We start from the raw sequence: 57,671 nt of genomic DNA on the forward strand, positions 1-57,671 counted from the left end.
CGCCATTAACTGGACGAGAAGGAATCTTACCTGCAAAAGCAATACCAAACAGACCTATGAATAATGTTTATGGGTTAATTGATCGTGATTTTAGTAATAAGGCATTAATGACGATTGCAGATAGTGATTTAAAAACAGTTAATTTAGTACTGACAGATTTAAAGAAAAATCCGCAAACGCTATCTGGGGCAATTGCATCAAGCTTTTTTCCATATAATAAAACAGGGCTACAAGGTTGGTATCGTTCTCTTACTAGTGATTATACGGGAAATGATGTATCAGGAAGAACATCTGGTGGTATAAAGGCGTTTGAAGAAGAACCTATCGCTTTAACTAACTATTTATTTGTACCTACATATGATCCAGAAGGTACAGGTGTAGCACAACAAGATCCATGCAAACCACGCATTGTAGGTGAAAGTAATACCCAGCAGTTCTGTTTGCCATATGGTGTATGTTTGAAATTAGATGGTACAAAGGATATAGATGAAGATAAAAAGTCAGGCTTTCAAATTCTGAATGGTAAAAATGCAAATGTCATTGGGGCGGGTATTCGAGGGATTACTTTAGGGCCTGGTGAGAATCCAAATAAACCAAATAGTTGTGGAAGTTTAACCATGCTTGGAAATATTCAAGGATCTGGTAAATGGGAATGTACCCGCATTCTAAATCCGATACGGTGGTATGAAAAATATGTTTCAGCAAGCTAAGTTCGAAACTAATTTGCCTACTGACATTTATAGTAAGCAATCAAGTGCTCAATCTGGTTTTACTTTGATTGAAGTAATGGTCGTTGTCATAATTATTGCCATTTTAGCTGCCGTAGCCTTTCCAGCCTATACGGAGTATACCCGGAAAGCTTCTACATCAGCTGCTCAGCAGGAAATGCAGAAAGTTGCTGAGCAGCTAGAGCGGTATAAAGCCAAAAATTTCACTTATAAAGGTTTTGATCCAAATTATATTTATGGTGTGTCTGGGGCAATGACTGAAATTGTTTTACCGAAAGGAGCAAGTGGTGATCAGGTAAAATACACAATCACCCTACAAGATCCAATAAGTGGGAAACAATTGTCTTCAAAGGATGATGCAAATAGAGGTCGAAATTGGGCAATCAAAGCTGAAAGTACAGATGTTAAAAACTATAATCTACTTATGACGAGTGAGGGACTTCGTTGTAAAACCAAAGACAGTGTAACTTTTACAGCATGTACAGGTAGTGATATTACATCATGGTGAAAAGTATGAAATTAAAAGGTTTTACTTTAATTGAGCTATTGATTGTTGTCGTAATTTTAGGGATTTTGGCTGCGATAGCATATCCAGCATATCAAGACTATATAATTAAGACCAATAGAGTTGATGCTCAAAGTGAAATGCTTCAAATTGCCCGAAATTTATCCAATTATAAAATGGCGAAAGGGACATTTAAAGATGCCAAATTGGAAAATGGAGCATTTGAAGAAGATTATCCAAGTGTTGGAGAAGCAAAATATAAAGTTAAATTAGAAGTTTCTAAAGATAATTTAACTTGGTCTTTAAATGCTGCTCCAATAGCAGGTTCTCAGCAAGCCGGAAATGGTGATGTCGGATTAGATAGCCAAGGCCAAAAATGTTGGAGCAAAGGTACCACTTGCACCCCATCAGCAACCACAAATTGGGACGGTAAATAAAAATCAAATTCAAAATTGTGGATAAATAAAATTTGATCTTTCTTTCATGACAAAGATAACGTAAAATATTGCCCTCTATGAAAGGGGTTTGAAATGTATCGATGGTCGGTGCAAGGATAATCCGTAAAAACTATAAGGTTCTATCATGGTTGTAATTCGTCTAGCACGCGGTGGTGCTAAAAAACGTCCGTTCTATCAAGTAATCGTAACTGATAGCCGCAATGCGCGTGACGGTCGTTTCATCGAACGTATTGGTTTCTTTAACCCTACAGCTCAAGGTAAAGCAGAAAAACTTCGTTTAGATGCTGACCGTTTTGCTCACTGGGTTGCTCAAGGCGCTCAACCGTCTGAACGTGTTGCTTCTTTAGCTGCTCAAGCTAAGAAAGCTGCAGCTACTGCATAATTAAACCTTTAATTAGGCAGTAAGCCCATGACACCAGCACAGAATGTGCCCGAAGATCGTATTCAGATTGGACAGCTACGTTCAGCATATGGATTAAATGGGTGGCTCTGGGTCTATTCCAATACAGAACCTATGAGCAACATATTTGACTACCTTCCTTGGTACATTGAGACCAAAGCAGGTTGGCAAATTGTAGACGTAAAACGTTGGAAACCACATGGTAAAGGCTTGGTTGTTTCGTTGAAAAGTGTGAGTGATCGCACTGCAGCAGACAGCTTAGTTGGCGCGAATGTTTGGATTTCAAAATCGCAACTGCCTCAAGCAGGCGTGGACGAGTATTACTGGTCTGATTTAAAAGGTCTAATCGTATTAGGTCTGAATGAAGAAGAACAGGAAGTAAATCTTGGTCAAATCCACGAATTGTTTGAAACAGGCGCCAATGATGTCATGGTTGTTCGTGCAACAGCTGATAGCATCGATGGCGAAGAGCGAATGATTCCATGGCATAAAGATGTGGTACAACGCGTTGATCTCGAAGCTGGTCGTATCTATGTCAATTGGGGCGTAGATTTCTAATCCGATAAGGATTGGCGCAGCAGGAAAATAGAGGAGTCTGCGATGTTTTTTGCAGTCATTACGCTTTTTCCTGAAATGTTTGAAGCGATTACAGCGTACGGAATTAGCGGGCGAGCGGCAAAGCGTGACATTGTACAAGTTCATTGTATCAATCCACGAGAATTTGCTGAGGGTAACTACAAACGAGTGGATGAACGTCCATTTGGTGGTGGTCCTGGTATGGTGATGATGGCTGAGCCTTTGGCAAAAGCAATCCACCATGCAAAAGAGCTTGCAAAGCAAGCAGGTGCAGTTCATGTTCCTGTGGTGTATATGTCACCACAAGGGCAGACCTTAAATGAACCTGCAGTACAACAATTTGTTGAATATGACGGATTAATTGTGCTGTGTGGACGTTATGAGGGCGTTGATGAGCGTTTGATCCAAAAATATGTTGATCAGGAATGGTCGATTGGAGATTACGTATTATCAGGCGGTGAACTCCCTGCGATGGTTTTATTGGATAGTATTATTCGACGTTTGCCGAATACCATGTCAGATGAACAATCAGCAGTGCAGGACTCATTTGTGGATGGTCTTTTAGATTGCCCACAATATACCAAGCCAGATCATTTTGAAGGTTTGGATGTTCCTGAAGTACTTAAGTCAGGGCACCATGCCAATATTGAGAAATGGCGGTTTTTGCAACGCTATCAACGCACTTTAGAACGCCGACCTGAGTTGGTGGAAAAAGTTGAGTTGACCAAGCAGCAAAAAAAATGGCTAAAAGATGAGCGAGGGTAGGCAAGCATTGATCATGTTTGTTTCAACGCACGTCAGAAGCTGTACTTCTTATTAGTAATACAACAATTCATCATTGTTGGCCTGCGGAATGTGAGTTCCATAAGAAGTCGGCTTCGAGAAAATACTTATGATTAAGTACTTATATTAGGCTCTTTATTGATCTGAATAACATCAGCAATAAAGGGAAAGATAAACGGGTTGATACGCGATTTAGCCTCTATCCCCAGCGGTTGTGCAGACCTCTTCTGTCCCGCAAAACGGAGATTCCCACAATGAGTGGTAAACATCCTTTAGTTCAAGCAATTGAAAACCAACAGTTAAAAACTGACCTCCCAACTTTTGCTCCTGGTGACACAGTTATCGTTCAAGTAAAAGTAAAAGAAGGTGATCGTGAGCGTCTTCAGGCTTTTGAAGGCGTAGTTATTGCGAAGAAAAACCGTGGCTTGAACTCTGCGTTCACAGTACGTAAAATTTCTAGCGGTGTTGGTGTTGAGCGTGTATTCCAAACTCACTCTCCAATCGTTGCTAAAATCGAAGTGAAACGTCGTGGTGACGTTCGTCGTGCTAAGCTTTATTACCTACGTGAATTGTCTGGTAAAGCTGCGCGTATTCGTGAAAAATTACCAGCACGTAAACAAGGTTAATTTTAACTTTGCTTTACAGCTAAAAAAATGCGCCATTTGGCGCATTTTTTGTTTCTTGCTAAAGTCCTTGTAGTTTTAGGCGATTGGTATGTTCACGATAGACTTGTACTGGATCTGGTGCAAAAATTGCACGCAATCCTAAAATTTGATTGACCTCATCTAAGTGATTCCAACGATAATCATCACGAATCGTTTTACCGAATTTAGCACTACATCTTGAGACTAAGCCATCATTATCACGACCTGCGTTAATTAAGAGGCTTGTGCCAAGTAGGGCAGAATCCAAGTCGAGAAGATTTGTAACGGCGGTATTGCCTGTAAATGAATAGAATTGAATCCCTTTTTCTTGATAAGCCCCTTCACCACAAGCCGTGGTACCAACGCCCATCGGGAATTTACTGTTAAATAGTGCAGAACCTTCAATGGTGAGGCTTTTCCCACCTGCCAACGCATCATGAGGAAGTTCTTTCGGGTTAAGACCTTGCGCCCAGACAATTGCTTTTGAAAATAAATTGACCACACTCACCAATGGACCTTGAAGTGGCGTGCCTTCTATACTTAAGATAACGTTTGCAACAGGGCTACCTTTTTGTGGTGAACCAACAGCAGTCACAGATGCAATTTGCATAGGCATGATGCCTGCGACATAGCGGCTGGTTGGACCACCATGCGAATGTCCGATCAGATTGACTTTTTGACTGCCGGTAATTGCCAGAATCTCTTCCACTTGCTGAGCCAATTGCTCACCACGGACTTCAGTAGAATTAAAGGGTGATACTCGCGTAGCCCATGTATTGGCGCCGTTGCGAGCCAAATCTGGTAAAATTTGATACCAGTAGTCTAGTCCTAAAACATCGCCAGCACGAATAAACCCAGCCATACCGTGCACAAATACCACAGGATATTTGGTTTTTGCATAGTCCGAGTTTACTTTACTGACAGTCACTTTTTGCGCATTATTAGATGCATATGCGGTTGATAATGTACTCGCCAGCAGTAGACTCGCGATAATACGTCCATATTTCATGTTAAAACTCCATCTATTTTATTATTGGGCGATTTACATACCTCAATTTTAAATGTATTGAGTGTAAAGCCTCGATTCTGATCATGTTTGCAGGAACGCAAACTTTAACTTCTTTGTTTTTTTAAATCTCATATCAAATCAGATTCTGGAATTCGAAATTCAATACGATGTTCAATATAAAATTTGAATCCAGAATCATTTACTATTCAACTATAAAATATACTGAATGAACAGTACATTTTATCGCCTCTCATCGGCAATATTTACAAGCCTTGTAATTTCAGACGATTGGCATGTTGACGATATTGAGCAAGTGGATTCGGCGCAAAAAATAATCCACGTAGCCCTAAAACATGATTGATTTCATCCATGTGTGTTTGACGGTAATTGTCTCGAATCACTTGCCCATAATGAGTATTGCAACGATTCATCATGCCATCATTGTCTAGATTTTTATAAGACAAAGGCGCGAGTGTAGAAATGACGCCATCCATAACATCAAAAATGTTGGTGAATTGAGCTGTACCCGTCCAAGAATAATGATAAACACCATTGGCTGTTACTTTTTGACCATTACCACAGTCTTTGGGAATCGCAGCGCTTGGAAATTTTGCATTAAATTCAGCAGCCCCTTGTTCGCTCACACTTTGTAAAGAGTTATTTAGACTGAGGGGGAGGGATGGATTACCTTCGAGAAGTGTAATCACAGGTGCTAAGATATATTGACTAAAAACTGTCAGAAGCGTATTTGCGCCTCGGTTACTTAAAATATCATCCGCGATCTTAGAACCTTTAATTGCCCCTGCAACAGCAGTTAAAGAAGCAACTTTTGTGGGTGCAACGATTTCAATATAGCGAATTGTTGGACCACCATGACTATGTCCAATCAGATTGACTTTGGGTGAGCCAGTCAGTGCGATGACTTCATCGACTTGCTGTAAGAGCTGTTCACCACGAAGCTGTGTCGATTCCAATGGGGAGACTTGTGTCGCATAAACTTTTGCGCCATTGCGAGCTAAATCAGGGAGGATCTGATAGAAGTAATCTATGCCAAAGGATGAAGGCCCTAGACGGGTGAAACCGAACATCCCATGATTAAATACAATCGGATATTTGGTTTTTGCATAGTTTGAACTGACATAACGTGGATTTACAGTTTGTAAGCCAGATGCAGATGCGGTCATCGAACTTAATCCAATGATTAAACTCATGGCGAAAATATTGATCTTAAATTTCATATTAAAATACTCTTGTTGTTTTTAAGTGAATTGTTGATTGACATGAAGTCTATGTTGCAAGCTAAAATTTGCTTACAACCCTTATGGTCTCAAGCGATTGGCATACCATCATTATCGTTATTGCTCTAAACCAAAGGTGCAAGTTGCATTAAAATCGTGTCAATCCCGAGCAAGTTTTTAGTTTGTGTGCGTCCTCCTTATAGGTGGTTGTTAATATTATTTTCCACTTTGTATCCGCAGACTTGTTGGTATCCCTGAGTCATAAATCTACAGAGATACTTGAGTCTGGCTTGCAAACTCAAGCCATAAAACGTGCTATACCGCATAATCTAAATATTTTTGTTTTCGCTTTTTTCATCATTTTAGCGATGTGCTATGTATTTTATGGCTAATTTGCAAAGGGTAATTTGCCTCCTTGATCATGCACAGTTTCAAAAGTTTGTAATCTGAGTTGCTCTTGTTGGTTTGCAAATTGTTGTGATTTCAATTGTTCTACCGCACGCTGTTTGGCTGAATCACTCAGATTACTTTTGAGGATATTGTCACGCTCAGCAAGGTATTGATTAACTTTGCCTTTCCAATCATTTCGTTGTACATCAAGCGTTTCTAAGCGTTGTGTCGCCTCGGGTCCCACCAGATTGGTGCGCATTTGACGGATCTCTTGTGCAGAACCACCACGTGCCTTAATCTCCGCTGTCAACTTTCTTAAGTCTTCAAGTTGATTGAGTTGTTGTAAATTCTCTTTCCAGTCCTCAGGGAGTTGCTCAAAAAGTTCTTTGAGTTTTTGCGCTTTTTCAGCCGCAGATAATTTTTGATTATCCATAATTTCTAAGCGGTCTACCGTATATCGGTCATAGGTATCTTGTGTGCCAAATAAGCCTTGAATTTCATAATCCGAGAAGAATTTTTTTCTTAAGTTTTGAGTATTGACTAAGATCTGCTGATAATACTTTGCGCTTTCTTTATCTGCGGTGGGTGCTTGTAAATCGCCTAATTTACTTCTGTAATCAATATAACGTGTCCAGAGATCATCTAACTGCGATAGTAGAGGCTCTTTATAGCTGATTTTGGTATAGCTGAGAAAATCGGTTTTGATTTGCTCAATGCTTTTTTCACCATATTGGGTGATGAAATATTCAAAGCAATCTTTGGTCTGTTCATTGACAATTAAACGATTGGAGGCATCTGCACGGATTTGGCAATTAATTTGCGTGTCTTGTTGGCTTTTGCTGGCAAAGCTCAGTGCTTCGGATGCTGGAAGTTGAGTTGAAGCCAATTGCCCCATCTGTTGTTCATGTGCTTTTTCTGAAGCTGGCGGTGTTTCAGTCGATTCTGTATTGGGTTTTAGCCAAAAAATTACGGCTAAAAGAATGATCAAGAGACTACCAATGATGATCCCAATCATTTTTTTAGATAGATCCATCTAATATTCCTACTATTTTTAGATTTTTTATTGAAAAAATAATTTGCCATAGAATTCGAAATTTCAAACAGAAAATTTGTAAAAATAGACGAATGGTTTTTGCTAAAATAGCGCATTATTCTCCGTATCCAGACCAATATGTCTTCAAAAGCTCAGAAAATACCGCGTCGCCATATCAGTGGTGTTTTTTTATTGAATAAGCCTTTAGGCATAAGTTCAAATGCGGCGCTACAAAAAGTGCGATGGTTGTATCGCGCTCAAAAGGCAGGGCATACAGGGGCGCTTGATCCTTTGGCATCTGGACTTTTACCAATCTGTTTAGGTGAAGCGACTAAATTTTCACATTATCTGTTAGATTCGACCAAGCGTTACCAAACGACTGTTCAGCTTGGGCATAGTACGACCACGGGTGATGTTGAAGGCGAGGTTTTATTTGAAAAGGCCGTACCTGAATTAAGCCAAGACAGTATTCAACAGGTTTTGGCGCAATTTACCGGAGATATTCAACAAGTTCCGCCAATGTATTCAGCCTTAAAAAAACAAGGCCGTCCTTTATATGAGTTGGCGCGTCAGGGAATTGAGATTGAACGTGATGCACGCCCAATTCATATTTTTGCCATTGAGCTGATTGCGTTTAATCAGTACAGCCTGACCTTGGATATTACTTGTTCTAAAGGAACGTATATTCGAGTTTTGGGTGAAGACATTGCCAAAGCATTGGGAACTTACGGGCATTTAACGTATTTAAATCGAACTCAAACCGGGCATTTTGATTTGATACCAGAATATACCATTGAACATTTGGAAAGCTTGACTGAACAAGCGCGTGAAGCCTTGTTGCTGCCTGTCTATGCACCAATTGATCATTTCCCTAAAGTTCAGGTCCCTGAAGGTCGTGCGGAATATTTTAGCCGCGGTATGGAAAGCAATATTGAGCATGTTGCTGAAGCTGAAGTTTTGGTTTTTGATGGCGATAAGTGTTTAGGTTTGGCTGAAATTACCGATAAAAAGCGTTTAGTGCCTAAACGCGTGCTAAATCTTTAATTTGGTTTCATTGTTAGAAAATAACTCAGTTTAAATCTAAGCCTGATTAAGCTAAAGCAGGATTAAGCCAGAGCACGGTTAAGTCTCCCAGCGTTAATAGACGCCTTTAAAAGATAAGTGAATGTTATGGAATTTGATATCATCCTCAGTTTAGTGTTCTTTGCCTTTTGTGCAGGGGCAATTGATGCCGCTGTTGGAGGTGGGGGACTGATTCAAATTCCTGCATTAATGGGTGCTTTACCGCATTATCCTACCGCTACAGTTTTTGGAACCAATAAACTGGCTTCGATTTGTGGAACGGCTTCGGCTGCTTTTTCATACTTAAAACAAGTCAAAATTCAGTGGAAGCTGTTGGCAGTGATTGGAATCACTGCATTTATTAGCTCATTTGGGGGGGCTGCTTGTGTCTCACTGATCCCCCAGGAAATTTTGCGGCCATTTGTATTGTTTATGTTGATTGTGATCGCAATCTATACATTTTTTAAGAAGCAATTTGGACAAGTCCATTTTCAACAAGAAATCACGCGTAAAATGTTATTGATCGCGGGTGTTGGCGGTTTATTGATTGGCTTTTATGATGGAATATTTGGGCCAGGTACAGGTAGTTTTTTCATCTTTTATTTTATTCGTTATCTGAAAGTTGACTTCTTGCACGCATCGGCGCTTTCCAAAATTGGCAATTTCATGACCAACTTTGCCGCGCTGAGTTTCTTTATTCCCACTGGACATGTGTTATTTCAATTGGGCCTGCTGATGGCTGTTGCCAATGTGTGTGGTTCATTGGTTGGTGTGAAAATGGCATTGAAATATGGCAGTGGTTTTATTCGTATTCTATTTTTGATTTTGGTCAGCATTTTGATTTGTCGCTTGGCCTATCAAATGTTTGTCGCGTAATTTGCTAGATTCTCTGGTTAATTTTTTTTGATACAAAAAAGCTTAAATTTTGTAAGGCTTTTTTTTGATTTGTCTTCTAAGATTGTTGGTTTCTTGATCGAAAAATCACAAACCGAAGCAATGGAAGGTAAATATCAAATAGGATTATAAAAAGAGGGATTTAGATGAATATATTTGAGGCTTTGAGAGAAAGCCATATCATTCAGAAGGATTTGTCAGAACAATTAACGCATACCTCAGGCGATAGTCCTGAACGAAGGAAAATTTTTAATTTATTAAAAAATGAATTATTTGCTCATGCGATTGCGGAAGATCGCTATTTTTATATTCCGTTAATGATGACGGATTCAGGTTTAAATATTACCCGTTTGGCACTGGCTGAACATCATGAGATGGATGAAATATTACAATCACTAGAACAAACAGATTTTAGCCACTCTCGCTGGTTGGTTTTGGCGAAACGATTATCTGAAATCATCGCGCATCATATTCAACAAGAAGAGCATTCTTTTTTTCAAAAAGCGCTAAAGATTTTAGATGAAAATCAAAAATTAATCTTAGCAAAGAAGTACCTATCCGAATATAAAAAGTATAAAGCAAAAGACCTTATCCGCTTGGTTGGCTAAGTCTATTGGCTTGTATTTCGTTGACTTGTCTACAAAGGCAAACTAAATAAAATTGAAGCTATAAAGTACCAAGAGAATGATGAGCAGATTGCTGAACGATATTTACTTTTTTAGTTAATGAGATGCTTCTCATTCATCATATATTTACGCTGATCTTCCTCTCTTCCTAAAGATCGCGTAAATATGGTCGAGGTTCTATATGACTGGCAGTGGGTCAGTATTGAGAATGTTTTAGTGGGTATCTGAGCTTTTCGCCGCTCTAAATGTTACCCCTACCGACGCAATCATAATGCAGATTAAAGCAACGGTTTGCCAAGCAGTAATATGTTCATTCAGTAATACCATACCTGAAATTGCGGCAAGTGCAGGAGATAGACTCGATAAAGTACCATAGCTCATTTTGCTTAATTGTTTTAAAGCAAGCAGATCTAAGGCATACGGAATTGCTGTTGCTAAAAGTGCAATCAGCAAAGCTTTGCCCCAGTACTGTGTTTGCAGCAAGGCATCTGGGTTATGTACAGCACTGATTGGCAGCATAACCAAGGCAGATAAGACGATTGCAATACTCAGTGCATGCATACCAATATTTTGTCGTACAACTTTTTGCCCAAAATAAATATAACTTGCCCAACAGACACCTGCACCCAAAGCAAAAGCAGCACCAAGATAGGAAAAATTATGTGCGGTCGCATCTTGCCAAGGCACCATCAATGCAATACCGATGATGGCAAGAAATACCCAAATATAGTCACTTTTTTGTTTAATCGAGAGCAGTGCCAAAGTCAGAGGGCCTAAAAACTCTAGTCCAACAGCAATACCTTGAGGCAATTTGCCTAAAGAGGCATAGAACAGCACATTCATCAAACAGACTGAACCACTATAATAGAGTAGCTCATTCCATCTTAGATAAGGTAAACGCTTGATAATTTTCCATGAACGGAACATTAAAATAATTAAAATAGATGCAAAACATAATCTTAAGGTCACGACGGTAATCGGATCTAAAACCTCAAATAACTGTTTCGCAAATGAGGCACTGATCTGATAAGCCACCATAGATAAAACCATGAAGAGCACAGCAGTGAGTTGAGAGTTTGGCATATCTAAGGTGAAGAAAAATATTGCACAGATTTTAGCACTTTCTCGGATTTATTTGAGTATTTCGCGAATAGATGAATATTGATTCAACATTTCCCTTTGAGATTCAGCCGAGTCCTCTGTAAGATGGGAATGATTATACTTGCAATGGCACATGTGTTAGGAATAAAAGATGTCAGGAAACACCAATAAAACTGAAAATTTAGGCTTAAATGCGACAGAACTTTCACAAGCAGAAACTTGGTATATCGATGTACTTAAATTAGAACAACAAGGTCTTGCTCAAAATGAGCAAGACGCTCAAGCGCGTGTTGATTTGTTGGTCAATGCCTCTAATCAGAATTTTGCACCTGCAAGTACTTTGTTAGGACAGTGGCATGTTTTAGGCCGTTATGTAAATCAAAGTGTGCAGTCAGCTCTTCTTTTTTTTCAACATGCAGCAAAGCTTAATCATGCATTGGCTCATTTAGAACTTGCTTATCTTGGCTTGAACAATGCAACCGATCAACTGACAAAAGCACAAGCCCTAATGCATTTGCAACAGGCAGTTCAACTGAATCATCCAGAAGCAATTTTTGTTTATGCACAACAACAATTGTCACAGGATCCACAGTCTGCGTACTTATTACTTTTAAATAATTATTTAAAAAACCAGCATCAAAACAGCCTGAAGTTTTTTGTAGAGTTTTCAGGGTTTGATTCGATCAAAGTACAAAATGAATTGTTAAAAATTGCTGAAAAAGACCATTTTTCCTGTGCTTTATTGGCATTTAGTTATTTAAAACAGAACAATCTTGATGCTGCTTTAAAATATGCCGATATCGCGCAAGAACATAATGATCCATTTGGCTGCTATGTTCGCGCACTTATTGAACAACAAAGTGCTAAAGCGGATGCAGCAGTTGTGCAAGAGTTTTTACTTAAAGCTGCAAAAAATGGACATATCGAATCTGCTTATTTAGCTGCAGTGACACTGTTAAAAAATTCGGAAAATGCCAAAACTGAGCAAAAGCAGAAAGAATATGCAGCACTCGCTTTTGATTTATTATCGCATGCTGCTGTTTCAGGCAATGTTCCAGCTCAATATTCTTTAGCACAGTGTTTACGCTATGGTATGGGAACTGAGAAAAATCTTGATCAAGGCATTTCTTGGTTAGAACGCGCCGCAATGCAAAACCATCCAGATGCACAGTTTGAATTGTCGATGTTACTGCCTTTAGAACATGAACATCACCTCCCATTATTAAATTCAGCCGCAGAGAAAGGCCATGTTCAGGCCATGCTGTGTATGTCGATTTTTGAGCAACGTCAAAACAATGCGGATGGGGCATTATTCTGGTTAAACAAGGCCAAAGAGTTGAAAGTTCCACGTGCTTTCTTCTTATTGGCACAAATGTATCAGGAAGGTAAGTGTGTAGAGGCTGATCTGACCCAAAGTGCAGATTTGTTTAAACAAGCTGCCGATCATGGCGATATTGACTCTTATTTTGAATTATTTAAAATTTATAAAGATGGGATAGGGGTACGTAAAAATAAAAAAACTGCCAGCAAATATTTGGATTTAGCCAAAGAAAACCAGCATATTGAAGCAGCTTCAATTGAGTTTTAATCAAAGATCAGTCTATGTCTGAATTATCGCAACACAAGCTCGCGCATGTAGCGACCTATACCCATGAGACAGGTCGCTTGTTTGTGGTAGGCGATATACATGGTTGTTATGATTTGTTGATGCAACAGCTTGAACGGGTTCAATTTAACTTTGAAAAGGATCTATTGATTGCTGTAGGGGATATTGTTGATCGTGGTCCTGACAGTTTGAAATGTTTGCATCTGCTTGCAGAGCCTTGGTTTAAAGCTGTTTTAGGCAATCATGAAGAAATGTGCTTATTGTCGCAAATCGATCCGATGATGAAAGATATGCATGCGCATCATGGTGGAGAATGGTTTTATGCATTAAGTTCGGATCAGCAGCAACAAGTCATCGATCAATTAAACACTTTACCCATACTATTAGAAGTCATTTATCAAAATAAGAAGTATGGCTTTGTGCATGCCGATATAGATCTAAATGATTGGGATGCGTTTAAAGTTGCCACACGTTCTAAAAGTCGCGAATTGGCGTTATGGGGCAGGGGGCGAATTAAAAATAAGCGCTTTATGCGTTATTCAACGGTTGTCGGGGTAGAACAGGTTTTTCTAGGTCATACCGTGGTTGATTTTGTCACCAAGAAGCATAATTGCTATTTTCTAGATACGGGCGCTTGTTTTGGAAGTGAACTAAGCCTTGTTGAAATAGATCAAAACCACCCGATAGAAAAACAAGTATTTGTCCTGAAGTCATAACTTGATTTTTCTATTGTTTAAAAATTTTTAAGCGTTCAGACTCTTCATTGCAGTGAATTTTATATGGCTATTACTTAAATTTTATCTGTATTGTGGAAAAAATAAGTCTTTAATTAAAAAATACATAGATATAAAAGTATCACTTATTAAATGCATAAATATAAGATTTTGAAATATAATGGAAAACATTTATTTCTAATCAAAATCATTCTTTTATTTATCAATATTCAATCAAATTTTTTGTCACCACTTGCTTTGATACCGCAAGTATCAACGGTATTTGATTGAGAAAAATATTGAAATATTTTTAAAATAAAACAGCTATTATTAATAATTAATTCACAGTAATATAAGTTATCGTGATGGATATCGCGAATTAAATAACAATAAGGTGATGACAATGATGAGATCGAAAAATTATATAAAATGGTTTCTTTTTGCATGGCTAAGCTTACTTTTGTTGGCTTGTAACTCTTCAACTCAATTTGAACAGGGTCTTACAGCCAAATTTGAATATAGTCCAACAGCGCCAAGTATCGGTGAAGTTGTCAAATTTGATGGAACGAAAAGTACGGTTGATCAAAAAAAAGAAGCCAGTGCAATTGCTAGTTATGCTTGGAACTTTGGAGATGGTTCAAACGGAACAGGTGCTACAGTTGAACATAGTTATACAAAAGTTGGTCAATATACCGTGAGCCTGACGATAACAGACCTAGCAGGTCGGACTGATTCAACTACACAGAAAATAGAAGTAAAACAGGGAGCAACAACGATAAACCGCGAGGTTTTAGTCTCAGCTCAAACGGTTGATGGCGCTTCGATTCCAAATACAAATATTACAATACAGGGGCAAAGTGTTAAAACAGATCAAAATGGTCATGCGACTTTGAATCTGATACTTCCTCAAAACACACAAAAAGTGGTGGCTAAATTTGAAAAACAAGGCTTTATCACGCAGTCAATTGTTTATGATGTTGCCAATTTAAAAGCAATCTCAGCAAATTTATTGGCCATTAAACAAGTTGTTCCTGTGTCTGATATCTCTGCCGCTCAAGTGATTCAATCCCAAAATTTGGGTGCAAGTATTAGTATCCCTGCCAATGCTTTTGTAAAAGCAGACGGCAGTCTTGCTACGGGCGCTGTGACTGTTGAATTTACCCCATGGGATATCACCAATCGTGATTTAAATGCAATGCCTGCCAATGGTGTAGCACGCGATGCACAAGGCAATATTGTGGATCTGATTAGTGCGGGAATGATTACAGCCACATTTAAAGATGCGGGTGGTCAGGAACTACAACTTGCAGTTGGTAAAACAGCAGACCTTCAAATGAACCTGCCGATAAAGAGTATCAATAATCAAGAGATGAAAGTAGGGACACAAATTCCAATGTGGTATTTTGATGAAGCGAGTGGCTTGTGGATTGAAGAGGGTATTGGGCAGGTGACGACGTCAAATCAATCACCTACAGGCCTTGCAGTACATGCAACAGTAAAGCATTTTTCAACATGGAACTGGGATTTGAAATTTGAAAATGCAGGTTCAGTCTTTGTGCAGTGTCAATCCAACGGTGAGGGGATTCCATGCAATGTGACTGCAAAAATCAGCTTAAATGATGGTTCATCCTTAACCAAATCTAACAGTATTCCTAAAGAAGGATTGACGGTGGTGAATATGCCTTCGAGTGGTTCAATTCATTGGACTGCAAAAGATTTAACAGGCACGATGCTGGGTGAAAAAACTTCGACAACCTCAGGTAATGTGATTATTGATCTTGGAAAATCAGCCACAGATCATTTTGTAAAATGTACACTACCCAATGGGACGTCTGTGGCATGTTTTGGCAAAATAAATCACCAGTTGGATTTTTCAATATCGCAAGATGGCGGTCGGTTCCTCACAGGTATAAAAGACCCAGACGGGCAGTTGGATTGGTCTGCACAAACAGCTTTAATTTTTGAGAGTAACCAGTGGGTACGTTATAAAGGTCAGCAAACTTCAGGTTTAACAGGCAATGTTAATATTATCTTGGCAGATCGTGAAGTTGTTTATGTCAGCAATCAAGGCTTGAGTTTCCCGATTGTCTGTACCAGTTTGATTGAGGATCCTTTAAATGGGACCACTGAGCCCAATGGTAATTGGGAAGTTGTTCCTGAATTAATTGGAAAGTCATGCAATATAGAAATCACGGTATATAACATAAATGGTAGCAATGAGATCTTAACCTATAGTGCAATCTATGGAAAACCGATGCAAATTCAATTACCGAATCAATATTCAGGTTTTGATTCAGCAGGAAAAGGTCCTATTACTTATTTAAGTATTTATGCAAATATAGAAGGCAGTAATGGTGACTTGGTTGAACGAATTGGTCTTGAACTAGAGCCAGATCCGAATAGCATGATAAAACTAATTATGGGGGCACCTGATTGGTAGGTTTTAGATGAGTGAATTGAAACCACCTTTCGAGGTGGTTTTATCCTTTATGCCGTGCTTTTTGTGTGGTTACGGTGCAACCAATTGACGCACTAATGATCGTGGCTAATGCCAACCATTGAGTCCATAACAATTGTTCATTTAAGAAAATAAATCCTGAAAATGCTGCAATTGCAGGTTCTAGGCTCATTAACGTGCCAAAGCTTAAAGCAGATAAATTTCTTAATGCAATCATTTCCAAAGAAAACGGCAAGGCACTTGCCAAGATCGCCAACGCAATAAAATAAATTAAATTTGAAGGTTCAAAAACCTGCAAAGGCATCCCAGAAAATAAGGCAATTGGCATTAAGCACAACATGCCTACAAACATCCCCAAGCATACAGTATGGTTTCCAGAAACCCCTGAAGGTCGTTGACCTGCAATAATATACAGCGCCCAGCAAGCGCCAGCAGCTAAGGCAAAGGCAATGCCAATAGGGTCAAGGCTTTGCTTTGCCTGATCAAATGGAAACAGTAAAACCAGTCCAAGTACTGCAAGCCCAACCCAAATAAAATCGAATTTTTGTCGTGCATGAAACAGGGCCACACTGAGCGGTCCAATAAATTCAAACGCTACGGCAATGCCGAGCGGAATACGATGAATCGATAAGTAAAATAAAGCATTCATTCCTGCAAGGGCAATACCATAACTGATGATGGATGACCATTTCACCTGTTTAAAATTGACCTGCCAAATTTTAAAAATCACGGCCAAAATCAATGAGCCGAGCAATAAACGCATAGCGGATATGGTAAGGACTGGAAATTGATCAAATAATGTTTTTGCTAATGCGCCACTGCTTTGCATACTGATCATGGCAATGAACAATAGAACTAAAGCTTGCAGGTGTGGTGCATTTTTTAAATTTGGCATTGGTTCTGAAATTTAGAGTAAGGGCTTGGAGGAAAATCTCCGCAACAGGCTTTTTATATAAAACAATTTAGATGAAATGCTCATGTAATTTACAAAGCTTATTGCGCTTTAGATAGTACACTGTCTTTGTAGCGTAGGGTGAGAGAAGATGCTAAATAGTTTATTAATCAAATAATTTAACTTAAAAATATGCTATCGGAAAGAAGTGACAGATTTATAAATCCCATAAAAAAACCACAGGCAAATACCTGTGGTTTTTTTAACTTAAATCGTCTTAGAACAATACGCGAACGCGGATTGTGCCTTCAACTTCATGAAGGGTATCAAGCGCTTCTTGAGATGCAGTTGCGTCTACATCCATCACCAAGTAACCGACATCACCTTTAGTCATTAAAGACTGACCAGAAATGTTGATGCCATGTTCAGCGAACAGGTTGTTAATTTTAGATAACACGCCTGGCACATTTTTATGAATGTGTAGTAAACGGTGTTTACCTTCAGTCAATGGAAGTGCGATTTCAGGGAAGTTTACCGCAGACAAAGTCATGCCTTTATCTGAATAAGCCACAAATTTTTCTGCAACTTCTAGACCGATGTTGGCTTGCGCTTCCATGGTTGAACCACCAACGTGAGGTGTTAAAATCACATTGTCTAGGCCACGAAGTGGAGAAACAAATTCCTCGCCATTGGCTTTAGGTTCTTTCGGGAATACGTCAACAGCTGCACCAGCAATATGACCAGATTTAATCGCATCTGCCAAATCTTCAATAACAACACATGTACCACGTGCAGCATTGATGAAGATTGAACCTTCTTTCATTTTCGCAAATTGAGCTTTTGCAAAGAAGTTACGAGTTGAAGGAACATCGGGTACATGCAGTGTAACAACATCTGCATTTGCAAGTAGTTCATCTAAAGAACCCACTTGACGTGCATTACCCATAGGAAGCTTAGTCACAGCATCATAATAAATGACGTGCATACCCATGCTTTCAGCTAAAACTGAAAGTTGAGAACCAATAGAGCCATAACCCACGATACCTAAAGTTTTACCACGCGTTTCAAATGAACCTACCGCAGACTTGTTCCAACCACCGCGGTGAGTTGAAGCAGATTTAGCAGGCACACCACGAAGTAAAAGAATTGATTCTGCAAGAACCAATTCAGCAACTGAACGAGTATTTGAGTATGGTGCGTTAAATACAGGAATACCACGAATCATGGCTGCATTTAAATTCACTTGGTTTGTTCCGATACAGAAACAACCCACTGCGATCAATTTATTCGCAGCTGCAAAGACTTCTTCAGTTAATTGTGTACGGGAACGAATACCAATGAAGTGTGCATCTTTAACCGCTTCTTTCAACGCTTCACCCTCAAGCGCAGTTTTACGGTAGTCGATATTGGTATATCCGGCAGCATTTAACGTGTCGATTGCGTTTTGATGAACGCCCTCTAACAACAAGAAACGAATTTTATCTTTAGGTAGTGAAAGATGTTGGCTCATTACGGCTCCGCTACAAAGGCCAAATTTAGTCGCAATATGATACCATAGACCTTGTTCTATAGATATTTCGATTGTGACAGTACAGTGGATATTTTATCTACGATTTCTGATAAGCATTATTCAAAATTTAAATGAAATGCTAATGCATTGATTTTTATAATGCTTGAAGCACACTTTATACACAAAGTGTGGATAATGTGAATCAAATCTGTGCTTTATCCTCAGCAGTCATCTAGGTAAAATACTGCTAAAATCAGTAAAGCTGCCGATTTCAGCTATAAAAAATGCTGAAAAATTTTCACAGACTGATTTAAAATCTCGAATGTTGTATAGCACAACCTCTTATTTACTTCTTGCTAGGTCCGCAAAACGATGAATGCTCCAGTAACGATAGCACCTGAATTATTGACCCAATTGACGCAAATCGTCGGTGAAAACCGAATTAAAACCGATGCTGACAGCTTAGAAAATTGGGGCAAAGACCATACTAAGCATTTTGATCCTCAGCCATCGGTCATCGTTTTCCCATCGAGCACAGAACAAGTGCAAGCAATTGTTCAATTGGCCAATCAGTTTAATGTTGCGATTACCCCATCGGGTGGCCGTACAGGTTTATCGGCAGGTGCTGTTGCTGCCAATGGTGAAATTGTCGTGAGCTTCGACAAAATGAACCAAATTTTAGAATTTTATCCAGCTGACCGTATGGTGCGTATTCAGGCGGGTGTGGTGACTGAACAGTTGCAGAACTATGCAGAAGAACAAGGGATGTATTATCCGGTTGATTTTGCTTCTGCGGGTTCATCACAATTGGGGGGCAACATTGGAACCAATGCAGGCGGAATTAAAGTGATCAAATACGGGATGACTCGTAATTGGGTACTTGGTCTGACCGTGGTGACGGGTAAAGGTGATGTATTGCGTTTAAACAAAGGCATGATTAAAAATGCTACAGGTTATGCAATGCAACATTTATTCATCGGTGGTGAAGGGACTTTAGGCTTAGTGACTGAAGCTGAAATTAAACTTGAACGCCAACCGCATGATCTACAAGTGATGGTATTGGGTGTTCCTGATTTTGATGCAATCATGCCTGTATTACATGCATTCCAAAGCAAAATTGATTTAACTGCCTTTGAGTTCTTTGGTGAACTGGCGATGCAAAAAGTTTTGGATCGTGGTCATGTACAACGTCCATTTGAAACAGAATGCCCATTCTACGTTTTACTTGAATTTGAAGCGCCGTATGAACCGATTATGGATGCTGCGATGGAAATTTTCGAGCATTGCATGGAACAAGGCTGGGTGCTTGATGGAGTGATGAGCCAAAATCTTGAACAAGTTCAAAGCTTATGGCGTTTACGTGAAGACATTTCTGAAACGATTGCCCCATTTACTCCGTATAAAAATGATATTTCAGTATTGATTACACACGTTCCTGCTTTTATTAAGGAAATTGATACAATTGTTGCTGAAAATTATCCTGATTTCGAAATCTGCTGGTTCGGCCATATTGGTGATGGAAACCTACACTTAAATATTTTAAAACCTGTGAATTTATCTAAAGATGAATTCTTTGCCAAATGTCAGGTGGTAAATAAGTATGTGTTTGAAACTGTGAAGAAATATGACGGTTCAATTTCTGCAGAGCATGGCGTAGGCATGACCAAAAAGCCTTATCTGGATTACACACGGACTGCTGAAGAAATTGAATATATGAAAGCCTTGAAGAAAGTGTTCGATCCAAATGGCATCATGAACCCAGGTAAGTTATTTGATCTGTAATGATTTAAATAGCTCGTTGTACAAGCGCTTCGAGAGAAGCGCTTTTTTATTGCCGAACAAAAGATAAAATAAAGTTACATGCTGGTCGCCATTTATTACTGAAAATTTGTTATGTTGGTTGCGCTTAAATATTGATAAGAAACTGAAAACTATGCTCATTGATAACATTTTAATTTCTAAACAAAGTTTAGACAGTGATGATCACTATGATGTGATTATGTCCAATATTGATAGCTTAAATGGCTTATTTGAACATTATGTCGAATATGATGAAGTATCCGCAGAGGCTTTATACAGTTATTTTGTCGATTACTATCTTGCTCAAGTCAATAATGGTGGTTTTTCACAATTCGTTTATAACACGGGTTGGGATGCGTTCATGGTGAAACATGTTCGTGAAGGATTAAAAGCTATGAATGCGACTGCGCATTCGGCTCTCTTTGAGCAAAGTGCGGATTTAATCGATCAGTTTTCAGATGAGCAATTAGAACAGTTCTTAGAGGGTGAATACTTTGGTGAAAATGAGCAACGAGATATTCTCAATGCTTTTGATGACCAGTTTTATGCATTGAATGATAGTGAAGATTTGATTGAAATAAATAGTCGATGGTTAAAGCAACATCCAAAGTTACAGATTGTCGATGAAGATCAGATTTTGACGATTGTAGAGCAGGTTGCAGCCAAAATTCCAAATTTAGAACAACGTAAACAGCAAGCAGCGGAAAACAGCCCACGTTATTTTAAAATTATTCAAGCTTTATGCCTGCAAGCAGGTCAGGAGCTAGATCGTATTACCATTGGTGATCCATCACATGAGTATAATGGGCAAGAGATCGTTGCTTGGCATTTCCTAACCGATGCAGGGCATTTTTATATGCTGGATCTAGGTGATCAAGCCTTGATGTTTGATGAAAATGATCAAAAAATCATAGCGCTCGATGTTAGCCATATCGCAGATGAGTCATAAAGACACAGTTTTTAAATAGTGTACGTTTAAAAAGCATAGCATTATTAGGCTATGCTTTTAGTTTTAGGGTGATCAGAATGAATCGTTTGAGTTTAATTTCAGTATTTTGTTTAGTGGCTTTGTCTGGCTGTGCAACAACACAAAATTTAATGAATAAAGTAGGTGGTTCAGAGACACCATTAAGTCAGGTTTTAAATGAACGTCCTGATTTGCGTAAGGATCTCGCGACTGTTGAGTTGCGTCAGTATTTTAATAGTGTGGAATCCCCCACCGTTGCCGAGGTGAAGTTGACTGAAACAGGTTTGATGGATGATTCAGTGCGCTCAATTCGTAGTGTGTATAGCTTTAAAAATATTGATGGTCAGTGGAAACGTATAGATATGCAAAAGGAATATCAGTGTTACCGTGGTAAGAACACCAAGACATTCCAAAAGGCAAAATGTCCTTAATGATTTTTTGATTTATGCTTAAAAAATAGATAGAAATGCTGGATAAAAACGTATCAGACTTGGTACGTTTTTTTATTTGGGAAATCACAATAAATGAATATTTTAATTGTAGGTAATGGTTTTGATCTTTCGCATTTTTGACTGATATAAAAAGTTGAATATATAAAATATATAGTCAAACCACCTCATTATTCATACAAGTGATTTCCATCAAGTCATTAATCATAAATAAAGCTTATGTTTTTGTATGAACTTTTAGAAACTGTTGGTTATCAATTCATCTTTTTATCTCTGAAAAGTGAGGCATCGCCTACGCAAAGGTATTTAAACTTTGAATGTAAGGTGCGGCATTGCAAGCTTTTTATAATCAAACAATTTATTTTTTACATGTAATTGATTTAATTAAAAGTATTAATTAATAGAAATTCTATTCTTATGTCTGAGCTTTTGACAGGTTGGCTATAAAGCAAATTATAATGGTAAGTATCCGAATGAATTAAAGCGAATATTGATAAAGCTTTTGAATTAAAAACAAAGGGAAGAAAACCTTGGATTCAAAGAAAATTTAAAAAGCACTGAAATTGATGATATAAAACTTATAGATTTACCCAAAATGTGAACACAATGAACATCCGACAAGAAATTCAAAACTTATTCCAAAATCGAGATGAACATCCACTGTTTTATATCGAAAGCGGTAGTCGCTTATGGGGTATGGCAAGTCCAGACAGCGATTACGATGTGCGTGGTTTTCATCTACCCTCCAAAGCACAATATTACGATTATCGCCAACACCGTGATTTAATCGAGATCATGGATGGCGACTTTGACTTCGTTTCATTCGACTTAAATAAAATGTTTGGGCTTTTGGCAAAAAGTAATCCGACTGTTTTAGAGTGGGTACGTGCACATATAGTCTATTTTAATCAATTTCCTGAATGGGAAAAATTTAGAGATGGCTTACTTGAACGAATAGACTATAAAGCGCTGTATTATCATTACTTGTCGTTGGCGAAAGGCGGTATGCATGTCATGCAAACCGCAGATAACTTTACCTATAAAAAAGTGTTTTATTCTATTCGTGGTCTGATGTCAGCAGAATTGGCAACACAGCAAATTATGCCCGAACTCCTGATTACGCAATTGTTTGATCAAATCGATACTCATGATCCCTTACGACATTGGGCAGAAGATTATTTAGAAATCAAAAAGCAGCAGAAAGAAAAAGCGCAATTACCTGTCGCGGAACAAGCGCAAATCTTACAACTGTTAGAAAATAAAATTGAGGCCTTAAATCTAAGAGCGATTGAACCGACCAATGATATTGAAAAATTAAAGCAATATCTCACCGAATATAGCTTTAATTTAAAACAACATTTTTATGGCTAATGCTTTTACTCAATCAGAGAATAGTGACACTATGAAAACCCTTGCCTTTATTCATCGTAATGACACCCGTTTTGCGATAGGGGATTTTTATCCTGTACTTTCCGTATTTTCACACTATGAATTAGGCAATACCGTTTCTCCCTTTCTATTACTGGATCATTTAGGACCTGGTGTTTTAAAACTGACCAATTTACGCAAAGGGGTGAGTGAGCATCCTCATCGTGGTTTTGAAACGGTTACCTTGATTTTTGCTGGTGAATTAGAACATCGTGACTCATCGGGTGGTGGTGGTATTGTTTCAGCGGGTGATGTGCAATGGATGACCGCAGCTTCAGGTGTGGAACACAAAGAGGTCTTTAGTGAGGCATTTTCAAAAACGGGTGGCTATTTTGAAATGGTACAACTGTGGGTGAATTTACCTGCCAAAGATAAAATGAATCCACCACGTTACCAAAGCTTGCGAAAAGCCAATATTCCAGTGATTGAACTCCCGAATAGTGCTGGAACGGTACGGGTGATTGCTGGGAACTATCAAGGCAATCAAGGGCCAGCAAAAACGCATTCGCCACTTCAAGTTTTGGATATTGAAATCCAAGCAGGGCATAAGATCAGATTGCCCGCAGGCGCAGGAGAAACCACACTGGTCTATTTACGAACGGGTAAAGCTCAGTTTCAAGCTGAAGATGAAATATTTGAAGAGCAAGGGCTTGCTGTGATGTCGAGTTTGGAACAAGACTTTGAAATAACGGCATTGCAACAGTGTAAATTGTTGCTGCTTACAGGCAAACCGCTTCAAGAGCCAATCAATGGGCATGGGCCATTCGTCATGAACAACTATACTGAAATTCTTGAAGCATATGACGATATTAAACGTGGCACATTTATCAAATCAACAGTGCGCGATGATGAATAAAGCAAACTGTGAGAATTACAATTCGCTTTGGTAATTAATTTATAGATTGTGGTTTGTTCTTGAGTGCAATCAAGCCTTTGATCAGCAATGCAATCCCGATACCCACACATAGTCCCATTAAGAACTTGCCAAATATACCCAAGCCCAATTCTTTATGGTTGGCGGAGCTAATCGCTTTCGCCGTATCTTCAGCCGAGGCGGTCGCATTGGCTTGACTATCCATCAGTGCTACAAAGCCTGTATCTGTTTTACAGCTTCCTATGATAGTGCTTGAGTTTTCAGCATATTTATTTTGAACCAATTGTTCACATCGCGCCTGATCTTCAGCACTAATTTTAGGTGCAGAACTGATAAAATAAAGTCCTCCACCTACCAACAATAAAATCACGCCAATAATGATCAGCGATATTGGGTTTTTATTTTTCATTTAAATTATTTATATCCGCTTATACAGCATTTAGAGTAGCTTAAGAATAATAAATGTTCAACTTTCACTGGAAATTTGTCTGTGTTAGACTAGTAAAACTTAACCCTGTGTGTACCTCTGTGAGCTTTCTCATAGATTGGGTTAAGTTATAAATCTCACAAATATAGTTTCAGCAATTACTTTACCTATTGAATTAGACACCTTGTGAATACGGTGTTGAACTGCCTTTATTCAACGTAAATTCCACAATTTAATATTTATATTTCAGTGCTTGTCATTGGGCGAACGCTTATCTTTAAAAAGTAGTGTGAGCGATGCAAGCCAATAAAGATATGTAGAAAATAATGCAAAATTTAGTGCAAAAAGAACAAACTGCAAGTTTGAGTCGCGCTACGCTTATGTTTCCATTGGCGTTGGTGTTATTTGAATTTTCAGTTTATATCGGTAATGATTTGGTTCAGCCCGCGATGCTCGCAATCACCAAAGAATTTGGTGTGAGTAGTGCATGGGCACCATCATCTATGTCATTTTATCTTCTCGGCGGGGCATGCGTCGCAGGGATACTCGGACCTTTGTCTGACCGATTAGGACGTAAGAAAGTTTTATTGTCAGGTGTTGCATTCTTTGTCATCACCTGTTTATTAATTTTACTCACCCACAATATTGAAAGTTTTCTTGTTTTAAGATTCTTGCAAGGTTTTGGTTTATCTGTGATCGCAGCAGTGGGTTATGCCGCGATTCAAGAAACCTTTGAAGAGCGTGATGCCATTAAAGTCATGGCACTGATGGCAAATATTTCTTTGCTTGCCCCTTTGATTGGCCCTGTTGTCGGCGCATTCCTCATCGATCATGTGTCATGGCACTGGGGATTTATTGCGATTGCCTTTTTAGCTTTTCTGAGTTGGTTTGGTCTAAAAGCCAAGATGCCAGCACGTACAAGCCGTATTCCCAAAAAACCGTTGAGTTATATTTGGGATGATTATATGCAAGTCTTGAAAAATAAGACGTTCATGGGCATGACCCTCGGTTTGCCGATGGTGGCGATGCCTTTGATGCTATGGATCGCATTGTCTCCAGTGATGTTGGTCGAAGAACTGGGGCTCAGCAGTATGCAATATGGTCTGGCACAATTCCCTGTATTAGGTGGATTGATTCTAGGCAATATTGTGTTGATTAAAGTGATTGATCGTTTGCCACTGGGTAAAACAGTTTTAATTGGTTTACCTTTGATGCTTTTAGGTACCGCAATTGTGGTGGTCGGGATCATTTGGCGCGAATATTTTCTTCATTGCGTTATTTTAGGCATGACCTTGGTCAGTTTTGGTGAAGGAATTAGTTTTTCAGTGCTTTATCGTTTTGCGTTAATGTCATCTGAAGTTTCTAAAGGCACTGTCGCTGCTGCTGTTTCAGTGTTGATGATGTTCACGTTCTTCTTTGTGATTGAACTGATTCGAATTCTGTATGAGCATTTCCATCTCTGGGCTTATGCGTTGTCATGTTTTGCGTTAATTGCTTTGTGGTTCACTATTCCACGTGGATTATTAAAAACAATTATGCAGCAACGTCAAGTAAATGGTGAGTTTTAAGCTCACTTGAGTTTCCCTCTCCTTGTAAAAGGGGAGGGAGCTTTGCTTCTTAAATAAAACAAGTTAAGGCTGTTGCAATGCTTTTAATTTATGATCAAAAACAAAAGGCCCAAAAGGTAAAATTGAAGCAATTAAACCTAAAATAAACATGTGAATGGACCACTTCTGTTTTCCACAGACAATCAATAACACAGCAAGAAAAGCAAGAAATAACACACCATGTCCCATGCCAATATATTTCACATAAATAGGCATATCCCAAATATATTTCAAAGGCATCGCAATAAAGAGAAGAAGGAGAAAGGAAATGCCTTCAAGAAAACCAACAATACGTAAAGATTTGATATTCATGGTCACTTAGTCAAATGAGAATGAAGCTTGAGTCTAACCGAATTATCTAAACGATTTGAAAAAAATAGTAAATAAAATCGATTCATTTAAATAGATGGAAGATTGTTCTGGAGAATAAGCTTTTAGTCTCCAGACCAGATATAGCCCAATATTTAAGATCGATTATTGTAATGCTTTGATTGCTGCATCCTGCTGTTGCTGTTCAAATGCAGTGATATAAACACACCCAATATAAGTTTTATGTTCACCTTGATCTACAACGGGATTCGATTCAGCCAAAGTCAGTTTACGCAAAGATTTTTCGATTTCTTTGGTCTCAAGATCTGTTTTTACAACTTTCTCTCCTGAAAAATACGGCATATCTTTAAAGAAAGGGTTTTGCGTGATTTGAAACTTTTTAGCGAGGTCTTTGGTATTTGCATGTTTTAAAACAGCCAAGATTCCACCAGAAACCAAACTGATTTGATCTGTAGTTTGACCGAATACTATAATCGGGACTTTACTGACATAGCTATATTCTTCACCTTGTTTGATCCAGCCATTCTTTTTCAGATCATCCTCAAATTGAAAACCTAAGTCATAATAATTTTTCAGTGTCTTTTTACACTCTAAAAATTGCTGTAAGTCTTGATTAAATTGAGAATCTGCAAAAGCACTGGGTGCAGCACTAATGGTCAATGCAGAGAATAAAAACGTTAGGCAATGTCTAAGTTTCATGTGAAGCCTCTAAATGTCTGGTCATTCTTGCTATTTAATTTCTAATCGAAGTAAGGTTGTTTTTAGTTTTAACAACTCAGGTAAGGTTTCCAATAATAAACTGATTTGTTTAAGCACCAAAAGTAAATTATCTGACAAATTTTCTTGATCACTGATGTGCTGAATTTCAGTGAGCTTTGTTTCAATTAAGGCTTCATTTACAGCGGTTTGGTTAAGCAAAACATCAGTTAAGGTATGTTTGCACCATAACATCAAATCTAAAATCTGCTGATCATGTACATGTTCACGATGGCTACCTAAAGCTGAAACATAACTGAGCTGGCTATGGCTATAGACCAAGTATCGAAAGGCATTGTGAATTAAATCCGGATTTGGATTGGGTTCAGCACTTAAACTGGAAATCATCGTGGATAATTCAATCTGTGCATTATGTGCTGCTCGGCGTGCTTTACGATAATCAATACTGTTGGTGCGGCCTTGTTGATATTGTTCAACAACCGCATCGAAATAGTCTAAGGTTGCTTTACTGCTTTTTCGGATATTGTTAGAAATATCACGGAAGTTCCAGTCTGGCCAAATAAAACTGACCGCAAACCATGCGATTAAACATCCCAAGAGGGTGTCGATAATACGCGGTAAAATAATGGCATAGCCTGCGCCTTTTAAATTAAAGATTAACAAGACCATAAGCGTTGCCATTAAAGTCGCCATGGCATATTTTTTTGAGCGTAGGTAGAAAAAGTACACCCCAAAAATAATGGTGAGGAGCAATTGCCCTTCAATACTGGGGACAAAGTATAAAATCGGAATACCCAAAAGTACTCCTAATACAGTGCCTAGCGTGCGTAGTTTTAAACGGCTTTTGGTGGCAAAATAACTGATTTGGCATACAAATAAACTGGTAAGTAAAATCCAATAGCCGTTTTTGGCAAAGGGCAGTAGCGAAATGGTATAGCCCACAGCAAACACAAAAGCAATACGCACGGCATGGCGAAATAATGCAGAATTTGGGGTTAAATGTTGTTTAATCTTGAGCCAAAGGTCTGGTAGATCATGGATATCATCATCCAATAAATTGAGATTATCTCGATGTTGGCTATAACTTTGTTGATAATTACGTTGTTCAATACTTAGGTTAATAAATTGATCTTGCACATTTTTCAGATTGTTTAATACCAACAGTAAATTTTTTACTTCTAAATTATGTGGATTGTGTTGAATCCATTCCTGCATTGAGTTTTCTAAATGGGCTAAAGCAATATTGTTGTCTGTATGCGTTTGAAAGATTTGGCGTTTTAAAATTGCTTCGGCAAGTTGCTGGCAATTGCGCGCCTGCAAACGAACATTCTTCTGAATACGATAAATTAAATCTGTGCGACTAAAGTTTTGATGAATCTTTTCATAGTGCAAATAATTAGACGTAACTTGTTCATGAATATCTTGGGCCAGAAAATATAAATTAAGCCAGTAAATGGTGTTTTTATTGGCACGAGAGGCTTTTAATCGGGTCAGTAATGAGGCTTTGGTTTGGTTTAAGTTTTGTACCAACTGACTGTTTTGCAAAGAAAGATCATATAAAAGTTGCTCAACATTGTCGACATTATCAGGATCAAACAGTTTTGCTTTTGACATCAACAGCTCAGAAAGAAGATTAAAGCTATTGGATAAGTTGTCTTGTACAGCCTGTGTCGGTTTCAGTAGATAGAAAATGATAGAGGTCAAGCCATACCATAATGTACCCATGACAAAATAACTGGGCTGTTGATACCACTCAGTATATTCACCTAAGCCAAACATGGTATAGATTGACAAGAGCACGGTTCCAAATGAAATGGTGGCATAGCGTTGCCCCAATGCCCCCATTAAGATAAAAGCTGCGCTGGATAGAGATAAGTAAATTAAAAATAAAAGTTTATAGGGATGTAAAAAATCTAAAATACTACTGACAGTAAAAAACAGCACACAGACCAAGCCAAGATTTCTTAAACGAATACTCAGTCGGTCATCAAAATCTGTGAGCGCTGTTGCAATTGCACCAAGCGTAATCGGTACAATGAGCTGTTCATAACCTAGAAAATACAGTCCAAGCGTTGTTCCAGTTAAAACAATCAAAATCTGTAGGCAATAAATCAAAGTTGAATTTGATTTTATATTTTGAAAGATTTGCTGATAGCTATTCACAGTGTCAATTCAGTGGCTTGGGCGTTTCAATATTTTACTCGTTTCTGAAAAGGCGACACGATTTATTGCATATAGAAATGTAAAAAATAAACGGTAATATTCAACATTTTGTATACAGTTTAACCCTTACTTAAATGCTTAAAAAAACTCAGAATAAGCGATCAAATACTTAAAAATAGTAAAAATGTCAAACCAACAAAACACTGAAATAAAACAACCTCGTTATCGCAATGCTGAATTAACAGAACGCCGTAATTTAAAAATGGCGGGTTCGATCCATGCCTATGTACGTGGCAATACCGCCAAATATTATGATTGGTTGAAGCAAGCTGAAATAAGTTCAATCCCACAGGGGCCTGCGATTTGGATTTGTGGAGATTGTCATACTGGGAATTTGGGTCCTGTTGCCAATGCTGAGGGTAAAATTGATATTGAAATTCGCGACCTAGATCAAACTGTGATTGGTAATCCTGCCAATGATGTTATCCGTTTAGGATTATCCTTAGCCACAGCTGTGCGTAGTTCAGATTTACCTGGTGTGGTCACCGCGCAGATGATTGAGGCGTTGTATGCAGGTTATGTGCATGCCCTAGCACACAACGGTCGAGGGATTGATAAATTACAGCGACCAGTACTTGTGCATAGTGCAATGCAAAAAGCACTTAAAAGAACCTGGAAAAATTTAGCAAGAGAGCGTTTAGAAGGTTTAACGCCTGAAATAACCTTGGGGAAGAAATTTTGGCCCTTATTAAAAAAAGAACATCTCGAAATTCATAGTGTTTTTAATCAGCCTGATATTCAAGATTTAGTCACAATGATTGGTCAGCGTGATCAATCCGCTCAATTGAAAGTCATCGATTCAGCATATTGGGTTAAAGGGTGCAGTTCTTTAGGCTTATTGCGCTATATCGTACTGATGGATTCATCGAATCATATTGTCAGAGATGGGAAAGGCCTGTGTTTAATGGATCTGAAAGAAGCCACAACAGCACTTGCACCACGTTATTCAAATACACCAATGCCAAAAGACAATGCGGCAAGAATTGTTGAAGGCGCAAGACATTTATCGCCATTTTTAGGTGAGCGGATGCGAGCAAGTAAGTTTTTAGATACTTCGGTTTTTATTCGAGAGTTATTGCCACAAGATTTAAAACTCGAAATAGAAGGGGTCAATGAAGTTGAAGCTAAAGACTTAGCTTTCTATTTGGCTTTTGTGGTTGGTCGTGCACATGCTCGACAGATGGATGATTCAGTACGTAGTGCTTGGGTAAAAGAGCTAAAACGTAATCAATCTAAAACCATTGATGCACCATTTTGGCTATGGCGTAGTATTGTCGAATTGATGAGTGTACATGAGGCAGGTTATTTGGAACATTGCCGCCGTTATGCACTTTCGCATCTAAAATAAACACGATGTGGATAAGCGCATACTTATCCACAATTAATGATTTAAATTATTGAATCACACCACAGGCAATACGATCTCCACCGCCACCCAGTGGTTTTGGATGGTCTGAATAATTATCGCCACCCGCATGAATCATAATAGCTAAGCCTTGAATATCGGCCAGTTTTAGACGTGGTGCAATTAAGGTTGTTTTGGCATTACCATTTGAATCTACATTAAGTACAGGTAAATCGCCCATATGCCCATCATTCGGAGTGCCATGTCCAGTTTTCTGTGGATTGAAATGACCACCCGCAGCTAAAGCAGCGCCCATTTTCCCGTCTTTTTCAGCAGGGGCACATGAGCCTTTTTCATGAATATGGAAACCATGATAACCAGAAGGTAATTGGCTAAGTTGGGTGTTGATGGTTAAACCATTTGGAGAATCTTGCAAGCTTACTGTACCAATTTTTGCACCAATGCCTTGTGCAGAGACCGCATGCATATCCACTGTTTGTAATGGTGTTTTAAGCTTAGGTTTGACCGTTGTTGTACTACATGCCGCTGTAAAAAGTGCGATACATGTACAAAGTATAGAAGTTTTAAAGAAAGTAGATGTCATCGAACGCATCCAAAGTATTTGATTATGATTAGTCACTATTCAAACAAAGCACGGCCTGATAAACAATGTGAATTAAATGTCTGATTGTATGAATTTATTTAACAGTAAATTTGATTGGCATTGATTATGCTGACTAAAAATAAATAAACAAAATAATCAGCAAAATAATTACGCAGAATATCTGCGATATATAGATCGTTAGACAAGGTATATTCGCCAATTAAAGCTTATTCGCGAATATACGATTTCAAATATTGAAATTTTAATTGTCACGTGCCTGAATTGGGCTAAGGTTTTGTAGGCTGATCATCATCAATGTCATAGGCCATCGTGGCATCTGGCATTAGGATTTCTGGTTCAGTGGTTTCATGTAACCACTCACGCCAAATGGCCAAGAGAATTGCAAGAATGACAGGGCCAATAAACAGTCCAACCAGTCCAAAACTTGCCAATCCACCAAGTACACCAAACATGATCAACAAGAACGGAATCTTGGTTGCACCTGAAATAACCAAAGGTCGAATCACATTATCAGCAGTACTGACAATACAAACACCCCAAGCCATTACACCGATTGCTTCCATGGTTTGACCTTGTGAAAACAGCCATAATGAAACTGCACCATAAGCAACTGGAGGGCCAAATGGAATCAGTGCCATCAAGAAAGTCACAATGGTGAGTACCATTGGATTTGGAACACCCGCAACAAAATAACTTACACCAGCAAGAAATGCTTGAGCAACCGCAGTTAAACCAACACCATAAACCACTGCACGAGTCGTTTCAGAAATGGTGTTAAGATAATGGTGAATACGTGGGCCAATTAACATTTGTAAAGCTTTACTGACTTGCTCCAAAATGGTTTGACCATCTCGATAGAAGAAGAATAAAGACATGATTGCAAAACCCAGCTTAACCAGATTTTTGGTAATTTCGTTCAGGACGAATTTACCATAGTTCATATGGCCTTGAATCCACAGACCAATGGTTTGCGAAAGGCTGGTAGGATCGGCATTAATTTCACGTACGGTACGGCTGACTTCTTTGCCAATGATGGGGAGCTCACGGATAAAGTCTGGAACAGTCAAATGACCTGAAGATAATTGGCGTTGTAGGTCGAAATAAAGATTTCGCCCTTCATGTTGTAAAATAAAAATGGCAAAAGTCAGTGGAATTCCAACCACCAAAACCACCAGCGTAATCATGAGTGATGCACTGAGGGTTGGTCGATTCGAACCAAACATTCTTAATATGCGTTTGTACATTGGCCAAGTCATATAGGCAATAATACATGCCCATAACACAGGTACAATGAAGTATTTGAGAATATCGTAACCTAGAAAAATAAGGATAAACAATAATCCAAACAATAAGATACGTTGTAAGTTCGAAGTGAAATCTTGCACGAATTACTCTAAAAATTGTGAGTGATTGACTCAATATTAACTGAAAAATAAAGTGTGGCAAATTTTAACCCTACTTTATCTGATCTTTCTTGAATTGGTTTTAGAACCAATCGCTTGGATCGTCTATTAAAGCATCAAGTAAGGGTTGCCATTGTTCTTGAATGGTTAAAAAGTTCTTTTGGGTTTTATCAAAAACGTTTAAACCTTGCATCGCCAATTGGCTATAGGCAGTACGTTCGGATATCCATGCAACAGGTTTTTGTTCGATTTTATCAAAGAATTGCTGAATATCTTTCGAGCTTGAGCTGTTGGCTTTCATTCGATTGGCAACCAGATATACAGAAACTTTGCCTTTACGGATTTTTTTAATGTCTTGGATGTGTTTAAGGAAACGTCGGGTACTGTCGATATCAAAAAATGAGGGTTGTAGCGGAGTGACTACAGCATGGCATTCACTAATCAATTGCTCAGCATGTTCACCAGTTAAAGCACCTGGTGCATCAATCACTAAATAATCTAAGTTTTTAGGTGCATCTCCAATTGATTTTTCATGACGCCAATCCAGACTTTGAATTGTTGCTGCAGTGTCAGGACGTTGCTTTAACCATTGCAGTGCAGATTTTTGTCCATCTGCATCAGCCAAGGCCACTTTATAGCCTTTTTGTGCAAGCGCCGTCGCTAATGTTATTGCTGTAATCGTTTTCCCACAACCGCCTTTTAAATTTGCAACAAGTATTGTTTTCATGATTGATCAATTAAGTCTGTAAGCTAACCTTCACCTTACTTTAGCATTAATTTTTAGCATATAGGTTATACATGACAAAACTTTAGTAGTTGTTTACATTGTGCAAGATATCGAGTTAAAGGAAAAAGCATGTCCATCTGGATGGCGATGTTAATTGGTGCATGTATTGGCATCGTTTTAACCACAATCGTGTTATCAAGTACGCGTAATGGCAAAATCAAAGCAGAGTATGAGCAATATATTGCTGAGTTGGAATTAGAGCATCAGCAGACTTTAGCAAGCGCGCAAAAGCGTAGTGTAAATACCAGTCGTGCTGTGTTGAAAGGCAAAATGGCGGAACAACTTGCACCAATCATGCCAGAGTTTCGTTATTTACCCAGTGATGCCAAGTTTTTAGGGGATCCTATTGATTATGTGGTGTTTGATGGTTATACCGATTTTCGAGATGGTGAAGGTTTGGCTGAAGATATTGAAGTGGTGCTGATTGATATTAAGAGTGGTGGGGCACGTTTGACCAAAGGGCAACAAGCGATTGCTCAAGCAATTCAAGATGGGCGAGTCCGCTTTGAAACGATTCGGATTGATTTTGAAGATTAGAAGGTTGAAGTGTTATTGCATCGAGTGTACAGATTTTTAGCCTAAATCAAAAACCAAGGTCCTTTTCGACTTTGCTTTAGATCAAGTGAAAAGGACATTGTTTTTAAATTGTGGGTGAAAGCCGAAACGATCTTGCTTTTAACCGGGATTGAGTGAGGTTAAAATTTCTCTATCAAATTTTCTATTAAATTTATCTATTCTATTCAATGGCGAAAGCTTAGAGCTTGTGTGCTCTGGCCATAAACATACGTCGTCCAATTTTTGGCAGATCCTCAGCATCAAAATAATATTTTTCAGAAAACTTAAAATTGGCATTTAAAAGTTCAAGTTCGATGTTACGGTTTAAGTGACATCCATCAGCAATAACTTTTTGTATAGGCGTTAAAAGATCTTGCAGTTTTTTTAAGGTGTTATTGTCATGATATTGAACGTGTTCAATTAGATGCAGTGTCCCTTGAGGCTTTAAAACACGATAAATTTCTTGAATGGCTTTGTCTAAGTTGGCAATGCTACACATGGTCCATGTACTGACGATATTTTCGACTGAATGATCTGCAAAAGGCAGCTTTTCTGCGCTGGCTTGAATGTGTTGTACATGAAAAGGTGCATCAAATACCCGTTTTTGAGCAAGTTGATAGACATCTCGGTTTGGCTCAAGCGCATAAACTTGATCAACCTCTTGGTAAAATGGCAGGTTTAAACCTGTACCAAAACCGATTTCTAAGACTTCACCTCGAACTTTTCCAAGTAATTCTGCACGTCCATCCATCATACTTGGTGTTTGCATCACCTGATTAAGCAAATGCGGGAAAATACGTTGTTGGTAAAATTTATAAATCATCATTGTATGCAATTATAGGAATATAAGCTAAATTCTAACCAAAGCCTGCTTTGAATATAAGACAAAAATAGGACGAAATCTCTGTATTTTGTTACCGAAACTCGATTTTTATTTTAAGTTTTTATATTAATACTAGGATTATAGATTTTGTACAATTTTTAAGTGTGGTTTGAGGAGCATGATATGAGTAAAAAGTTAATCTGTGCAGCGTTGATGGCACTGAGTGCTTTTCAGGTCTATGCCTTTCAATCTACTGATTCTTCTAAAGTTTCAAAAGCCAACCCAGCATTTAATATTGCCAATGGTTTAGCACCAATCGATCAACATCAGAAGATTTCTGTTTTGGAACCTTTTCATGGGGAGTTTCGGATCCTCGGTTCAAAAGAATATAAGGATGATGAGCAAGCAAAATTTTCTCCAATTGATTATGCAGTAACTCGTGGTTTATTTACTGAGCCTGAAATTGCCCGCCAGATTTCGATCAATCAATATGATCGTTTCTTAAATTGGAAAATGGCTCGACCACCAATTCCTGCTCAATTGGCAACTCAATTGGTCAGTAATATGCATATTATTCCTGCTAATCCTGAAATTGCTCAACAAATCAAACAGGTAAAGCGTGGTGATTTAGTTCGTTTAACTGGTGATTTGGTTCAAGTGAATGATAAAGATTTGGTGTGGAAATCTGCTTTGGATTGGAATGGTGTCGGTGATGGGGCGTGTAAACTGATTCGGGTGAATTCTATTCAGTGGTTGGAAAAGCAAAATATCTAAATTCAAATTGAGCCGCATCAGAGAAGATGATAAGGTTTGCTATAATTTTAGCCAGTTTGAATCATAAAGAGTGTGATAAATGAAAGGTTTAGTGGGTTTTACTTTGTTGGTTTGCAGTTTGGGCTTAGTCGCTTGTCAAAGTTCAAGTCCTACAGTGGAAGGTAAAACACATGAGTATACATTGAAACAAAAGTGCCCAACTTTGATGGATATGAAAGTGGGTGAAGTGCTTGTATTCAATGCACCTGAAAATCCAAGCACAGGTTATCAATGGCAGTTATTACAACCACTTAAAATATTTAAAACAGAAGAAACCTATTTGCAAAATGATAATGAAGAGGGAGCAGTGGGTGTCGGTGGCACCAAGACTTTCCGTTTTAAAGCTGAAAAACCAGGACAAGATTATATTGAATTGGTGCATGTTCGTTCATGGGAATCTTCAAAACAACCAGATCAACAATGGCGTTGTCGTATTCGGGTTTCTTAGGATTTCAATTTAATTGTACTGGTTCAAACATGATTAGCGTTTCTTCTCTTGTGCCATTTGATCTAGTACAAGAGAAGATTAAAGCATTAGTTTTTTATTTTTTATCGGTCAATTGTTTCCAGTGATCGAGTTGATCTTTGGCTGTGAACATCCCCCCCATACCTTTTACATCATCAGCTGAGTTTTTAGATTGACCATCTTTAGACAGTTTATTCTCGTCATAGATTTTGGCTTGATTCTCCCAAAATTGATAAATTAAACCTTGAATATAGCGACCTTGTTCAGTTTTTAGATCCAGTTGTTTAAGCATATTCAACGCAGATTCAATGCTATCACGTTTGAGTTGCTGATCAATTTCGTAGGTCAGCGTATCTTCAGCTGCACGTTTTTTAAGGTCAGCTTCTAAAGCATTATTATTTTCGGTAAATTTCTGATCATATTCTTCAAGTAATGCAATATCGTGAGCATCGTCTGGTGTACTTGGAAAGCTTTTAATCGGTTTGGTTTTCAATTGATCCATGATCTCTTGAGAGGCATCTTTAGGTTCAGATGAATTGTTTTGCTGTGGACTATCTTTAGGAGAACATGCTGCCATGAAAACGACGGATGTAAGTAAACCTGAAAGGAGTAAAGGGCGAAGTATTAAATTCATGATAAACATTCCTCATTAAAGCGTTTCGATTAGCGCAGTTTCCTAAAGTTATAAACATAGGTGACATAAGGGAAGTCTATTTCATCTTGCGAATGTTTACCCGTATATTCCAAGACAATATGTTCGAATTTGTGTTTTAGTTTGAATTGCTCTTCTTCAGACATTGCTGCAATAAAACTGGTGGATAATAAGCGCTTACTGACCACGTTTTCCACGGTTCCAGTTTGTACTTGTGAAAAGACTTTGGCTGTTTCAAGTTGGAATAAAAATTGATTTTCAAACGCCAATTTCCATTGCCCACTATGGTAACGTGGTGTGTCTCCTTCGATCGTCGCGAGCAGATCTGCCAATGCTTTAACCCAGTCTATCGTCTCATCGCGCTGGTTCCAGACCAAACCAAGGTGACCCTCAGGTTTTAAAATGTGGTGAATTTCATTCAAGGTTTCAATATTGGCAAACCAGTGAAATGACTGCGCGCACAAAACAGCATCAATACTTTCAGATTCTAACGGAATTTGATCACTCTTTGCTTGAAGCGTTTGTACATCAGGATGTACTATTTTCAATTGTTCCGACATTTCTGTGACGGGCTCGACAGCAATAATATTGGGCGTTGCTTGTTTGAGGTAAGGGAGAAATTTTCCAGTACCTGCACCTAAGTCAACAACGCTTGAATCTGGGCCAAGGGCTAAATCTTCTTTTAACCATTTGACCACGTCTTGTGGATAATTGGGTCTGACTTGTTGATAAAGTTCAGCAGCAGTACTGAAGCCTTTTTGAGCTGCAGGATGTAGGGAATGTGTCATATTTTGCGCTTTTTTATCTGACTAGACTCTATAAAATATGACACTTGAAGCAATCAATAGGCAAGTGCCTATTTATTTAATTTCAGCCAATGATAGAGCTAGTGCTCGGTGTGCGAATGGATAAGCAAATAATTTTTGAAGATGATCATATTAGAGCAATCTATTTACAAGGTGATTCTGACACTTTAGTCCTGTCATTTGGTGACTTGATTTCTAGAGCTAAAGGACTTTCCATCAATGCTGAAAAGTCTTTGATGAAATATAACTATGCCGTGGTCGGGATTATGCCAAAACAGAAGTCTTGGTTTCCTGCCTCAAGCATGGCTGCATTGTTAGAGCATCTTGATCCCATTTTAAAACAATTTAAAAATATCGTGGGTTATGGCGGTTCGATGGGTGGCTATGCGGCAATCAAATATGCCAAAGCTTTAAAAATGAATCGTGTTGTTGCCATGGTTCCGCAATATTCAATCGACCCTTTAGAGGTTGAGGACAAGCGTTATACAGATTTCTATGATGCTGAATTAAATGCGGATATGCGTATTCAGGCACAAGATATCGTTGCAGACTGTGAATACATCATTGTTTATGACCCTTATTTTGAAAATGATAAAGAACATTATTTAAAAATTAAGCCATTGATCCCTCAATTGCATACGTTACATTTACCGTATACTGGTCATGATGCGATTGCAGTTTTAGCCAACTCTGCGTTACTACATGATTTTATTGAACGTGAATACGATCAAACTTATTTTTATAAGCAGATTCGTGAAGTAAAGAAAAACAGCAAATTTTATTATCGTAGTGTGATTGCTCACTTATTGGGGACACATAACGAAGCTTTGGGTAAAATTCTAAAAGGTACAGATATTCAACTGGATAGCACTTTCTTTGATGCCAGTTTAAAGCAGACCATTACGCGTATTTTATTGACCAATAAGCGAGTGGATGAGCAAGATTTGCAGAAACTGGGTATTCAAGTCAATTTTGCTTTTGAAGATAAAACGCAGCTACAAGACAGTTTTGGCAATATTTTAGTATTTAACGTGATCACGCAAAAGCTAGAAAGCTATGATCAACAAGTAATTGATGTGAATGGCAAATACATTATTCCATTGCACGTTGAAAACAATGGTTTGGCACAAGTCGAGATCAAAAAGCAGACCTATTTGATCTGTATGAATGATCGCCGTGTGACCAAATTATTTAAGCAAGATGAAGCGTTATCTTTGGATATGAATCCAATTGTGATAAAAAAAACCACAGACTTTTATGTATTGACCTATAAAAACTTTTATATGAGTTGTGATATTCAAGGTTTGGTGAGTTTTGATGATGAAAGCTTAAATGAGTTTTGCCACTTTAAGGTTGCTTAAAGTCAGCGGTTGAGCTGAAACACCATTTGACATTTGAGCCATTTAAATAGACAGATACCGCTTTAGTTACATTGCTTTAAATAGGCGATTGGAAATAAAGCGGTATATTTTTTAAATTCATTTTGAACGTCTAAATCACTGACTTTATAGACATCGCTAGAATGTTGATAAACATCAGTCACTGCTGCCAGAGAACCTTCTTCACCGTCTTTATAATGATAACGGAAGGTTTTTTGCGTGGCATGGAGTAGTTTTTGCTTCATGGGTGGTTGATGAAGGAAGGTATAATTAAACACACGATTTTCCATTTCCAAATAATATCGAGCTTCAATACGACAACCTCGATTTAATTTAATCAGTTTGAATTCATTTCCCTCAGAACTTCTAAACTCTGCTTCATCCAAGTTATTAATCGATTGTAAAACATATGCTTTTGCATAGGCTGGTGAATATAAGCCAAAACCAAGCAGAGCGAGCATAAGTGACGGATAAACTGTCCAATTCATTGTAAAGTCTTTTTTGTTGATTGTTTAACTCACTATAAGGCGTAATCAGGTGTTTTAAAATATAAAAGATCCATACCAGAAGTCTCTATCAACTCATAAGACGAAGATACAAGTTATCAAGTTTAGAACCTACGATTCGCTCGTTTAAACGTCCCAAAGTCATTAAAACGAACCCCATTTTCTTGCATCACTGGATAGCAGTCTTGGGCAATGGCTTGACGAATATAAAATGGATCACGTACAACAAAATGGTGAATCGCATGTGTACCAGCAAAGTTAAAACAAAAGGCTTGTAAAGGTTTCATTCGCCAATCTGTCCAGACCTGACACTGCTGAACGATATTGCCATCTTCAACATCGCCATAATAATGCATATTGGAACTGGTAAAATGCAGGCTTAAAGTGCGTAAAAAATTTGGTGCTGCAATGCTTATGGCATAAAACTTTGTGGTTTTGTCTGCAAGTCTCCATAAGCTATTTTTAGGTTGTGCTATGCCTGTGGCTTTCATTGCCAATTTGGCAGCATTGATCAATAAGAAACCATGCCATAAGGCATAATGAATATGTCCAAAGGGTGCATAACTCGCAGAAAGTTTTGCTTTTAATTTGAGTTTATCTGCTTGGGATAAATGCTTTTGAGCATGAATAAAACGCTTGGTGGTTTTCATCATGGTGATGGGGCGTAAATAGATCGCCAACATATTGTCACCAGTCATCAGCAAACGTTTTAAGCCCCATTGATCACCATTGTTAATACCGCGTTCTTCTAAATCTGTTTTGGTACCCGATGATTTGTGATGATGTAGATGTACCTCGCGACGCGTCCATGGGTTCACGGTACTTGGGCGAAAGGCGTAAACGGCTGCCAACATGGCATCATTGATTTTTTTGTTTTTACGGTAATACATTTGGTGAATAAGATCATGCTCTAGTTCATGTAAGAGCGACATCCAAAATGCAGAAAGCGGAATTGCCACATACCAAGGCATTTTCCCACGAGTGTATTGTGTTATATTGAAAATAATCCCTGTTACAGCTGTTACAAGGATGGCTAGGCCAATTTGGTCTTGGTGCTGAACCAGCCAAGGATGACGTTCGCGTAATTGATTTCCAGCTTCCAAAATTGTTTTACGAATTCGGTGGCTACGTTGTTCATCTTCTGGATCAGCAAAAAGTTTAGTTTTGCTTTGTATGGACATTTGTACATCGGAAAGGGGTAAATTCATCTCCGGTTTCCTCTATATTTTTGTAGTACTACAAGGAAGTTTTTAAAACCAACATTTGTTGGGTTTTATGAGAGATTATCTGATGATTAAAATAACGTCAACGTCAGTTTTAAAAAAAATGACGAAAAAGGTGAGCCAACCAAAACAAGAACGTTCCCAAAAAAGAATGGATAAGATGCTGGCAACCACGCAAGAGTTACTGTTATCCATTGGAATTGAAAAGATTTCGATACCTGAAATTGCCAATGCATCTGGCGTTCCACGGACCAGTATTTATCAGTTCTTTCCGACGAAATACGATATTTTTCGTCATATTGCACTGACGCATTTAAACGATTTAGTCAAACAACTCGGACAAGCTGCTGTTCGAGTGTTGACGGAAAACCCAAATGCACCCATAGAAGTATATGGACAGTTACTCTCAGAGAGTATGATTCGTACCACAGCCAAATATTTTAATGAATCTGAAACGGCGAGCTTGTTGATTTTAAGTGGACCTTTTACCCGACAAGCTTATCTGGAATACCAAATAGAATTAAAAAAGGTCAGTCATGGTGTCCGAAAAGCATTGGAAATGATTAAAGTGGATGAATATGTACCACAGGAGCCTGATACATTGACGATTTTGATGGAATTGGTTTTTACTTGTATGAAGCATGGTTATTACAACGAAAGCTATATTTCTGAAGCCATCATTCAAGAGGCGTACCGTATGACCAATGCATATTTATTGGCTTTAAAGAATAATTCTTTTGGTTTTTCAGAAGCATCTGCTTCGTAAGTAAAACTGGCTCTCTATCATTAAGGAAAAGCAATGAAAGCTGTATTTTTAGATTATGAATCTTTAGATAAACAGGATTTGGATTTTAGTCAGCTAAAAGCAGCTTTTGATGATTTAATACTTTATCCATCGACAACAGCAGAGCAAGTTCTAGCACGCATTCAACATGTAGACGTGGTGATCAGCAACAAAGTGATTGTGAATGCTGAGGCGATGGAGCAATGTAAAAATTTAAAATTAATTTTGATTTCGGCCACGGGGACCAACAATATTGATTTAGATTTTGCACGATCAAAAGGTATTGTGGTGTGTAATTGTCAGGGCTATGGCACATCTGCAGTTGCACAGCATACACTGACGTTAATGTTGGCATTAGCAACATCTTTACTCAAATATGAGCATGCAGTTAAACAAGGCGAATGGAACAAATCGCCAATTTTCTGCTTACTGGATTTTCCAATTGTTGAATTATCTGGAAAAACTCTTGGTATTATTGGCTATGGTGAGCTTGGTCAAGCGGTTGCCAAATTGGCAGAAGCTTTTGGGATGAAAATTTTGGTCGCATCATTACCCAATCGACCAACGCATAAGGATCGGACACCTTTTGTCGAGTTGCTTACTCAAGTCGATTTTCTTTCTTTGCATTGTCCTCTAACAGCGGAAACACGCGATTTAATTGATGCTCAAGCCTTTGATAAAATGAAAAAATCTGCATTTTTAATCAATTGTGCGCGTGGTGGTATCGTTAATGAACAGGCTTTGGTCGATGCATTAAGACAAGGTAAAATTGCAGGTGCGGCAACAGATGTGCTTTCTGTTGAACCGCCGACACAAGGTAATATTTTACTTGCAGATGATATTCCAAACCTGATTATCACACCGCATAGTGCGTGGGGTAGTGTAGATGCACGTCAACGTATTGTGAATCAAATGCTTGAAAATGTTGAGGCATTTAAGCAGGGTAAAGTGATTCGTCAGGTGAATGGCTAAAGAGCCTAGTGAAAAAGCACAATGAAAAAAGGCGCAATTAAAAAGGCATCGTTAAAGAAACACCGTTAAATAGCTATATTCGTTTTATTGCTATCACCTTGAGCATAGGTAGCGCAAGGTGTGGCGTGCTAAGAATTAAATGTGTTTAACTGATTATCTTGGTACACCAACCTCATCATCTGTTGAACTTTGCGTATTGCTTGAGTTGGTATCTTTTGAACCTGTGGTATTGGTGTTGACATCACGCTCTTGGTTCTCAATTGGTAATGACTGTTTTTTAATTTCAGGTTCTTCTTGCCCATTGTTGGGTAATTGATTTTGAACTGCGGGTTGAACAGGTTGTGTAGTGATCGGCGTATTTTGAACGTTTGCTGTAGTTACAGCAGTTACAGTATTCGTCGTATTGGGTGTGGTCGAAGATTGGCTTAAGCTGCCTTGTTCAATCGGAACATTTAAATTGGTTTTACCCATCACTCGATCTTTGGTTTGCTCAACTTTTTTTACCGCAGTATCTATGCCTTGGCGAGTACTATCACGAGCCTCAGTGGCTTTTTCAGTGGTATATTTTTTGGTATTTTCAATGGTTTCATCCAAAGACGGTTTAATTTTTTGAATCCTTTTTTCGGTCGCATCACCTACTTTTTCAGCGGTATTCTGTACAGCTTCACCGGTCTTATGTGCCAATACTTTAAAAATATTTGGATTATCACCATATGGCTGGGTTTGATTTTGAGTATTGGTTTGCGCATAGAGTGATGGTGTTGCAAGTATTGCAGTGATCACACATAGACTTTTGATCATCTTCATGATGTTTTGATCCCTTTATGATGATTGTAACGATTCGCTCAGTGCTTATTGGGATTATCATACTGTTTTATTTAGATAAAAAGTAAAATGGAAAGAAAAATCCTACAGCAAGAAAACATATGTATATATTGCATGCCATATTACTGGCTGATGTATAAGAAAAGCTCACCTAAGTGAGCTTTTCTTGATTGGCGATAAATTTAAATTATTTTGTAGCAACTTTGGCATCTGTAGATACTGCGACTTTAGCGCTACCTACTGGTGTTTTCACATGAGTTTGTGAATTTACTTTTGCACCTGTATTTGCTGGTTTTGGTTTAACTAAATCTTTGGTTTTTTGCCAAGTTTTACTTGTTGCTGATTTAGTTTTGTCTTTCACTTTAACAGCAGCTTCTTTGGTGTTATGACCCGCTTCAGAACTTAACTTCTTGGTATTTTCCCACGCACCTTTCGTTGCGACTTTACCTTTGTCTATGCCTGTTTCCACACCAGTCCCGACTTTATCAGCAGCATGTTTAGTGCCGTCCCATGCATCTTTAGATACATCACGGGTTTTATCGACACCTTTTTCCACACCAGTCCCGACTTTATCAGCTACATTTTTAGTGCCATCCCACGCATCTTTAGAGACATCACGGGTTTTATCGACACCTTTTTCGAGACCTGTACCTACTTTAGCAGCAGTATTCTTAGTGCCATCCCAAGCGTCTTTAGACACTTCACGGGTTTTATCAACACCTTTTTCGAGACCATTACCTACTTTATCTGCTGTGTTATGGATACCTTGACCAATGTTGCTAAGAATACCTCCATTGGTTCCGACTTCAGCAGAAGCATTTGCACTTACATCTGTATTGGCAAAAAGAGGAGAGCTGGCAAGAAGTGCTGTGGCGATCACTGTTGTTTTAAGCATTTTCATAATTAGTTTTATCCTGTACCTGAATGAGTTCAAGTTTGAGTGTTGTCTATAATAATGTGAAATATGTATAAAAATAGTCTTTGAGATAAAACAGCAACAGCTTATCTACAGAGTTTTAACAATAGTGTAAGAATTGTGAATGAATGTTACGGCCAGATGTGTTTGGGGGAATTGAGCGTTTTTACTTTTTAAATTCTGATGCTTATAAGAATATGAGAATGATGATAAAAGCATTTTCTGTAAAAATTTCTAGCTTGTTATTAAAATAAAAACGACATAAGCTTTGGGTTAAATAGTTGGTTTAATCATCATAATGAAAAATATAATAATCTTGATATTTCTCACCTTTATATTGAGTTTAAAACCCAGTTTTGCCTGTGGCTGTGGTGATGAATTGTCTTCCAGCCATCAAATAATGAGTTGGATTGTGATGGGCGTGGTCTTTTTAATTTATTTGATTCCAAGCTTTTATTTTGCAAAATATTTTAAGAAAAATCAGCTATCTATTGGACATGTGATTTTGTCTCATGTGCTGATGATTGCGATACTCTACGCAATGATGAATTCGTTTAAATTGGGTTTAAATCCAATTTATTATTGGTTTAATCATTACCTCCCAAATAGTTTCATATTTGCTGCGATTGGACTCATTGGCGTCCTTGTTTGGATTTATCCCGTGATTTATGTGGCTAAAAGAGCGAAATGATTTTGCATTTTAGCCCTTTTAGCTTCAACGACGTATCAAAGTGAAGTGCTGAGATTAATTACATTTTTCCAGATTTGATGTTTTAAAGTTGTTTTTAAGTGAGTTGAAGTTTTTAAGCTTTTCCGCATCTTTTGGGTCAAAAATAGTTTGTTTATTTTCGACTTCAGCATCTACATTTGAAAATGCAGAGATGAGCTGATCACCTTTAAAAATCCAATGTTCTGTGGCTTTGCCCGTTTCAAAGTTGCCCGTAAATTCGATGACACAGTTGTCTGTTTGTTTGATGAGTTTGGCAAGGTTATGTTTTGTGCTTGGTTCAGCAGAGATATTTTTATGTTGTTCTAAAACAGTTGGAGCATTTGGATTGGTGGGTGTGGTTGAGCAGGCAGTGAGGGCGATCGCGATTAAAGGTACAGATAATAATATTTTAGAATTCATATGCTTTTGATCTTAAACTTAACTTGATCAATTGAGTCTATACAATGTATTGGGAATATTTAGTTTTAGATTGTTAATTTTTATTGTTATGTTTTCATTTATTTATGCGTTTTGGAAAGCAAAAACTAAAAATAAACCCGCTCGAAAGCGGGTTATAATTTATGTTTCTACTTAGTGCTGTAACACCGAAATATCAGCAACACTTGTAAACAAGTCACGTAACTGTGCAAGTAAACGTAAACGGTTTGCTTTGAGTTCTGCATCATCTGCCATGACCATCACATTCTCAAAGAATGCATCAATCGGTGCACGAAGCGCAGCCAACTTAGAAAGCGCAGTGGTGTAGTCTTTCGCGTCCAAAAGTGGTTGAACTGCAGGTTTGATATTTTGAATTTCGGTATATAGCGCCTTTTCAGCATCTTCAACTAATTTAGCTGCAATAATCTCACCTGTAGGTGCAGCTTCTTTTGCCAAGATATTGGCAACACGCTTATTGGCAGCAGCCAAAGCAGCAGCTTCTGGCAAGTCACGGAAATGATTTACCGCTGTCACACGCTTATCAAAATCAAGTGGAGATTTTGGAGAAAGTGCTTGAACAGCCTGAATCACATCAACGGCAACACCTTGGTCTTCGTACTTAGCACGGTAACGACCTTCAAGGAATGCGACAGCATCGGCTAAAGTCTTCGCATGATCTTTCAATACATCGCCATAAGCAGCCAAAGCAAGCTTGATCAGTTCTTCAATCGAAACATCAAGCTTATTTTCAGTCACCAAACGCAAGATACCAATCGCAGAACGACGTAAAGCAAATGGATCTTTCGAACCCGTCGGTGCTTGACCAATCCCGAAAATACCTGTGAGGGTATCTAAACGATCAGCAAGGGCAATGGTTGTACCTGTTTTTGTTTTTGGTAGAACATCGCCAGCGAACTTAGGTAAATATTGTTCACCTAAAGCTTCAGCAACTTCGTCGTTTTCGCCTTCAATACGTGCGTAATAAGTTCCCGCGATCCCTTGAAGTTCAGGGAATTCTCCAACTAACTCTGAAGTTAAGTCACATTTTGCAAGCAGTGCAGCTTTTTCAGCATCTACAGAATTTGCACCTGTGATTGCAGATAACGCCACAGCCAATTTTGCAATACGTTCAGACTTGTTCCAAAGTGTGCCCAATTGTGCTTGGAAGACCATATTGGCTAATTTTTCTTTACGAGAAGCAAGTGGTTGCTTTTGATCTTGTAAGAAGAAAAACTCTGCATCAGACAAACGAGGACGTACAACTTTTTCATTGCCTTCAATGATTTGAGTTGGATCTTTAGACTCAATATTGGAAACAGTAATGAAATAAGGCTGTAATTTATGTGCTGCATTGACCAAACAGAAATACTTCTGGTTGTCTTGCATCGTGGTAATCAAAGCTTCTTGAGGTACCGCAAGGAAACGTTCTTCAAAGCTTGCACGTAGCGCAACAGGCCATTCAACCAATGCAGTCACTTCATCACGTAGGTCAGCAGGAACGATGGCAATCGCATTGACTTCATCAGCCAAAGCTTTAACTTGTTGGTCAATGATCGCTTGACGTTCTTCAAAAGAAGCCACAACATGCGCTGCTTTTAATTTCGGTAGATAATCATCTGAATTTGTGAGTGAAATCGCTTCAGGCGCATGGAAACGATGACCATAGGTCAGATTACCCGCTTTATGATCCTGAATCGTTGCATCAATCACATCATTGTCTTTTAACAAGACGACCCATTTCACTGGACGAACAAATTCAGTACGGCTTGCCGCAGAACGCATACGTTTTGCTATTGGTAAGTTATCTAGTGCTGTTTGTAAAATTTGTGGAAGTAAAGCGTCAAGACTTTGACCTTTCACATCTTTTAAATAACAAACTTTTTCAACTTTACCTGCTTGGAAAGTTGATACTTGATCCGCAGTAATGCCTTGACCACGCATAAAGCCTTCTAAGGCTTTGGTTGGTTTGCCTTCTGCATCATAAGCAGCTTGTAGGGCAGGGCCATCAAAACGCTTTTGAGTGTCTGCTTGTGCGCCATCAACATTGACAATTTTTAATGCCAAACGACGTGGTGCTGCATAAGCTTCAATTGAATCAAATGCCAAACCTGCGTCTTTTAAACCTTTAACCGTTTCAGCTTGTAACGCATCACGTAAGGTCTTTAAGCTTTTAGGTGGTAATTCTTCACAGCCAAGTTCGAATAAAACTGTATGTTTAGACATTATTTATTCTCCTCAGCTTTTGCTTCTGCTTCAACTTGTGCCTTTAACTGTGCAAGCACTTCGTCACGTAAATGCGGTTCAGCCATTGGGAAACCGAGTTTGGCACGAGCAGCCACATAGCTTTGTGCAATAGAGCGTGCCAAAGTACGCACACGTAAAATATAACGTTGACGCTCAGTGACAGAAATAGCACCACGTGCATCGAGTAAGTTAAAGCTGTGTGATGCTTTGATGACTTGCTCATATGCTGGAAGTGGGAGTTCCGCTTCCATTAAACGGGTTGCTTCAGCTTCATAAAAGTCGAAGAGTTCAAACATTTTTTCAACGTTGGCATATTCAAAGTTATAAGTTGATTGCTCTACTTCATTTTGATGGAACACATCACCGTAGGTGACTGTACCAAATTGACCTTTGGTCCAAACCAAGTCATAAACTGAATCAACACCTTGCAAGTACATTGCCAGACGTTCAAGACCGTAAGTGATTTCACCTGTGACTGGGTAGCATTCAACCCCACCGACTTGTTGGAAGTAAGTAAACTGAGTCACTTCCATACCGTTTAACCACACTTCCCAACCTAAGCCCCAAGCGCCCAATGTTGGAGATTCCCAGTTGTCTTCTACAAAACGAATGTCATGTGTAAGCGTGTCAATACCAATCGCTTCTAAAGAGTCTAGATACAGTTGTTGGATATTGTCAGGGTTCGGTTTAAGCACCACTTGGAATTGATAGTAGTGTTGTAAACGGTTTGGGTTTTCACCATAACGACCGTCTTTAGGACGACGTGAGGGTTGAACGTATGCTGCGTTCCATGTTTCTGGCCCAAGCGCACGTAAGAATGTTGCAGTGTGAAATGTCCCTGCGCCCATTTCCATATCGTAAGGCTGTAACACCACACAACCTTGTTCAGCCCAGTAGTTTTGTAAGGCAAGAATTAAGCCTTGGAATGTATCAATATGCGATATGGCGCGACTCATGCAGCATCCACTATAAGTATTAGAAAAAATTGGTTCTAAGTATAAGGATTTTGGGGAGGTGTGGCAAAGGTTAGTCTATAAATATTGATTCTTATCGCAGATCAACTTATGTGCATTTTTTCAGATTTTCTTTTGAGATAAAACTTTTCATTTCTTTGGCCTCTTTTCTTATTTTCATTTCCTCAATGTGCTCTTCAATTTTTGCATCTGGAGCATCGCTATTGATTACGGGTTCCGAGCTTGAATTTTCAGATATTAAAATGAGATCTTCCCTAAAAAAAGCCCAATCTTTTTCTATTGTTGGTGTATTTTTAGAAGTGGTTTTTGCTTTTAAGATACAGATTTTATCTTTTTTAATTAGGGTAAGTTCAAGTGTGCTTGATGGTTCGCCCGTCATTGCAATTTGCTTTGCTTCTAAAATTACAGGTTCATTTGATGTATTACATGCAGCAAGGAAAAAAGAAGAAGTTAAAATGATGAAATGGATTATTTTGTTCATTGGTGAAATTAAATAAGTTAAATTATATATTTGATATTAACATAAAAAATTTATATTCATGAACTTTATAAAGGTCAATGGCGCTGCAAAAACTGAATGTCGGAAGTTCATCATGACGATGTCACAATGCTTTATTCAATGTTAAGTAAATGAATTATTTAGAAATCATAGGGGCGAATTTAGAGGATGATAAAATGCACAAGATCATTATTGGGCTGTAGCAAAATTAGTAAAGACCAATCAAAACTTAATTTTCAAAATGTAATTTTTTTCGATGTTAAAGTTTCTGGTCAAAATATTGAATAAACAGTTTTTAAATAAAATTAACCAATTGAATTATTTGATATATAATCTTAAAAGTACTTTATTAGAAATTTATAAATTTAATTTTTATATTAAAATGAGCAATCTCAGTATGAAAAAATTCAATTATTTTGCGTACATAGCGACTTTAGGTTTTGTGTCTGCAACATCAAGTTATGCCGAAAATATAGAAGAAGCACCTTGTTTCGCTCCACAAACAGCGCCTATTTTTAAAGAGTTTTATCAAATAAATAAAGGATTTGATCAAAAAGCATTGTGGGAGCTGTATGTTCAATCACCCACAGAAGGCTATCCAAATGCAAAAATGATTAATCAAACTTTAGAGACTTTATTTGGTCAATTGGGGCTCTCTGAAGAACAGAAAAAGCAGATGAAACCAGCCCAAAAAGAAGTATCTGAAGTAGAACCTGAAGAATTAGAAGCCTATAACCTAATGGTTAAAGCACAAAAATTATATTACGGCGATAAAGTTACTATTGATCAACAGCAGGCTTTTGAATTGCTGCTTGATGCAGTTGGAAAGAGAAATTCAGAAGCCTATATTTTCTACCCTGTACTTAATCAGCATTGTGCTGATCCGGATAGAAAAGAAACAGCAGTTCGTATATTTCATACTATCGAAAAACACATGGGGGATAATAATGATTATCCAACGCCAATATGGGCATATTTAAGTTATGCCTATGCGTATGGTGTAGGTACAGAGATGGACGAAGCAAAGGCTTTAAAATATTGGAAAAAAGCTTGGCGCATCTATTCGTTACAATTTGATGCAGGTGGTTTTGTCGGTTTTATGATGGGGCAAATGGCAGAACAAAAGCCTTATTTAAAAGCACATTTGGGTGAAGCCATGAATTATTACAAAATTGCGACCCGAGCAGATGAAAATAACATTCCAGCACAACAGGCAATTGTAAGATTATTAAAAACGGATAAAAAATTTGAAGATCTGACCTATGAAATAGAGTTATTTGAAGAAACTGAAAACGCAAAGCATGATCAAGACCCAAAATCTGCTTATTTTACTTTGTCAGAATTATATGCTCAGGAGCAGTGGAAAATTTACAATCCTCAACTTTCAATGGCGTGGTTGGCAAAAGCAGCTGAAGCAGGGCATGAACGCGCACAGTTGAACCTACCACTCTATTATGAGCAAGGGAATTTGACCAAGGCAGATCCAAAAAGAGCGATGGAGTTGTATCAAAAATATTATGAACAGGACAATATGTTAGTGGGTATCTACTTTTTAGATCGTTTGGAAAATGGAACCAAAGGGATTGCTAAAAATCCTGAAAAAGCAAAGTTAGTTCGTGAAGCTTTAACTAAAAAATATCATGCTTTAGGACAAACAGGTGAAATTCCAAAACCTGAAGAATTGCGATTAATGCAGCGAATGTATTAAAAATTAACTATAGCTCAGATTAGCTTTGAGTCATGATTGGTTAATCTAGCTATATCTAAAACTTAATCTTCAATCCATAATCCTTTTTCAATGCCAATAGAGCTTCTGCATTGCCTTTGGCATCGTCAACAGGGTTATGGGTATGTGCTGTTTTACGTAAATGCTTAAAACTTTGAAAGCTATCTTTGACCAGTCCTTTATACAAACTGCCTAGATTTTGTGAACTAAATCCAAACGGATTATTGCCAGTAAAATGATGAAAATACCAACAGACAAACATCCAGTCAAAACCATTATTATCACTAATAAAGATAGGGCGATCTTTACTGACTTTACTCACCCACTTGGCAAAGTCTTTCATAACATGCTCAGGATTGTTAAAGCTTAGGGTATCTTCACGACTAAAGCCTGAAACTGCGAGCGCTTGAGGAATATAATTTTCGGAAATTGGTTTAAGTAAACCGTAGAATTGTTGATGTAAATGATCTTCGACCAACACTGCACCTAGCGCAATCATTGAGTAATCACCGGGAATTGGGCCATCTGCTTCGATGTCCACCATAATATAAGCCATATATTTTCCTTATTTTAAGATATTGTTTTTATGCTGGAAGTCATTATAAATGATGATTTTAATCGCTGACAAACTTTATCGACATTTTGCTTTTTTAATATTTATCGCTTATAAATTATTGAATAAATTTAAAACATTTTTAAATCATTCATTATGCAAAAAGCACAGAAAAACAAACTTTGGCTAAGCCTTTTCCTTATTCTATTGGCGGTCATTTCTATTCCAGCAATTCATCTTTTTAAAACAAAAATCAATGAGCAACAAGGAATTGAGCATATTCCTACAGGCTATCGGGATGATGCAAGTCATCTTAATTTGACAAAAGTGCATAAAATTGTCGATGTTGAAAGTACACCCGAAGCGATTCAACAACAACTTAAAACTTTGCTTAAATATGCAAGTGAACATCATCTAAAAGTTTCGATTGCGGGGGCTAAACACAGTATGGGCGGGCACACTATTTACCCTGATGGTATTGCGCTGAATATGTTGCCCTATAACCATATGAGCTTTGATGAGAAGAGCAATATTCTCACGATTGGTTCGGGTGCAACATGGGAAGCGGCCCTTCGATATCTAGACCGTTACGGTAAATCGATTGCAGTGATGCAAGCGTTTAGTAATTTCTCGATTGGCGGTTCGATCAGTGTCAATGGGCATGGTTGGCAAAAGAATTCAGCCCCGATTTCATCTAGCGTTGAGTCATTTACCTTGATGAATGCACAGGGAGAGATTGTAAACTGTAGTCGTACAGAACATCCTGAACTGTTTAAATTGGTGATTGGTGGCTATGGATTATTTGGCATTATTCTCGATGTAAAATTAAAAGTTGTAGATAATGTCGCTTTAACATTTCAATCAATTTCAGTATTACCTGAAGACTATGTAAACGCGTACCAAAAGATTGTCAGTAATAATCCAGATGTACAATTTGCTTATGGTCGGTTACGTATTTCTGATAAGCATTTTTTACAGCAGGCAACCTTAAACTATTTTGAAAAAATCGATAAAAAACCCTTAGCCTTTTCACAACAACAAAGTAAAAATGCTGAAACCAAGCGGATTGTGTTCCGTGGTTCTGTCGATAGTGAATACGGCAAACGACTACGTTGGGATCTAGAAAGTAGCCTGAATTCAGTATCGCCTTATGCGACGTTTAGTCGCAATGAAATTCTCAGTGAGGATGCCGCCTTGATTGAAAATAAAGATAGCCATTCAACCGATCTATTGCATGAATATTTTATTCCAAAGCAGCACTTGGCTCAGTTTATTCAAGATCTCAAGCCTGTTTTAAAAACGAAAAAAGTCGATTTACTCAATATTACGATTCGTGAAGTTGAACATGATCATGATGCATTTATGAATTATGCCCGAGAGGATGTTTTTGGCTTGGTGTTTCTGTTTAATCAAAAGAAGACCGCACAACAAGAGCAGGATATGCAACAACTGACTCAGCAATTGGTTGATATTACACTTAAAAACCAAGGCACATTTTATTTGCCTTATCGTTTACATGTGAGTCGCGACAAGATGCGTTTAGCCTATCCGCAAACGGACGCCTTTTTTAGTTTGAAGAAAAAATATGATCCAGAGGAGATTTTTAGTAATCAGTTTTATCTACATTATCGTGAGTCGTGAATGATGGTCTGGAGAATACTTTTAACAAAACCCAATAACAGCACCCAGCAAATACAGAAATTGCATAAAAAAACCAATCGCTCAATAGTTTCCATAGCGGTGTAGGCAATGACCCAGTAAAAACCAGATAGCCAATGATGCTGACAATTAACCACATCAATAGTGAACCGGCGAAAATACTGAAAAAATTAAGCCAATACTGATGTGCAAGCCAGAGTGAAATGACATAAGCAATTGGAATGACAAGAATGCAATAAATCAGATAAACGATTAGGCTGATACCAAATATTGTGAGTAAAGACTGTATATCATATTGATGATTCATAAAAAGAAAAAACGCGATCAATAGGATTAAGCTCAGACTGGGTGCTAAAAACAAAGCCTTTAAAATCGATTTATTGCTATATTGAGCCATGATCAAAACAACAAAGGAATAAATATGATAAGAGCATGCACAATCATGATGGTTTTATCTACAACTATTTGTTCAATATCGGCTTATGCAGAACAGAGTGCTGCTTCACCTGATGTATATAACCAATGTGTTGAACAAACCATCGAAAAACTGGCTTTAGGCAACATCAACAATGCTGTGGTTGAATCATGTAGTAACCAAAGCAGAGCATATTATGAAAAAGAAATTGTCAAAGTTCTCGATCAGATCAAAAAACAGAGTCAGATAGACCTTCGACAAGAACGTTATACCGACATCATGAAATCACAACGCTTATGGAAAGCTTATGTTGATCAGGAGTGCCAAAATGCTGGAAGTTATATTGGTTCACCCATGTATGCGTTTTGCCCAATGCAAGAATATGGGAAAAGACTTGATCAATTGACTGAATATGCTCAGTGAAAAATCAGTAGATGAGAAATATCAGCGAAAAATTTATCCATTTAAGATAGATAATAAATATATCTTATAACCACAACATCGTATAATTCACACTTTAAAACGTGTTAAAGCGCAGGACTGTCGTGTTTCATACGCAACTTGAATGGTTAAATACCTTAAAACCCAATTTTAAAGTTTTACCGCTAAAAGATCGTTTAGTCTGTGGTGTTGGTGCACTGCTTGGATTAGCAGTGTCATCATTGATCAGTTGGTATGTACTCGGTGGATTTAATGCGTGGTATATCGCACCGATGGGCGCGTCCTCGGTATTGCTCTTTGCTGTACCCGCAAGCCCTTTAGCACAACCTTGGAATATGGTGGTGGGGAATACCATCGCAGGTTTAGTTGGCGTGACTTGTGCCATCTTTATTTCCAATCCAACCGAGGCATTTAGTGTTGCTGTTGCATTGTCGATATTTTTGATGATGAGCACAGATTCATTGCATCCGCCAAGTGGTGCGGTGGCGATTACTGCCGTATTGGGTGGCGCTTCTATTCACCAGTTGGGTTATCAATTTATCTTTTACCCAGTATTACTCAATTCAGTCTTGCTGCTGGTGATCGCGATCATTTTTAATCGTATGTTGGGAAAGCAATATCCACAAACTGCACAGCTCAATACACGTTCTAAAGATCCAACGCCGACACAGAAAGTCACGATTCAACCGCAAGATATTCAAGATGTGTTAGAACAACAGACACAGCTTTTAGATATTAGTGAATATGATTTACAAAAAATCATTTTAGAAGTACAAGCAAAGGCCAACGCAAGAGCAGTACATCAATACCTTTGCCAAGATATTATGAGCAAGGATGTGCTGAGTTTGGATGAGCAAGATGATATTCACCAAGCTTTGGATAAGTTTAAACATGTGAATTTGATGAGTTTGCCTGTGCTCAATGCTGATCGGGAATTGGTTGGTACATTGGCATTGTATGAAATTGTAGAGTGGTTTAAACGCGCTGCCGATGCGCGTGCCCCTTGGGAACATTTGGTCAAACAAATTATGAATCGGCAAGTGGTTACTGTACAACCGACGCAACCGATTCAAGACTTGGTGCCTTATTTCGTTGAACGCTCTTTTAATTATATCCCTGTGGTTGATCATCAAAAAATGGTCGGGATCATTAGTCGCGCAGATATGATTGCAGCATTACAGCAACAACTCAATAACTCACAATGATACTGTTTAAAAATAAAACCGTTTAAAAATGAAACTTTATAAAAATGATGCGGCATAAAAAAAGCTACAGCAGTTTGGGGGAACTGTTGTAGCTGAAAAGGGTCATATCTTTAAATCGAAGTCAATTAATGGGTTTTCTCTTCATAAATGGTTCGTACAGGGCGTTCATAGCTTTGCGGTTCATTTAGCTGCAAGTTTTGTTTTGGCATAATTAACCAAAGCACCAAATACACTAAAATACCTGGAAAAGCTGCGCTCAAACATGAAACAATCACGAAAATAATTCGTAGTAATGTGACATTCCAACCAAAACGTTCAGCAATACCGCCCATTACACCGGCGATCATATTGTGTCGGCTTGAACGATATAAACCAGAATTGGCCATTTAAATCTCCTTAAAGTTATTCATCATCATTCATGATTAAAAAATTAAAAATGAATTCATATAAGTAAATAGTGGCGTTTCTGTTTGATTCTTCAAGTGAATCACCAATTAAAATTGTTAAGACTGTGTAACAACGCCAGTTAAATCATTCAAAATAATGTAAAAAGTGTCCAATCCGATCTAGGTGGCGGTGGTGATAAATATGTTTTTTATACTTTTGTAAAAAATACAGCGTTAAGATTTCGAGAAACGGCACAACGCAATAAGATATAGATATACACATTGATTTTTGATGTGTCTGGCACGGTGCAATTGGGTTATTTGGATTTATGTATTTAACTTTTCATAAAGTAATTTTTTTTAGAATTTTAGGCATCAGTATTTGTACAGTACTGAGTGCTTGCGATTCCTCAAAATCAAATGATAAACAACAAGGTGCATCTGACACACAAAATTCATCCAGCGAACTTGCTTTGCAACAAACGCCACCACGTGCCAATGCAAGTGAAGGGAAAAAACTGACCGATCTCGCGGGTCAAGCCACCTTGCCTGCAATGGTAGAAATGAAAGGGCAAGACCAGCAAAGTGACGTGGTTTCCACAAAAGCTGAGGCATTTGTAGGACGTTATCATGTACAAATGAGTTGTGAAGATCCGTTTGCCAAGTGTGAAAAAGGCAGTGCAGAGTTTATTATTAACTTACTCCCAGACGGTACTGCACATCGTACCTTTGTGTATATGGGAAAAATGACCTATGAAAATAGTGATATAAAACCGAACCGTGGCTATCAAAAAAATACTTGGGCCTATGATGAAGTAAATCATGAAATTGTGATTAATCGAATTGAAGGTATTCAGTTCTATTACAACGTGGACGCACAAAATGACTTGGTGATGGATATTGATAAAATAGTCAATGGAACTGAAGAAAATCGACTTTATTTTAGTCAACACCATACCGCACCAACAAAAGCCTATGTGTTAAAGAAATTTGATAATTAAAAAATTAGTAGTTAAAAAATTGGTAGTTAGAAAAATTGATAATTAAACAATCTGGTGGGACTTTAGGGTGTAACCCACCAGAATGATGCATTTAAAATTTAAAGTTTTGAAATGAATGATCATCTCAGAAAAGCATTTTTTAAATTGAACAAATCTTAGAAAATCAGATAGCAGTTAAACATTGTGTATCGTCTAAAAATGCAATGTTAAAACGCTTTGGTTAAACTAAAAATTGCACCGTTTGCGACTGTACGTTTTTCACTTTTAGAGAGCTGATCGGTATTCAAATTGGTACCGACTGCAGATAACTCCGCAGTTAAGCCTTCAAGTGTTTTAAATTGATAATTCACCCCAAGCTTCCAATCGACGTAATTGTCGGCATTAAGATCAATCAATGCACCTTTATCTTGGATGATGGAATAACCAATACTTGAAGTCAGACCAAAACCTGTTTCAGCCAATGGTACTGAATAGCCTAAGGTGAAGTTCCATGCATTACCTGCAAATCCAATATAGTCATCACTATAATTAATATTGGTGAGGAGGCTATCTTTACCCAAAAAATACGTTATCAAAGGTTAAACGTGCAGAAAACTCATGCCATGCCCAATCAGACCAACCTGGGTAGCTAAATCGGTTATAGCTTAAATCTAGTGTTGGCTTAACTTTTTCAGACCAATTTAATGCCGTGTTATAGCCAATATATGAGGTAAATTCAAAATGTGGTGATGTTGAACCACCAAAGTCCGTATTGGCAGCAAAGATTCCGCCGTATAAACCAGAATTATGTGACAGTACAAAGGTCCCTTGTACCGCAGGATCATTACGAGATTGGGATAGACCACGGAAACGGTAGTCCGTTGTCAGTGCAGCAGAACCGCTTAAGCTAAGACCTGATGAATGTCCTGTTCCTGTGGCCACAGCAGAATGAGTCGCTATTGTTGTGAGCATTACCGATAAAATTACTGGTTTAATCATATTGATTTCCTTTTCGTAAAAATTTGGATTATTCCAAAATCCTTTTTTATGTCGATCAACGACGCATTTTTGTTTTTGTTATCTTATGTAGTGATGTTATAAAGAGATAATAGAA

The 57,671-nt window shown here is 38.1% G+C and carries 60 protein-coding genes (1 of these 60 cut by a window edge); 32 read left to right on the forward strand and 28 right to left on the reverse strand.

All coding sequences use genetic code 11. The annotated features are described in order from the left end of the window. The 7 genes from AC07U8_RS01885 to rplS form a co-directional block, all read left to right on the forward strand. Positions 1–710, forward strand: partial view of a pilus assembly protein gene (locus AC07U8_RS01885; protein ID WP_494737216.1) — the 3' end only. Its footprint begins 3,394 nt before the window's first position; only the last 710 of its 4,104 coding nucleotides appear in the window; its start codon lies beyond the left edge, outside the window; it ends in the stop codon at positions 708–710. Then, positions 694–1,236 (forward strand): type IV pilin protein, encoded by a 543-nt coding sequence (locus AC07U8_RS01890; protein ID WP_494737217.1) that lies wholly within the window; start codon positions 694–696, stop codon positions 1,234–1,236. The genes AC07U8_RS01885 and AC07U8_RS01890 overlap by 17 nt, the downstream gene beginning before the upstream one ends. 5 nt (positions 1,237–1,241) lie before the next feature. Further along, entirely contained in the window at positions 1,242–1,670 is a 429-nt protein-coding gene (locus tag AC07U8_RS01895) for a type IV pilin protein (protein WP_034617462.1), read from the forward strand. Between the two features lie 145 nt (positions 1,671–1,815). After that, a complete protein-coding gene (gene rpsP, locus AC07U8_RS01900; RefSeq protein ID WP_004718284.1) occupies positions 1,816–2,073 on the forward strand; it encodes a 30S ribosomal protein S16 in 258 nt (85 codons plus the stop codon). 27 nt (positions 2,074–2,100) lie between these two features. After that, complete coding sequence (rimM, locus tag AC07U8_RS01905; protein WP_004718282.1) at positions 2,101–2,649, forward strand: ribosome maturation factor RimM; 549 nt, start codon at positions 2,101–2,103, stop codon at positions 2,647–2,649. A gap of 42 nt (positions 2,650–2,691) precedes the next feature. Further along, a complete protein-coding gene (gene trmD, locus AC07U8_RS01910) occupies positions 2,692–3,432 on the forward strand; it encodes a tRNA (guanosine(37)-N1)-methyltransferase TrmD (protein ID WP_004818651.1) in 741 nt (246 codons plus the stop codon). Positions 3,433–3,704: 272 nt separating this feature from the next. Beyond that, on the forward strand, positions 3,705–4,076 hold the full coding sequence (rplS, locus tag AC07U8_RS01915) for a 50S ribosomal protein L19 (RefSeq protein ID WP_004718278.1): 372 nt from the start codon (positions 3,705–3,707) through the stop codon (positions 4,074–4,076). 58 nt (positions 4,077–4,134) lie between these two features. Here rplS and AC07U8_RS01920 read toward each other — a convergent pair whose 3' ends face one another. From AC07U8_RS01920 to AC07U8_RS01930, 3 genes are all read right to left on the reverse strand, one after another. After that, positions 4,135–5,103 carry a lipase family alpha/beta hydrolase gene (locus AC07U8_RS01920; RefSeq protein ID WP_034617444.1) on the reverse strand — a complete coding sequence of 323 codons (969 nt, stop codon included), beginning with the start codon at positions 5,101–5,103 and terminating at the stop codon, positions 4,135–4,137. A 263-nt stretch (positions 5,104–5,366) separates the two neighbouring features. Continuing rightward, complete coding sequence (locus AC07U8_RS01925; protein ID WP_004818656.1) at positions 5,367–6,341, reverse strand: esterase/lipase family protein; 975 nt, start codon at positions 6,339–6,341, stop codon at positions 5,367–5,369. 388 nt (positions 6,342–6,729) lie between these two features. Further along, entirely contained in the window at positions 6,730–7,764 is a 1,035-nt protein-coding gene (locus AC07U8_RS01930) for a lipase secretion chaperone (RefSeq protein WP_004818659.1), read from the reverse strand. 138 nt (positions 7,765–7,902) lie between these two features. Between AC07U8_RS01930 and truB the strand changes: the two genes are divergently transcribed. From truB to AC07U8_RS01945, 3 genes are all read left to right on the forward strand, one after another. After that, the gene (truB, locus tag AC07U8_RS01935) at positions 7,903–8,808 is read left to right on the forward strand and encodes a tRNA pseudouridine(55) synthase TruB (protein ID WP_004818661.1); all 906 of its coding nucleotides are present in this window, start codon (positions 7,903–7,905) and stop codon (positions 8,806–8,808) included. A 126-nt stretch (positions 8,809–8,934) separates the two neighbouring features. After that, positions 8,935–9,702, forward strand: coding sequence for a sulfite exporter TauE/SafE family protein (locus tag AC07U8_RS01940; protein ID WP_004718268.1), 768 nt, complete (start codon positions 8,935–8,937; stop codon positions 9,700–9,702). A 164-nt stretch (positions 9,703–9,866) separates the two neighbouring features. Then, positions 9,867–10,328 (forward strand): hemerythrin domain-containing protein, encoded by a 462-nt coding sequence (locus AC07U8_RS01945; protein ID WP_151801912.1) that lies wholly within the window; start codon positions 9,867–9,869, stop codon positions 10,326–10,328. 231 nt (positions 10,329–10,559) lie between these two features. Here the strand turns inward: AC07U8_RS01945 and AC07U8_RS01950 are convergent, their stop codons facing one another. Further along, positions 10,560–11,429: an EamA family transporter gene (locus AC07U8_RS01950; protein WP_209828204.1), complete on the reverse strand. Its 870-nt coding sequence runs from the start codon at positions 11,427–11,429 to the stop codon at positions 10,560–10,562. Between the two features lie 169 nt (positions 11,430–11,598). Between AC07U8_RS01950 and AC07U8_RS01955 the strand changes: the two genes are divergently transcribed. The 3 genes from AC07U8_RS01955 (at position 11,599) to AC07U8_RS01965 (ending at position 16,206) form a co-directional block, all read left to right on the forward strand. Then, positions 11,599–13,035 carry a tetratricopeptide repeat protein gene (locus tag AC07U8_RS01955; RefSeq protein WP_434278443.1) on the forward strand — a complete coding sequence of 479 codons (1,437 nt, stop codon included), beginning with the start codon at positions 11,599–11,601 and terminating at the stop codon, positions 13,033–13,035. A 14-nt stretch (positions 13,036–13,049) separates the two neighbouring features. Then, positions 13,050–13,769 (forward strand): metallophosphoesterase, encoded by a 720-nt coding sequence (locus AC07U8_RS01960; protein WP_494737218.1) that lies wholly within the window; start codon positions 13,050–13,052, stop codon positions 13,767–13,769. A 400-nt stretch (positions 13,770–14,169) separates the two neighbouring features. Further along, positions 14,170–16,206, forward strand: coding sequence for a PKD domain-containing protein (locus tag AC07U8_RS01965; RefSeq protein WP_494737219.1), 2,037 nt, complete (start codon positions 14,170–14,172; stop codon positions 16,204–16,206). 40 nt (positions 16,207–16,246) lie between these two features. On the opposite strand, the gene AC07U8_RS01970 is transcribed toward AC07U8_RS01965, so the two are convergent. Both AC07U8_RS01970 and serA read right to left on the reverse strand, forming a co-directional pair. Further along, a complete protein-coding gene (locus AC07U8_RS01970) occupies positions 16,247–17,119 on the reverse strand; it encodes an EamA family transporter (RefSeq protein WP_004818674.1) in 873 nt (290 codons plus the stop codon). 274 nt (positions 17,120–17,393) lie between these two features. Beyond that, positions 17,394–18,626, reverse strand: a complete 1,233-nt coding sequence (gene serA / locus AC07U8_RS01975; protein WP_004718250.1) for a phosphoglycerate dehydrogenase — start codon at positions 18,624–18,626, stop codon at positions 17,394–17,396. Between the two features lie 372 nt (positions 18,627–18,998). On the opposite strand from serA, the gene AC07U8_RS01980 reads away from it, so the two are divergent. From AC07U8_RS01980 to AC07U8_RS02000, 5 genes are all read left to right on the forward strand, one after another. Continuing rightward, positions 18,999–20,408, forward strand: a complete 1,410-nt coding sequence (locus AC07U8_RS01980) for an FAD-binding oxidoreductase (RefSeq protein ID WP_004718247.1) — start codon at positions 18,999–19,001, stop codon at positions 20,406–20,408. A 151-nt stretch (positions 20,409–20,559) separates the two neighbouring features. Then, positions 20,560–21,375, forward strand: a complete 816-nt coding sequence (locus AC07U8_RS01985; RefSeq protein WP_494737220.1) for a DMP19 family protein — start codon at positions 20,560–20,562, stop codon at positions 21,373–21,375. A gap of 77 nt (positions 21,376–21,452) precedes the next feature. After that, positions 21,453–21,824 (forward strand): hypothetical protein, encoded by a 372-nt coding sequence (locus AC07U8_RS01990; RefSeq protein ID WP_166783044.1) that lies wholly within the window; start codon positions 21,453–21,455, stop codon positions 21,822–21,824. A 624-nt stretch (positions 21,825–22,448) separates the two neighbouring features. Beyond that, positions 22,449–23,213, forward strand: a complete 765-nt coding sequence (locus AC07U8_RS01995; protein WP_494737221.1) for a nucleotidyltransferase domain-containing protein — start codon at positions 22,449–22,451, stop codon at positions 23,211–23,213. 31 nt (positions 23,214–23,244) lie between these two features. Then, complete coding sequence (locus AC07U8_RS02000) at positions 23,245–24,126, forward strand: pirin family protein (RefSeq protein WP_494737222.1); 882 nt, start codon at positions 23,245–23,247, stop codon at positions 24,124–24,126. 34 nt (positions 24,127–24,160) lie between these two features. Here AC07U8_RS02000 and AC07U8_RS02005 read toward each other — a convergent pair whose 3' ends face one another. Next, positions 24,161–24,553, reverse strand: a complete 393-nt coding sequence (locus AC07U8_RS02005) for a hypothetical protein (protein WP_004718237.1) — start codon at positions 24,551–24,553, stop codon at positions 24,161–24,163. A 344-nt stretch (positions 24,554–24,897) separates the two neighbouring features. On the opposite strand from AC07U8_RS02005, the gene craA reads away from it, so the two are divergent. After that, positions 24,898–26,139 carry a chloramphenicol efflux MFS transporter CraA gene (gene craA, locus AC07U8_RS02010; RefSeq protein WP_494737223.1) on the forward strand — a complete coding sequence of 414 codons (1,242 nt, stop codon included), beginning with the start codon at positions 24,898–24,900 and terminating at the stop codon, positions 26,137–26,139. A gap of 63 nt (positions 26,140–26,202) precedes the next feature. On the opposite strand, the gene AC07U8_RS02015 is transcribed toward craA, so the two are convergent. From AC07U8_RS02015 to yccS, 3 genes are all read right to left on the reverse strand, one after another. Then, positions 26,203–26,490 (reverse strand): DUF3817 domain-containing protein, encoded by a 288-nt coding sequence (locus AC07U8_RS02015; protein ID WP_034615366.1) that lies wholly within the window; start codon positions 26,488–26,490, stop codon positions 26,203–26,205. Positions 26,491–26,652: 162 nt separating this feature from the next. Continuing rightward, positions 26,653–27,207, reverse strand: coding sequence for a hypothetical protein (locus tag AC07U8_RS02020; RefSeq protein ID WP_034615369.1), 555 nt, complete (start codon positions 27,205–27,207; stop codon positions 26,653–26,655). 30 nt (positions 27,208–27,237) lie between these two features. Continuing rightward, positions 27,238–29,388, reverse strand: coding sequence for a YccS family putative transporter (yccS, locus tag AC07U8_RS02025; protein ID WP_494737224.1), 2,151 nt, complete (start codon positions 29,386–29,388; stop codon positions 27,238–27,240). Between the two features lie 184 nt (positions 29,389–29,572). Between yccS and AC07U8_RS02030 the strand changes: the two genes are divergently transcribed. Continuing rightward, positions 29,573–30,796, forward strand: coding sequence for a DUF2252 family protein (locus tag AC07U8_RS02030; RefSeq protein ID WP_494737225.1), 1,224 nt, complete (start codon positions 29,573–29,575; stop codon positions 30,794–30,796). Positions 30,797–30,842: 46 nt separating this feature from the next. Here AC07U8_RS02030 and sodC read toward each other — a convergent pair whose 3' ends face one another. The 3 genes from sodC to AC07U8_RS02045 all read right to left on the reverse strand — a co-directional run bounded on the left by sodC (position 30,843) and on the right by AC07U8_RS02045 (position 33,548). Beyond that, the gene (gene sodC / locus AC07U8_RS02035; RefSeq protein WP_004718225.1) at positions 30,843–31,397 is read right to left on the reverse strand and encodes a superoxide dismutase family protein; all 555 of its coding nucleotides are present in this window, start codon (positions 31,395–31,397) and stop codon (positions 30,843–30,845) included. A 287-nt stretch (positions 31,398–31,684) separates the two neighbouring features. Beyond that, positions 31,685–32,803: an AI-2E family transporter gene (locus AC07U8_RS02040; protein ID WP_494737226.1), complete on the reverse strand. Its 1,119-nt coding sequence runs from the start codon at positions 32,801–32,803 to the stop codon at positions 31,685–31,687. Between the two features lie 100 nt (positions 32,804–32,903). Then, positions 32,904–33,548, reverse strand: a complete 645-nt coding sequence (locus AC07U8_RS02045) for a division plane positioning ATPase MipZ (protein WP_004718222.1) — start codon at positions 33,546–33,548, stop codon at positions 32,904–32,906. A 129-nt stretch (positions 33,549–33,677) separates the two neighbouring features. Between AC07U8_RS02045 and AC07U8_RS02050 the strand changes: the two genes are divergently transcribed. Continuing rightward, complete coding sequence (locus AC07U8_RS02050; RefSeq protein ID WP_034615380.1) at positions 33,678–34,145, forward strand: Holliday junction resolvase-like protein; 468 nt, start codon at positions 33,678–33,680, stop codon at positions 34,143–34,145. 217 nt (positions 34,146–34,362) lie between these two features. On the opposite strand, the gene AC07U8_RS02055 is transcribed toward AC07U8_RS02050, so the two are convergent. Beyond that, positions 34,363–34,986 (reverse strand): class I SAM-dependent methyltransferase, encoded by a 624-nt coding sequence (locus AC07U8_RS02055; protein ID WP_004718217.1) that lies wholly within the window; start codon positions 34,984–34,986, stop codon positions 34,363–34,365. A 183-nt stretch (positions 34,987–35,169) separates the two neighbouring features. Here AC07U8_RS02055 and AC07U8_RS02060 point away from each other — a divergent pair, with 183 nt between their 5' ends. Together AC07U8_RS02060 and AC07U8_RS02065 are read left to right on the forward strand one after the other, a co-directional pair. After that, complete coding sequence (locus AC07U8_RS02060; RefSeq protein WP_004818701.1) at positions 35,170–35,760, forward strand: hypothetical protein; 591 nt, start codon at positions 35,170–35,172, stop codon at positions 35,758–35,760. Between the two features lie 79 nt (positions 35,761–35,839). Beyond that, positions 35,840–36,247 (forward strand): protease inhibitor I42 family protein, encoded by a 408-nt coding sequence (locus AC07U8_RS02065; protein WP_004718213.1) that lies wholly within the window; start codon positions 35,840–35,842, stop codon positions 36,245–36,247. Positions 36,248–36,341: 94 nt separating this feature from the next. Here AC07U8_RS02065 and AC07U8_RS02070 read toward each other — a convergent pair whose 3' ends face one another. Continuing rightward, on the reverse strand, positions 36,342–36,899 hold the full coding sequence (locus tag AC07U8_RS02070; protein WP_004718211.1) for a hypothetical protein: 558 nt from the start codon (positions 36,897–36,899) through the stop codon (positions 36,342–36,344). Positions 36,900–36,928: 29 nt separating this feature from the next. Continuing rightward, positions 36,929–37,705 carry a class I SAM-dependent methyltransferase gene (locus AC07U8_RS02075; RefSeq protein ID WP_494737227.1) on the reverse strand — a complete coding sequence of 259 codons (777 nt, stop codon included), beginning with the start codon at positions 37,703–37,705 and terminating at the stop codon, positions 36,929–36,931. An 89-nt stretch (positions 37,706–37,794) separates the two neighbouring features. Between AC07U8_RS02075 and AC07U8_RS02080 the strand changes: the two genes are divergently transcribed. Next, positions 37,795–39,084 carry a hypothetical protein gene (locus tag AC07U8_RS02080; RefSeq protein ID WP_004818705.1) on the forward strand — a complete coding sequence of 430 codons (1,290 nt, stop codon included), beginning with the start codon at positions 37,795–37,797 and terminating at the stop codon, positions 39,082–39,084. Between the two features lie 62 nt (positions 39,085–39,146). Here the strand turns inward: AC07U8_RS02080 and AC07U8_RS02085 are convergent, their stop codons facing one another. After that, a complete protein-coding gene (locus AC07U8_RS02085; protein ID WP_335954338.1) occupies positions 39,147–39,590 on the reverse strand; it encodes a hypothetical protein in 444 nt (147 codons plus the stop codon). 122 nt (positions 39,591–39,712) lie between these two features. Then, positions 39,713–40,816, reverse strand: coding sequence for a fatty acid desaturase (locus AC07U8_RS02090; RefSeq protein ID WP_494737228.1), 1,104 nt, complete (start codon positions 40,814–40,816; stop codon positions 39,713–39,715). 82 nt (positions 40,817–40,898) lie between these two features. On the opposite strand from AC07U8_RS02090, the gene AC07U8_RS02095 reads away from it, so the two are divergent. Then, on the forward strand, positions 40,899–41,597 hold the full coding sequence (locus tag AC07U8_RS02095) for a TetR/AcrR family transcriptional regulator (RefSeq protein ID WP_105714016.1): 699 nt from the start codon (positions 40,899–40,901) through the stop codon (positions 41,595–41,597). Between the two features lie 33 nt (positions 41,598–41,630). Further along, complete coding sequence (locus tag AC07U8_RS02100) at positions 41,631–42,587, forward strand: 2-hydroxyacid dehydrogenase (RefSeq protein ID WP_494737229.1); 957 nt, start codon at positions 41,631–41,633, stop codon at positions 42,585–42,587. 153 nt (positions 42,588–42,740) lie between these two features. On the opposite strand, the gene AC07U8_RS02105 is transcribed toward AC07U8_RS02100, so the two are convergent. Both AC07U8_RS02105 and AC07U8_RS02110 read right to left on the reverse strand, forming a co-directional pair. Beyond that, the gene (locus AC07U8_RS02105) at positions 42,741–43,394 is read right to left on the reverse strand and encodes a hypothetical protein (protein WP_494737230.1); all 654 of its coding nucleotides are present in this window, start codon (positions 43,392–43,394) and stop codon (positions 42,741–42,743) included. A gap of 205 nt (positions 43,395–43,599) precedes the next feature. Next, positions 43,600–44,313 carry a hypothetical protein gene (locus tag AC07U8_RS02110; protein WP_105714013.1) on the reverse strand — a complete coding sequence of 238 codons (714 nt, stop codon included), beginning with the start codon at positions 44,311–44,313 and terminating at the stop codon, positions 43,600–43,602. 313 nt (positions 44,314–44,626) lie between these two features. On the opposite strand from AC07U8_RS02110, the gene AC07U8_RS02115 reads away from it, so the two are divergent. Further along, positions 44,627–45,019 (forward strand): hypothetical protein, encoded by a 393-nt coding sequence (locus AC07U8_RS02115; RefSeq protein WP_262782209.1) that lies wholly within the window; start codon positions 44,627–44,629, stop codon positions 45,017–45,019. 54 nt (positions 45,020–45,073) lie between these two features. Here AC07U8_RS02115 and AC07U8_RS02120 read toward each other — a convergent pair whose 3' ends face one another. The 4 genes from AC07U8_RS02120 to AC07U8_RS02135 all read right to left on the reverse strand — a co-directional run bounded on the left by AC07U8_RS02120 (position 45,074) and on the right by AC07U8_RS02135 (position 49,174). Further along, positions 45,074–45,457 (reverse strand): hypothetical protein, encoded by a 384-nt coding sequence (locus tag AC07U8_RS02120; protein ID WP_262782208.1) that lies wholly within the window; start codon positions 45,455–45,457, stop codon positions 45,074–45,076. 171 nt (positions 45,458–45,628) lie between these two features. Beyond that, on the reverse strand, positions 45,629–47,698 hold the full coding sequence (gene glyS, locus AC07U8_RS02125; protein ID WP_494737231.1) for a glycine--tRNA ligase subunit beta: 2,070 nt from the start codon (positions 47,696–47,698) through the stop codon (positions 45,629–45,631). Next, positions 47,698–48,675, reverse strand: coding sequence for a glycine--tRNA ligase subunit alpha (gene glyQ, locus AC07U8_RS02130; RefSeq protein WP_004718182.1), 978 nt, complete (start codon positions 48,673–48,675; stop codon positions 47,698–47,700). The genes glyS and glyQ overlap by 1 nt, the downstream gene beginning before the upstream one ends. Before the next feature lie 106 nt (positions 48,676–48,781). Beyond that, positions 48,782–49,174, reverse strand: a complete 393-nt coding sequence (locus tag AC07U8_RS02135) for a hypothetical protein (RefSeq protein WP_234623318.1) — start codon at positions 49,172–49,174, stop codon at positions 48,782–48,784. A 415-nt stretch (positions 49,175–49,589) separates the two neighbouring features. Here AC07U8_RS02135 and AC07U8_RS02140 point away from each other — a divergent pair, with 415 nt between their 5' ends. Then, positions 49,590–50,900 (forward strand): tetratricopeptide repeat protein, encoded by a 1,311-nt coding sequence (locus AC07U8_RS02140; RefSeq protein ID WP_494737232.1) that lies wholly within the window; start codon positions 49,590–49,592, stop codon positions 50,898–50,900. 55 nt (positions 50,901–50,955) lie between these two features. On the opposite strand, the gene AC07U8_RS02145 is transcribed toward AC07U8_RS02140, so the two are convergent. Next, a complete protein-coding gene (locus tag AC07U8_RS02145) occupies positions 50,956–51,474 on the reverse strand; it encodes a 3'-5' exonuclease family protein (RefSeq protein WP_154129271.1) in 519 nt (172 codons plus the stop codon). A 153-nt stretch (positions 51,475–51,627) separates the two neighbouring features. Between AC07U8_RS02145 and AC07U8_RS02150 the strand changes: the two genes are divergently transcribed. The 3 genes from AC07U8_RS02150 (at position 51,628) to AC07U8_RS02160 (ending at position 55,191) form a co-directional block, all read left to right on the forward strand. Next, the gene (locus AC07U8_RS02150) at positions 51,628–53,112 is read left to right on the forward strand and encodes an FAD-binding oxidoreductase (protein WP_419262311.1); all 1,485 of its coding nucleotides are present in this window, start codon (positions 51,628–51,630) and stop codon (positions 53,110–53,112) included. 439 nt (positions 53,113–53,551) lie between these two features. Next, a complete protein-coding gene (locus AC07U8_RS02155; protein WP_419262310.1) occupies positions 53,552–53,968 on the forward strand; it encodes a lysozyme inhibitor LprI family protein in 417 nt (138 codons plus the stop codon). Positions 53,969–54,090: 122 nt separating this feature from the next. After that, positions 54,091–55,191 (forward strand): HPP family protein, encoded by a 1,101-nt coding sequence (locus tag AC07U8_RS02160; RefSeq protein ID WP_494737233.1) that lies wholly within the window; start codon positions 54,091–54,093, stop codon positions 55,189–55,191. 125 nt (positions 55,192–55,316) lie between these two features. On the opposite strand, the gene AC07U8_RS02165 is transcribed toward AC07U8_RS02160, so the two are convergent. Next, positions 55,317–55,577, reverse strand: coding sequence for a PspC domain-containing protein (locus tag AC07U8_RS02165; RefSeq protein WP_004818733.1), 261 nt, complete (start codon positions 55,575–55,577; stop codon positions 55,317–55,319). Between the two features lie 329 nt (positions 55,578–55,906). Between AC07U8_RS02165 and AC07U8_RS02170 the strand changes: the two genes are divergently transcribed. After that, on the forward strand, positions 55,907–56,578 hold the full coding sequence (locus AC07U8_RS02170; protein WP_004818735.1) for a hypothetical protein: 672 nt from the start codon (positions 55,907–55,909) through the stop codon (positions 56,576–56,578). A gap of 206 nt (positions 56,579–56,784) precedes the next feature. Here the strand turns inward: AC07U8_RS02170 and AC07U8_RS02175 are convergent, their stop codons facing one another. After that, on the reverse strand, positions 56,785–57,138 hold the full coding sequence (locus AC07U8_RS02175; RefSeq protein ID WP_494737234.1) for a TorF family putative porin: 354 nt from the start codon (positions 57,136–57,138) through the stop codon (positions 56,785–56,787). Beyond that, on the reverse strand, positions 57,131–57,556 hold the full coding sequence (locus AC07U8_RS02180; protein WP_494737235.1) for a TorF family putative porin: 426 nt from the start codon (positions 57,554–57,556) through the stop codon (positions 57,131–57,133). The genes AC07U8_RS02175 and AC07U8_RS02180 overlap by 8 nt, the downstream gene beginning before the upstream one ends. Positions 57,557–57,671: the final 115 nt, after the last annotated feature.

This window comes from Acinetobacter sp. GW821-FHT01E09 (genome assembly GCF_059422385.1).

Coding starts and splice junctions, on each gene's coding strand:
- AC07U8_RS01890 (WP_494737217.1), top strand. CDS start 694: ATGTTTCAGCAAGCTAAGTTCGAAACTAATTTGCCTACTGACATTTAT.
- AC07U8_RS01895 (WP_034617462.1), top strand. CDS start 1,242: ATGAAATTAAAAGGTTTTACTTTAATTGAGCTATTGATTGTTGTCGTA.
- rpsP (WP_004718284.1), top strand. CDS start 1,816: ATGGTTGTAATTCGTCTAGCACGCGGTGGTGCTAAAAAACGTCCGTTC.
- rimM (WP_004718282.1), top strand. CDS start 2,101: ATGACACCAGCACAGAATGTGCCCGAAGATCGTATTCAGATTGGACAG.
- trmD (WP_004818651.1), top strand. CDS start 2,692: ATGTTTTTTGCAGTCATTACGCTTTTTCCTGAAATGTTTGAAGCGATT.
- rplS (WP_004718278.1), top strand. CDS start 3,705: ATGAGTGGTAAACATCCTTTAGTTCAAGCAATTGAAAACCAACAGTTA.
- AC07U8_RS01920 (WP_034617444.1), bottom strand. CDS start 5,103: ATGAAATATGGACGTATTATCGCGAGTCTACTGCTGGCGAGTACATTA.
- AC07U8_RS01925 (WP_004818656.1), bottom strand. CDS start 6,341: ATGAAATTTAAGATCAATATTTTCGCCATGAGTTTAATCATTGGATTA.
- AC07U8_RS01930 (WP_004818659.1), bottom strand. CDS start 7,764: ATGGATCTATCTAAAAAAATGATTGGGATCATCATTGGTAGTCTCTTG.
- truB (WP_004818661.1), top strand. CDS start 7,903: ATGTCTTCAAAAGCTCAGAAAATACCGCGTCGCCATATCAGTGGTGTT.
- AC07U8_RS01940 (WP_004718268.1), top strand. CDS start 8,935: ATGGAATTTGATATCATCCTCAGTTTAGTGTTCTTTGCCTTTTGTGCA.
- AC07U8_RS01945 (WP_151801912.1), top strand. CDS start 9,867: ATGAATATATTTGAGGCTTTGAGAGAAAGCCATATCATTCAGAAGGAT.
- AC07U8_RS01950 (WP_209828204.1), bottom strand. CDS start 11,429: ATGCCAAACTCTCAACTCACTGCTGTGCTCTTCATGGTTTTATCTATG.
- AC07U8_RS01955 (WP_434278443.1), top strand. CDS start 11,599: ATGTCAGGAAACACCAATAAAACTGAAAATTTAGGCTTAAATGCGACA.
- AC07U8_RS01960 (WP_494737218.1), top strand. CDS start 13,050: ATGTCTGAATTATCGCAACACAAGCTCGCGCATGTAGCGACCTATACC.
- AC07U8_RS01965 (WP_494737219.1), top strand. CDS start 14,170: ATGATGAGATCGAAAAATTATATAAAATGGTTTCTTTTTGCATGGCTA.
- AC07U8_RS01970 (WP_004818674.1), bottom strand. CDS start 17,119: ATGCCAAATTTAAAAAATGCACCACACCTGCAAGCTTTAGTTCTATTG.
- serA (WP_004718250.1), bottom strand. CDS start 18,626: ATGAGCCAACATCTTTCACTACCTAAAGATAAAATTCGTTTCTTGTTG.
- AC07U8_RS01980 (WP_004718247.1), top strand. CDS start 18,999: ATGAATGCTCCAGTAACGATAGCACCTGAATTATTGACCCAATTGACG.
- AC07U8_RS01985 (WP_494737220.1), top strand. CDS start 20,560: ATGCTCATTGATAACATTTTAATTTCTAAACAAAGTTTAGACAGTGAT.
- AC07U8_RS01990 (WP_166783044.1), top strand. CDS start 21,453: ATGAATCGTTTGAGTTTAATTTCAGTATTTTGTTTAGTGGCTTTGTCT.
- AC07U8_RS01995 (WP_494737221.1), top strand. CDS start 22,449: ATGAACATCCGACAAGAAATTCAAAACTTATTCCAAAATCGAGATGAA.
- AC07U8_RS02000 (WP_494737222.1), top strand. CDS start 23,245: ATGAAAACCCTTGCCTTTATTCATCGTAATGACACCCGTTTTGCGATA.
- AC07U8_RS02005 (WP_004718237.1), bottom strand. CDS start 24,553: ATGAAAAATAAAAACCCAATATCGCTGATCATTATTGGCGTGATTTTA.
- craA (WP_494737223.1), top strand. CDS start 24,898: ATGCAAAATTTAGTGCAAAAAGAACAAACTGCAAGTTTGAGTCGCGCT.
- AC07U8_RS02015 (WP_034615366.1), bottom strand. CDS start 26,490: ATGAATATCAAATCTTTACGTATTGTTGGTTTTCTTGAAGGCATTTCC.
- AC07U8_RS02020 (WP_034615369.1), bottom strand. CDS start 27,207: ATGAAACTTAGACATTGCCTAACGTTTTTATTCTCTGCATTGACCATT.
- AC07U8_RS02030 (WP_494737225.1), top strand. CDS start 29,573: ATGTCAAACCAACAAAACACTGAAATAAAACAACCTCGTTATCGCAAT.
- sodC (WP_004718225.1), bottom strand. CDS start 31,397: ATGACATCTACTTTCTTTAAAACTTCTATACTTTGTACATGTATCGCA.
- AC07U8_RS02045 (WP_004718222.1), bottom strand. CDS start 33,548: ATGAAAACAATACTTGTTGCAAATTTAAAAGGCGGTTGTGGGAAAACG.
- AC07U8_RS02050 (WP_034615380.1), top strand. CDS start 33,678: ATGTCCATCTGGATGGCGATGTTAATTGGTGCATGTATTGGCATCGTT.
- AC07U8_RS02055 (WP_004718217.1), bottom strand. CDS start 34,986: ATGATTTATAAATTTTACCAACAACGTATTTTCCCGCATTTGCTTAAT.
- AC07U8_RS02060 (WP_004818701.1), top strand. CDS start 35,170: ATGAGTAAAAAGTTAATCTGTGCAGCGTTGATGGCACTGAGTGCTTTT.
- AC07U8_RS02065 (WP_004718213.1), top strand. CDS start 35,840: ATGAAAGGTTTAGTGGGTTTTACTTTGTTGGTTTGCAGTTTGGGCTTA.
- AC07U8_RS02070 (WP_004718211.1), bottom strand. CDS start 36,899: ATGAATTTAATACTTCGCCCTTTACTCCTTTCAGGTTTACTTACATCC.
- AC07U8_RS02075 (WP_494737227.1), bottom strand. CDS start 37,705: ATGACACATTCCCTACATCCTGCAGCTCAAAAAGGCTTCAGTACTGCT.
- AC07U8_RS02080 (WP_004818705.1), top strand. CDS start 37,795: ATGATAGAGCTAGTGCTCGGTGTGCGAATGGATAAGCAAATAATTTTT.
- AC07U8_RS02085 (WP_335954338.1), bottom strand. CDS start 39,590: ATGAATTGGACAGTTTATCCGTCACTTATGCTCGCTCTGCTTGGTTTT.
- AC07U8_RS02090 (WP_494737228.1), bottom strand. CDS start 40,816: ATGAATTTACCCCTTTCCGATGTACAAATGTCCATACAAAGCAAAACT.
- AC07U8_RS02095 (WP_105714016.1), top strand. CDS start 40,899: ATGATTAAAATAACGTCAACGTCAGTTTTAAAAAAAATGACGAAAAAG.
- AC07U8_RS02100 (WP_494737229.1), top strand. CDS start 41,631: ATGAAAGCTGTATTTTTAGATTATGAATCTTTAGATAAACAGGATTTG.
- AC07U8_RS02105 (WP_494737230.1), bottom strand. CDS start 43,394: ATGAAGATGATCAAAAGTCTATGTGTGATCACTGCAATACTTGCAACA.
- AC07U8_RS02110 (WP_105714013.1), bottom strand. CDS start 44,313: ATGAAAATGCTTAAAACAACAGTGATCGCCACAGCACTTCTTGCCAGC.
- AC07U8_RS02115 (WP_262782209.1), top strand. CDS start 44,627: ATGAAAAATATAATAATCTTGATATTTCTCACCTTTATATTGAGTTTA.
- AC07U8_RS02120 (WP_262782208.1), bottom strand. CDS start 45,457: ATGAATTCTAAAATATTATTATCTGTACCTTTAATCGCGATCGCCCTC.
- glyS (WP_494737231.1), bottom strand. CDS start 47,698: ATGTCTAAACATACAGTTTTATTCGAACTTGGCTGTGAAGAATTACCA.
- glyQ (WP_004718182.1), bottom strand. CDS start 48,675: ATGAGTCGCGCCATATCGCATATTGATACATTCCAAGGCTTAATTCTT.
- AC07U8_RS02135 (WP_234623318.1), bottom strand. CDS start 49,174: ATGAACAAAATAATCCATTTCATCATTTTAACTTCTTCTTTTTTCCTT.
- AC07U8_RS02140 (WP_494737232.1), top strand. CDS start 49,590: ATGAAAAAATTCAATTATTTTGCGTACATAGCGACTTTAGGTTTTGTG.
- AC07U8_RS02145 (WP_154129271.1), bottom strand. CDS start 51,474: ATGGCTTATATTATGGTGGACATCGAAGCAGATGGCCCAATTCCCGGT.
- AC07U8_RS02150 (WP_419262311.1), top strand. CDS start 51,628: ATGCAAAAAGCACAGAAAAACAAACTTTGGCTAAGCCTTTTCCTTATT.
- AC07U8_RS02155 (WP_419262310.1), top strand. CDS start 53,552: ATGATAAGAGCATGCACAATCATGATGGTTTTATCTACAACTATTTGT.
- AC07U8_RS02165 (WP_004818733.1), bottom strand. CDS start 55,577: ATGGCCAATTCTGGTTTATATCGTTCAAGCCGACACAATATGATCGCC.
- AC07U8_RS02170 (WP_004818735.1), top strand. CDS start 55,907: ATGTATTTAACTTTTCATAAAGTAATTTTTTTTAGAATTTTAGGCATC.
- AC07U8_RS02180 (WP_494737235.1), bottom strand. CDS start 57,556: ATGATTAAACCAGTAATTTTATCGGTAATGCTCACAACAATAGCGACT.